This is a genomic window from Aquimarina mycalae, assembly GCF_029906345.1.
In the GTDB taxonomy this organism is placed as follows: domain Bacteria; phylum Bacteroidota; class Bacteroidia; order Flavobacteriales; family Flavobacteriaceae; genus Aquimarina.
In genome coordinates, this window is sequence record NZ_JARYGY010000003.1 from 1 (window position 1) to 57671 (window position 57671).

Consider the following 57671-nt stretch of genomic DNA (forward strand, 5'->3'; position numbering starts at 1 on the left):
GAAAAAGAAAAAAACAATAATATTTTTTATACTTTTATAATCACAAAACCGCTCTTTTTAGAACCTGTTTTACTATGCGCAATTTAAACAGGAATGGATGGGTCAAATTCATAGGAATCTCCACTCACAGCTCTATTTTTTCTTAGTCGATTTAATACAATTACTGTTTCAGATCGTCCCAAAAGTGGTTTCGTGGCTCTAGCATTAAGTTTAATTGGTTCTATTGGTATATTCCTAGCTGGTATATATTCCTGTGATGTTGGATGTTCACCTCCCGAAGAACTAGCAACGATTGAACAGAAATTACATGATAGTTGGAGTATAATTGGTCTATTTGCTCTGCTATTTTCTATTCCTTTTTGGTCGTATCATCTTAGAAGCTTCAACCAAAATCGAGGGCATACTTGGTATTCAATAGCCACTACAATTATAGGCATATTTGCAATGGCAATGATGATTATTTCATTAGAAGATAGATCAGGCACAGGCATGTATCAACGAATATTTGTTGGAAATTTATGGCTTTGGGTTGGTGTTTTTGCATGGAAATCTTGGCAAGACAAATTTCAAAAAAAGATTTAACACTAGTATATATTTTGTGTATGATTGAGCTTTATTTAACTAATCGTGGTTAAACTAAAAAACTTAAACGACCTCATAAAACTTTGGCTAAAACAATAGGTGAGTGGAGCGACCATATTTTAGGGGTTTAGTTACTGTTATGATTGGTTTTCCTTCATTTTAAAGCATTTTCTTTAGTAATCTTGGTAGTTATAATGTTTCCTAAAATATAGCGTAACGAACCGTTAATTGTTTCCAAAGTTTTATGCAGTCTTGATTTTTGGTTTAGCTCACACGTTGATATTTTATTGGAGTTCGTGAATCTCCTAAAGTCGATTTCTTTTTATATCAAGAAAAAAAGATAAGCATCATTTTAAAAAGGCTAAATTAAAGCTCTGTATACAGCATGTGTATAGAAATTATCTCGTTTTGCCAATGCTATAAAGGCTCGCTCACAATTTTAAAGATTATTAACCTTCAAAATTATGCCGTATGCTTATGCGGCAACGTCACGAGAACTGCGATAGCAATCTTGAGCTCATCTAAAACAATATAAACCTTGCGAAAAATCGCATAAAAACTTTTTTTACGTATGATTGATCAAATACGCGATTTATAAGCTACCTAAAAGTGTTTGCTTTTTTGGTACTTCGAAAGGCTCAGCATAAACTAATGAAATATAATTATCCTGGGATATTTTACATAGTATTACATTATAGCTTACGAATATTAAAGAAACTCAGGTCGTAAAACGGCTGTTACATAAATACTGACGATATAGACCTAAAGGCGCTATATCTGCATCTATGTAAAATAGAACAGAAAAAGTTCTATTCGCCGTTTTACTCATATAACCATATTTGTACTATAATTTATATTATGTAAAATAGAATATTTTACTACTTCCCTTATACTGATATTTCCGTAATTAATTTTAAATCTTATAAATTCAATCAAAACTACTGTCTAGATACAATTATTGATTCATTTTTATAGTTTTCATAAATCTCATATTTCGTACTATCCTCCAGAAATTTTCAAATACGCGATTCTCAGCGATTAGGATTTTACGTAATAAATTTCAATAATAAACTCTATAACGTTAAACTATTATAGTTTTTCAAATCGATCACAAAAAAACCTCATACTTGTCGTATGAGGTTTTGCAATTAGTACAATATGATGTTTGGGGTTATCAATACATATCGTTTATTCAGAAAAGTTGAACTTTCCATTAGTATTCTTTCTATCAGCTTCTGGCATAATTGTTTCTACAACATCCCAATGTTCCACAATTTTTCCGTTTTCAACTCTAAACAAGTCATAAAATGATGTATGTTGATCTCCTAATGTTCCTTCACTGATAGTAAGTACAAAATTTCCTTCTCCTAATACCTTATGCACTTTGGTATATACCATAGCGATTCCTTGTTTTGCCATCGCTTCTAATGCTTTGCCCAAACCTGATAAACCATTAGCGATATCTGGATTGTGTTGTATATAGTTATCTCCTTCGATGTAGTTTTGTATTTTATCCATTTCTCCTTTTAGTAAAATGGTAGTAACAAAATCCTGAACCAATTCTTTATTAGCATCTGTTTTATCGAGGTCAGTAACCGTGGTTGGTCCATCAGTTTGTGAGTTTCCACTTGGATTTACAGGTTTTACATCGATTAAATTATCCCAATGTTCTACAATCTTTCCGTCTTCATATCTAAAAACATCAAATCCTATTTTTGGGCCAAAAAAATCATATATAGTATGTGTAAATGTATATGCACCATCCGTAAATGATCGTACTACATTTGCTTTAAAACCTCCTTCTGGAGCGTGTTGCATAACTGCTCCAAATCCTTCTAACCCATCTCCTATTGCCAGATTATGTTGTATATATTTGTTTGGATTGATATATCCTATTGCGTTTTGATCTCCTGTTTCTAAACTAGTTAATAATGCAACTGCTTTTTCTTTGTTTGATATTTCCATAGGTTTAGTTGTTTCGGTATTAATTTCTACTTTTTCTTTGTGTTCTGTTTTGCATGATATTATCATTAGGATACATGCGCTTACTATTAATGTGTGTTTCATAGTGTGATTAATTATTGATACCACAAAACTATGATCCATAGGGTGTTTGAAAAAGGTGAAACAATTCTAAAAAATGGTTAATATAGAACCAGAATGTTTATTTGTGTAGTTTTTTAAATGAATTTGGGGTTAATCCTGTAAATTTCTTGAAGTACTTTACAAAGTTTGTAGGTTCATTAAACCCTAACTGAAAAGCCAATTCATTACTTTTAACAGTAGAATTTATGAGTTTTCTTTTGGCTTCTAAAATGATAAATGCGTCGATAAAATTTTTAGCAGTAGTATCAACAATTTCTTTACAAATTACATTTAAGTGTTTATAGGTGATGTTTAATTTTGAAGCATAATAATCAGCATTCCTGCTATGTGTAAAATCACTTGCGACTAAGTTCTTAAACGCCAAAAAGGTTTCTAATTTGTCTGTATGTTGTATATGAAATGTTTGATACTGTTTCAGTTGTTCTAATTTTGAAAAGATAATACCATATAAAGCATCACACACTTTCAGTGTATTAACCTCTTTAGTTTCCTGGGTATATTCTTTATAAAGAAGATGTATATAGGTTATCACATTCGAAGTGCTTGGTATCTGAATCCTAGGAGAAAACAAATGTGAATTAAATAAACGTATGATTTCATTATTAGATAGTTTATTTAACTGCGCTGTTAGGAAATCTTCTGTAAACAATATGATAAAACCGCTAAGGTTTTCAGTAAATTTAAAAGCATTAATTTGTCCCTTTGATACATGAATTAAGGTGTTTTCTTGTACTTCGTGCCACACAAAATCTATTAAATGTTTACTTTTTCCTTTGGTATAGTATACTAACAGGTTAAACTCTAACTGATGTGCTTTTTCTATATCATGATCTATAATATCCTTTCTTGTAAGCAAATTTTCGATCGTAATAATCTCCAAACCATAATGCGCGATATGATTTGATTTAAAAGCAATATTAGGTATTTCTTCTAGCATGGATACGATCGATAAGGTGTATATGAGAATATTACAATATAATTATTTAGGGTCTAACGATACGTTTAATTCCCCACATAGCTTTGTCTTCATTTTTGACACTTGTACTTAAGACAATCTTTTTTGAAGCACTACAAATGGCATGAACTCTTTCTTCAGTAAGATTGTTATGACTTGCAATGGCTCTGGTACTTCTCCACTGTTTCTGGCTATCCTTATTCGTAGTTGCTTCTGTCAACCAGGCTTCTATTTTATGAGTATCCCTTCGTTCTTTATATCTTTTTATCAAATAATTTATACCAATAAGTGCCACAGCGCCAACAACGGCAATGATGAGACCTTCATAAATTCTAGATGGATCCATTGGATATGGTTTTGTTTATGATATTAAAAATAAACAAAATTCTATAAGCACTATAACATATAAAGGTAGATAATCAAAGCTAAATATCTTTTAATGAGTACTATTTACGCCATTCGCCCTTTGCCGCTTCCAGATCTTTTATAAATATAGGATTATCAGACATTGCGGTAAGCATTCGATGTGCCAACACCCTTGCTCCTTCTTCATCACTTGGGTAATGAATTCCCATGATTTCTCTGGATTCTCCTACTTCATAGGCAATCGCCAAAAATTCCTTTCTTTTTTCTGGTATGAGTTCACTCCAAGCAAAAGCTTGTATATATGTCCATAAGGTGTGACCGCTCGCAAAAGATGGTGACGAAATTCTGGCTAATGGTTCTAATGTAGGCTCTAAATGATATGGTCTTGGTCTTAATAAATGATATTTGACAGTAAATTCCATTAACCTCATATCTTTAGTAATCCCTTTTAATAATTTGGCAGTTGCTGGATAATTTTCTGCAGTGGTTGTGTTTCCTAGTACTGTACGTCCTTCATAAAATAAATAGTCTAGGTTTTGTTGATGTCGTGGATGGTTTTTTAGAACATCAGCATGAGGCCAATACCCTATTGGAGCTAATACATGTAATGATCGATCTTCTTGAGATTTGGTTCTTTTGTTTTGCCACGACAACAAAAATTCTAACTCAGCTTTGGTTTGATCTGAGCTATTGGCAGGATATTGTATACTGTTCTTTAGTTTTGTTACCTGTGCAGGCGTTAGATATGCTGGTGTAACCATAGTATAGATAAGAGATCCACTACTGTATTTTTCTGGCGGAAATATAATATCATCCAAAGCTGCTCTTTTAGAATTGGGCTTGCTATTTAGTTTTTGTAAAGTAGCATAATGTTGTTGCGCGGCTTCTAGCGGATGTATTGTTTGAGCAGAAACTACGAGCACATTAAGTAGTAATATAAAGGATAGTATATATATACTGTTAGTGTAAACAGATCCTCTTCTAAAATATAAGTTGTTATTTTTCATGGTTTTATGTATTAAATCGTTTATAAGCGATATACGAATTTAAAATAATACACATACCTCACAAAATGTTTAACAATAAAATATGAAACTACTATGAATAGAAAAGTGAACTATATATTAAACGAAGCACCAAACTCCTTTAATAACTCCTTGTTTACATAATAATACGTGAATTTATCCTTACTTTCTGTAATAAAAAGTCCAGAATCCTTTAGAATCTTCACATGTTGAGAAATAGTAGACTGAGAATAATCAAACATATCCACTAGGTCTTTATTACAGGTAACATTATCCACTCCTTCTCCAGAATTTTTGGTGCTCAAATATCGAACAAGTGCTACTCGAAGTGGATGCGCTAGTGCGTTGGCTATGGTAGCAATTTTATGATCTTCTTCATTTATATATTTACTGGATATTTCAGCCCTAATTCTCATGCACTACTGATTTATAACAAATATACAGCTTATTAGAGAACTCTCTTTTTAGATCTATTAATTTGCCAAATGTACACATACAATTTGTTCTAATTTTTATTCAAATTCGTCAAAAAAGCCAAATAAAATGGTTAAGACATATCACCGATATGGTCTTTCCATTCAATTGAAAAAAAGATAAAATAATAGGGAATTTATGGATCAATTTGTGCTAAATTTAGGGAGATTAACCTCTTAAATTAACACAAATGAAATTAAAACTTGTATTTCTAACAGCATTCCTTGTCGTCACATGTATGACTCAGGCGCAACAAGGTAAAACTAAAGCTTTTTTCCATGGAAAAGTATCCTCTGTAGAGTATGTTTCTTCTATGACATCAAGGCCAAATGATCTTCTTCCTTCTGATAATTCAGTAAAAGAAATTAAAGATAAGAGATCCTTAGGCAATCAAATTAAATCGGGTAAAGACCCTCAAGCTAAAGATGATTATTTTGCAAAAAATAAACATCAAAAAGAACAAAGTGTACAACGAGCTCCAGCTAGTTTAGTTTTTGACAGTTACAGTTCGGGTTCCAATCCAACGGATCCTTCATTGGCCGTTGGTCCTAATCATGTGATGGTGGTTTACAATACTGGATTTATGATTTATGATAAATCGGGGAATCAATTATTAGGACAAACCTCTCCTAACCCAGCGATTTTCCCTTCTGGTGGTTGTTGTGACCTTACTGTATCTTATGATAACGCAGCCGATCGATGGGTGCTTTCATTCTTAGGATCTGGTGCTCAGGTTGCAGTTTCTGATGGACCTAATCCATTAACTGCTGGATGGTTTGTGTATAATATTTCCGGAATTCAGGATTATCAAAAACTATCGGTATGGAGTGATGGATATTATATTACGGAAAATACGGGTGGTACTAATAAATTATGGGCCTTAGAAAGAGATGCTATGTTAGCAGGAGATCCTAATGCTCAGATTATTGGTTTTAACCTTCCAGGAATTGTAACCAGTGGATTTTTTAGTCCGCAAGCATTAAATGTTACGAATGGTAATTTACCTGCTCCTGGAGGTGCTACTATAGTATATTTACAAGATAACGCTTGGAGCGGAGTATCTGTGGATCATATTAAGGTTTGGACTGCCGATGTAAACTGGAGTAATCCAGGAAGTTCTACAGTATCTAGTCCACAGCAAATCAATACAACACCATTTATTAGTGTGTTTGACGGAGGAAGCTTTTCTAATTTGGCACAGCCTAATGGAGGTTCTTCTATTGATGCGTTACAAGCTACGATCATGAATCAAGCTCAATTTAGAAAATTTGCTACCCATAACTCTGCGATATTTAATTTTGTTGTAGATACTGATGCCAGTTCTGGAGAGCTTGCGGGAGTACGTTGGTATGAATTTAGACAAAGCGGAGATAATCAGCCTTGGTCATTATACCAAGAAGGAACATATACCGCACCAGACGGTAGACATGCATGGAATGCAAGTCTTGCTATGGATGGTCAAGGTAATATAGGAATGGGATATACATCTATGTCTGGTCCCACTACTCCATCAACAGTTCGAGTAAGTTCATATTTTACAGGTAGATTAAGTTCTGATCCATTAGGAACAATGACCAGTGCAGAAGGTTTGATCGCCAATGGTAATGGAAATTTTACAACCAGTACTAGATATGGAGATTATAGTAAGATCGATGTGGATCCATCAGACGATGCTTCTTTTTGGTTTATTAATGAATATATTAATAGTGGTAGAAAAGGTGTTGTTGGTAAATTCCAAATAGAAGCAGGTACTCCTGATACTGAAGCTCCTACAGATCCTACAAATTTAGTTGCCAATGCTATTACAGCTTCAGGAGCGACATTGAATTGGACTGCTTCTACAGATAATGTAGCTGTGGCACGTTATAATATCTCAATTGGAGGCACATCAGTAGGTTCTGCTACAACCACTAGCTTTGATGTTACGGGACTTTCTCCTTTAACATCATATACTGCATCAGTAACTGCCGAAGATGCTGCCGGAAATGTTTCAGGCGCTGCTACGGTATCATTCACAACACTGGATGCAGGAAGCAACACCTATTGTGATTCTGCAAGTACCAATGTAAATGACGAGTTTATTAGTAATGTGCAGTTAAATACCATCAATAATAATTCTGGTGCACAGTTTTATTCTGATTTCACATCAAGTGCTACTGATCTAAATGAAGGTCAAACCTATACTATAAGTGTAACTCCAACTTGGACTGGAACAGTGTATGCAGAAGGATATGCCGTTTGGATTGACTATAATAACAATGGTGATTTTGAAGATGCTGGTGAATTAGTTTGGTCTAAATCACCTTCTACCAATACCAATAATAGTGGTTCATTTACTGTTCCTACGGGAACTTCAGAAACTGCGGTTCGAATGAGAGTGTCTATGAAATATAATGACATCCCAACTTCTTGCGAAACCTTTACGTATGGAGAAGTTGAAGATTATACAGTAAATCTTGGAACTGGCGGTGGCGGACCATCCGGAGAAATTGCAGCTTACTTTTTTGAAACAGGTTTACAAGGTTGGATAGATGGAGGAAGCGATTGTGCACGTATCAATAATAGTGCTCGTGCTTTTGAAGGTAATTATTCCATTAGACTTCGTGACAATAGTTCTTCTTCTAATGCGGTATCACCAACACTTGATTTAACAGGAAATACACAGGTATCTATAGAATTCCACACCTTTGCGAATGCTATGGAAAATGGAGAAGATTACTTTGTTGAATTTTTTAATGGATCCACTTATCAGGTAATTGGTCAATATGTAACAGGTACTGATTTTAACAATGGTTCTTTCTTTACAGATACCATCGTATTGGACGCTGGAACCTATAATTTTAATGCAAATAATCGATTCCGTATTCGTTGTGATGCTAGTGTAAATAATGATCAGGTGTATTTTGATCAAATTATTATTACTGGTGATAATGCAAGAGCAACTACTACTCCAGATAGTCCGGAAACTATAGATGATTCGGCTGCCGTAGTATCCTTTACCAGAACAGCTGATAAAAACATTGTATTATATCCAAGTCCTGCAAATTCTATATTAAATATAGAAATTCAGGATGGAGAATATGATGAAATTATTATGATTTCTACTAGTGGAGCCATCGTTAAAACGATCAATCCAAAAGTAGATTCTCTTTCTGTAGATGTGTCTCAATTTGCATCAGGAATATATTTTGCAAGATTCACTACTCCTGAAGGATTAGCTATTACCAAAAGGTTTATGATCGAGAAGTGATTCATTATCAAATAGCTAACAAATAAAAAAAGGCTGTCTAATTAAAATGGACAGCCTTTTACTTTTTAATGAAACATATATGGTTTCAAACTTGTATTGTTATTGTATACAGTACATCTTTTGTGATATGTTAAATATAATTATCTTTACTTGCATATGATATGACTATCTAAGATCATGAATACATATTTTAACTAAATAAAGCCTTCACTCTTAAACATCTAACTTTATGCGATATTTAATTAATACTCCAATGGTAATTGCCGATATTATGGATGACGAAATAATTATTCTTAATATGGAAAGCGGTAAATATTATAGTGCTATGAATACTGGAGCAATTGCATGGCAAACGTTATCTAATGGATATACCATAGAAGAAGCATCAGAAATAATATCAAAACATTTTGCTATCTCAAACGATTTGGTTCTTAAAGATTTGAATACAATTTCAACTCAATTCTTAGCTGATGGATTGATTATGACTAGTGAAGTTAAGAAACCAGTGATTAACGTCGATGTTAGTGCATATAAAACTTACACTACTCCAGAAATTACTACATATACAGATATGGAGAAGCTATTACTTATGGATCCAGTTCATGAAGTTGAAAATATGGGATGGCCTAATAAAAAAGAACAAAAGGATACTACAAAATAATGTTAGCTGAGTATTTTAATTTATTACAAGATACTTTCTCTAAGGCTGCTACTGAAACTATCCAACATAGTATTTCTGTTGCTGGTAAAAACGTAAACCTCAGGTTTGCGAATTCGCGCTTAGCAAGTAAACTGTTACCTGCATTAGCTCATCTTGATGAAGCAATCGGTAATCAAACGGATTTAACTGTTAGTATTTGGGATTATAAATCCAGTGGCATTCCTTTACCAAAATCACCTTCTTTTAAAGGTGATTTCACTAAACTAGATAAGGGTATTGGATATAATATGCGCTATAGTGATATCCATAAACCTAGATTCATATATGTACCAACGGGTCTTGGGTTTATGTGTTTATTTGATCCTATATCTAAACATGCTTTTTATTGGTATCCAGATGTTGAAGCACTGCCCTATTATGAAAGAGGCGCACCCATGCATACCTTATTTGATTGGTGGTTGGCCTCACAAGGAATGTTGTTGACACATGCAGCTGCCATTGGCAATCATGATGGCGGAGTTCTGATCGTAGGAAAAGGTGGGCAAGGCAAATCTACTACCGCTATATCAAGTTTATGGAGTGATGGTCTTTATTATATATCAGACGATTATTTGATATTAGAGAATGTATCAAGCCCTAAAGTATATAGTTTATATAATACCGGAAAATTAGATTATGAACATGTACAGACCAAACTACCACACTTATTACCTTTATTAGATAATCCATTAAGTGCTAAAGAAGAAAAAGGGCTATTTTTTTTTAATAGAACACATAGATCAAAGATAAAATCTTCCTTACAGCTTACTAGTGCTATATTACCACAAGTGACTACTCAAAAACATACTACGATTTCATCCATAAAACCTATGAAATTATTAATAGGATTGGCAGCTAGTACGATGTACCAATCATCAGGGAGCAATGCTGAAGGATTGAAAATATTAACAAAAACCATATCAGATTTACCTTGCTATGCTCTGAATATAGGACAAAACTTAGATGAAATATCTAAAAGTATAAAGGAAATAATAGACCAGCATCATGTCGTATACTAAATTAATATCCGTAATTATTCCTGCTTATAATGCAGAAGATTTTATAAGCGATACTGTACATAGTATTTTACAACAACAATATGACAATATTGAAATTATCGTAGTGGATGATGGATCTAGTGATTTAACAGCTACTATATGTAAATCACTTCCTGTTACCTTAATTCGTCAACAAAACAAAGGAGTTTCTGCCGCAAGAAATACTGGATTAGAAGCAGCTAATGGTGACTTAATAGCGTTTTTGGATGCAGATGATCTATGGTGTGATGATAAATTAAAAAATCAAATAGCATTATTAGCACAATCACCATCCAGTTCTTTTGTTTTAGGACTTAGCACCGCAATCAATATAGACGGTATACCGATAACTGAACCACAATTTGTGCTATCGTTAGGTACAATATTGGTAATACGAGAAGTATTTACAAAAGTGGGTGGTTTTGATACCGCACTTGATTTTGGAGAAGATATCGATTGGTTTTTACGGATCATGGAAGCTGGCTATTTATGTGTTATTGACCCTAATCCCGTATTAAAGTTTCGACGTCATGAAAATAATATAACCAATGATCGTGCAAAAACAAATCAATTTTTTTTACGAGCTATTAGGCATTCATTACAAAGACGACGAGATAATAAAGAAATTACTCAAAACCCTTTAGATAATTTATTATCTCAATTAAAAGAACTAGATATTGCTAGTAATTTCTTTGCTAACTAAAACCTTATCAATGGAATATAATAATAACATTTCCCTTCCTCTTGTCAGTGTAATTATACCAGCATTTAATGCCAGTAATTATATAGAGGAAACTTTGGTTAGTGTATGTAATCAAGAGTATCCTAATATAGAAATAATTGTAGTTGATGATGGATCAGAAGATGATACATCTAATATTGTAAAACAGTTTGATGCAACTTATATATATCAGGAAAACAAAGGACTTTCTTCAGCAATGAATACAGGGTTTACTGCCGCTAAAGGAGCATTTATAGCCTCTGTAGATGCCGATGATTTATGGTTACCTAAAAAAATATCCTTACAAATGGAATTGTTTCAGGCTGATCCAAGTTTAGATATGGTCTTTTGCCATATTGAGCAATTTCTTTGCCCAAAAATTAAAGAGTCTGAACAACGTTTTTTTATTCCAGAACAATCCAAAGTACTTCCTGGCTATACTTCTATCGCTATGTTAATTAAGAAAACTTCATTTTTTCAAGTAGGCCTATTTAATGAAGCTTATAAATTTGGAGATTTTATTGAATGGTATTCCAGAGCTAAAGATTTAAATCTAAAACAATCAGTACATACAGATATATTAGCACTAAGAAGAATTCATAAAAGCAATATGAGTTCTGATCAACCTGCCGCACAACGTAATTATATGGAAATCATTAAAGAACGTCTGGCCAGACAAAGAAAAGCCAATACCAAATGAGCCAGTTGTTCTCTTTCTTTCCTTATATCCGCAATTTTTATAAAAAAGGTAGCATTATCATTCTATTGTCTATAATGATTTCTGTTATTCAGGCACTGCTACTGATACCTATTGCATACTTTATTAAAGAAACCTTTGATAACGCTATTCCCAATCAAAATACTAAACAAATTGTGTGGTATGGTTTGAGTATAATATCCTTATTCGTTGTTAGTAGTTCTATTGCTATATATATTCGTTGGAAAGTTTTGGAATTAGTAAAGAAACATATTAAAAAACTTCGCATTCAACTAATTGATACATATTTATCACTACCAAGAAAACTGTATACACAACTTTCTCCAGAAAAGCTTCACGTACTATTAGGTATAGAAACAGAACGACAGGATCGTATGCTTAACGCCTTGTTCGGTACATTAATACCATCAACAATTGTATCCTTAATACTTATTGCGTCTTTATTATATATCAGCCCTACTCTTTTTGTATATGCGTTTAGTGGTTTAGTACTCATTTTTTTAATGCACAAAGTATTAGCTAATAAATCAAAGCTAATTTCGAACGTTTTTCATAAAACCTTTGATGAGTTTTATAGAGGGATTATGTTTATAAGTCATAAGACAGATTTAATTCATAATCAAGCAACTGAATCCTATGAATCCACAAAACAAAAAAGAAAAATAGAAAACGTTTTTATAAGTAGTGTGAATATGGTAAAAACTAACACCTTATTTAGATTTGCACAAGAAAATGTAATGATCATATTAGGAGTGTTCTTAATTTTTATAGGTGCTAATATGGTTACATCTAATGTACTAAGTGTTGGCGAACTACTTTCGTTTTACCTTGTTATTGGATTGTTACGATCACATATGGGAGTTTTTTCATCATCCTTACCTGATATTGTAGAAGGTAAAGAGAGCCTTAAAACACTTCATGAGTTTCTATCATCTCCTAAAGCTATATATACGGGAAAACAAAAAGTCGAAATTAAGGGAAATATACATATGAGCAATATTTATTTCTCTTATGATAATAAACAAGTTTTACAAGGAGTACAACTCCAGTTAGTTGCAGGAAAATGTATTGCCTTATATGGTAAAAATGGTTCTGGTAAAAGTACCATTATATCACTTTTGCAAGGATATTATCGACCTGATCAAGGTACTATTATTGTGGATGGAGTGTCTTATGATAATATGGACATCCAATATTTTCGTAAACAGATTGGAGTGGTTCAACAACAACCTATATTGTTTTCAGGAAGTATTTATGAAAATATTATTTATGGGCATGCTAATACAGATCTTCAAAAAGTAAAAGAAGTGGCTAAATATGCAGGAATATCATCTTTTATAGAATCTTTACCCAATGCGTACGAAACGCAAATTGGTGATAACGGTATTTTATTATCAGGAGGACAACAACAACGTATCGTATTAGCACGCGCTATTATCAATGAACCTGCTGTTTTGATTCTTGATGAACCAACAAATCACCTGGATGATACCAGTATTTCATTACTTCTGGAGCAGTTGAAAAATTTATCATTTGCTCCCGCTATTTTATTAATTAGCCATCATAAACTAATACATAATATTGCAGATGAAGTATATCAATTAGAATCTGGAAAGACGGATAGAATTAAGTAGATATCAAAAAAGACTATTACCTTATTAATTATAAATAATGACCATAGATACGTTAATATCCAAAGTGAAATCCTGGCCTAACAAAGATCAGACATTACTACTTAAAGCTGCATTAAGTAAGGATAAAAGCGCAATTGAAGCTTGGGAACAATGGTGTTCCAAAGTTGATTTTGAAAATACTGATAATGGTTCTTATCGCTTATATCCTTTAGTATATCGTAATCTTACAGATATGGGAGTTAAGTCGGATACTACCTTAGAAAGATGTAAGGGAGTCTATAGATATTATTGGGCCTATTCGCATCAGTTATTCCAAAAATCTGAAGTTATTATTAAAGAATTGATGGATGCCGATATCCCCGTTTTAATACTTAAAGGAACTCCGTTAGCATTGAATTATTACAATAATCTAGCAACGAGACCTCTTAATGATATAGATATTATGGTATCTCATACCCATAAAACGAAAACCATAGAAATTTTAGAACGGAATGGATTTCATGCAGTTTTTCCAATTTTGAAAGAAACCTTTTCTTGGGAACATGCCAAAGGTTTTAAAAATAAAGATGGATTTGAAATAGACCTTCATCTAAGTTTAATAGCAGAGAATCTAAATAAAGAGTATCAAAAGACGTATTGGGATCAAGCAGAATTATTTGAATTTCAAGGCTTAAAAGTATTGACTACTTGCGCTACAGATCATCTTTTTCATACGATCATCCATGGAGTTCGACATAATGACCTATCTCCTATTCGATGGATTGTTGATGCCAAAATGATTTTAGATAAAGGTACTATAGATTGGGAACGATTCATTACGTTGGCAAAAGAAAATAAACTTTCTGTAGCACTAGTAACCTCTTTAGTATATTTAAAAAGACATTTCATTACCACCATCCCTAAAGAAGTAATAGACAAGCTTCAGCAAATACCGCATAGTCGTATTGAAGAAATAGAATTTATTTCGAAAAATAAAGCACTACAAGGAATTATACACAGAATACAAACGCAGTGGTTCTATTATTCCAGAGCAAGTACAAGTAATTCATATTATTTTCCGTTTAGCTTTTTGACATACCTAAAAACAAAATGGTGGCTCCCATCTATTGCGCATATTCCGTTATATATTGGTAAGGCTTTATGGAGAATAACAACTTCTAAAGATTAGGATTAATTTATCTAGCGGTTCCTTTTAACTGTGCTGTTTTTAGGTTTTGTTTATAATTTTCTAATTGCGGATGTGAAACTCGTTCTGCAATTGCGACAGCTTTAGAATAACATTCAATGGATTTCTTATACTTTTTTAATACTAAATATGCTTCTCCTAAACTATCCCAGGCATTAGAGGAATGTGGATATTTTGAAATACTTGTTTTGAAAAAATCTAATGAAAACTCTGGATAGTCAGAATATAAAAAATCATATCCTAAACTATTTAGTAGATTTTCTTCAGGATTATGTTTGGTAAGAAAAGCATTTTTTAGACTATCAGCTATATTAATTTTTCCAGCTTCCAAATGAATATTAATTACACCTTTCATGGTTGATCTAGAAGGATGTACTGTATAACCACTATGTTTTGATAATGTATTAAAGTAATTTTGTAAAGCGACGATTCCTCCAGATTTTATAAATTTAGAATATGAATCCCTATTTGGATATCCTTTTAATCGATATTCATCTTTTAGATTATTAGCTCGTAAATATACTTGGTGGATAATTTCTTCAGCTTTTAGATTGCTTCTGTTGGCAAGATATATAATCGTAGTTTCATCATCATATAATGCAATAAATGAACTATTACCTGCTAAAGCTCCTCCATGTCCATACAATGCAACTTTAGTATTTTTTTCAATAATATCATCCCAGTTTCTTACCCATCCATAGCAATATCCTTTTTTATTAGGAGTCCACATTATGTTGCTGAATTCTGGAGATAATAATTGATTTGATTTTACTGCTTCACTCCAAATAAACAAATCTTTAACTGTAGAATGAATACCTCCAGTAGCATATGCTGTAGATTGATCTCTAAAAGGAGCTTCTGTCGTTTTCCCTCCATGTTCTGATGACCACCACTCCCATCCATAAACCTCTTTATAACTATATCCTTTTGCCAAATGCTTCTCTACATATTCATTATCGGCAAATCCAGTATTCTTTAGACCTAATGGTTTAACTATGGATTCATCTAATAATTGCGCATATGTTTTTCCTGAAACTTCTTCAAGTATTACCCCTAAAAGGTCATATCCCAAACTACTATAAGAATATGATGTTCCAGGTTTATTAATAAGTTTGGTTTGACCTATTAATTGTGCAAGTTCTTTAGGAGTATACTTAGTATTGCCAAACTCCTGTAAACTAATTCCAATTGCTTGTAGTCCATTATAATGTGGCAATCCTGAAGTATGTGAAAGTAATTGATGAATTGTGATTTTATTTGTCAATCTTTTTGGCAAATAAGGAAGATATTGCGTTATGGTATCCTGTAATTGGATTTGCCCCTTCTCTACCAATTGCATTACCAGCATTACTGTAAATTGTTTCGTAATTGATCCTATTCCAAATTTAGTATCAATTGTATTAGGGATACTAGCTTCTCTATTAGATTCTCCATAAGCTTTATGAAAAATAATTTCACTTTTTTTTGCAACCAATATAGTACCACTAAACGGACTTCTTATTTTAATATTTAATGTTGGGTTCTCATAACTTCTCATCAGTTCATCCAAGGTTTTCGGCTCTGAAATGAAGGTGGTTATAGTTCCCCAAGATAGTAGTACAACTAATAGTATAAAGCTAATTCTAATGATATTCTTTTTCATAAATATATAATTCCAATGGTTATATAGAATGATAAAAGTAATATGAAGAAAGATTTGCGGTTATGTCAAACGTACATCATTCTTACCTCATTCATAGGTCATTGATGTTAACAACATTGAATACCAGTTAATCAACCAGTGTTTGTTTATAACTAAAAATGGCCTTATTTATTAAAAACTCATTCATTATGAACGAATTCTAAATTATTCTTTACGGATTCTAAAGATTAATAGATAGGGTTGAATTAAAGAATATTTTTACTGCCTTATAAATTGGTTAACCAATTTTATATTTAAAATGTACACTTACAATATACTTCAAGTTTTATGAAATAAAATTGTAAAAATAAAAACACTAACCATATATCTTAACCATGAAAACTTCAAATTATACCCTACTTCTATTATTAGGAATACTTCTATTTCTTACTAATACTTCTAATGCGCAAATTCTATTATCTCATGATTTTGATAATGGTAATCTTGGTCCATTTAATGTATGTACAACTCAAAATCCTAACTATTCCAAAGTAGTTAATGGACGATTAAAAACGTGGTGGACATCAGAAGGATATAATGGCACGAGAATGGATAAAGGTGCTGAAGCTTGCGGAGATCAATGGACAACGTATAAAGAAGGATGGTATGGTATGAATTTAGAACTAGGTGCTGATTATCCAAAAAATAAAAAAGCAGGTATTGCGCAAATATTTGGATTCATTCCTGGGTTTTGGTCTTGGGAATCCATGCTACAGATTGAAGATGGAGATTTAACAATTATTCATAGATCCAATGGCGGAAGCAGCAGTAATGTTGAAGAAGTAGTATATCCAAATTTCCCTTATGAACAGGAGGTTCCTATTGTTATTCATTTCATTTTATCCAATCAAAACAAAGGTAAATTTGAGATTTGGGTTGACGGAGTGAGCAAGTACAAGAAAACTAATATAAATTTTGGATTTGGAAATTTTGATGGTAACGATACAAAAATAGGAAACGCGAATGAAGATTTCGGTTCTGAAAGTGCAGGCTCATTAACAGTTTTAAAGATGGGACAGTATAACTTTCAGGATTCTGAGTATGATACTAACGAAACAAGAACCGTATATTATGATGATGTTTCTTGGTATAATGGGCCTAATGGATATAATATTGTTAATCCTGGTGAAAATACTGTAGATATTTGTGACAGTCATAATGCATTTACAAGAATAGAAGCCGAAGATTTTTGTGAACAATCAGGTATACAAACAGGAACTACCAATTCTTTTGTTGGTTGGGTGAATAACGGTGATTGGGTACAATACGAAAATGTTGATTTTGGCTCTGGAGCTAATGCAATAGAAATTTCTGCATCGAGCGGTACTTCTGGAGGAACTATAGAAATAAGACAAGGAAGCGTTTCAGGAACTTTATTGGGTACAGTAGAAGTTACCAATACAGGATCTTTTACCTCTTGGAAAACTCTGACAGCTGGCATATCACCAGTAAATGGAGAGCAGGATATTTATTTTGTATTTACTGGCGGAAATGGATATTTATTAGATGTGGATTGGTTTAAGTTTTTAGAAGATACAATAGTAAATCCTTGTAATTCACCTTTGGCAGATGTTACACCACCTTCTGATCTAATAGACGGAATAAATTATGATTACTATGAAGGTTCTTGGAATTCTTTACCTAATTTCAGTTCACTTACACCCGTTTCAAGTGGTATAGCATCATCTATTGATCTAAATAATGCTGCAAGTGCAGACAATTTTGGGCTAAGTTTTAATGGATATATTTATATTCAAAATGAGGGTAGTTATACGTTTTATACAACTTCTGATGATGGCTCTTCACTTTGGATCGATGGAACTAAAGTAGTAGATAATGACGGGTTACATGCCGCACGAGAAGAATCTGGAACAGTTTGCTTAGAAGCTGGATATCATAAAATAGAAGTTCAGTTTTTTGAAAAAACAGGAGGAAATGTCTTGTCTGCATCTTACGAAGGTCCAGGAATAACCAAACAAAATATTTCAAACCTGTACGGAACCTCTACAACTTCGGAGTGTTCAATTCCTTGGACAGATAACGACTTTACTATTTCTGATGAAGTGGTAAACTATAGTTCTGGAATTATTGATATTTCTTGTGCTTCTTCAAGCCTTGAAGTATCTATGGACATTGAAGGTATTGGATCTATGGAGAATGCAGATTATTTAAATATATACTATACTATAAATGGAGGTTCACAACAGCTTATTTCTGAAAATGTAAATGCTTTTTCAGAAAAGACTGTTTCCGTTAATGATATTACTGGCAATACTATTGAGATTATTATCAATGGTGCTACTAGTGTAGCTTCAGAAACTTATTTTATTTCGAATATTAGTATATCTGAAGGAACTAGCAACACACTAGATCAAACAATTTCTTTTGGCTCTTTACCAACCAAGGAGGTTGGAGATTCAGACTTTTCTCCAGGAGCAACAGCTAGTTCTGGTTTATCAGTTTCTTATACAAGTTCAAATACAAACGTAGCAACCATTGTTAATGGTAATATCCATATTGTTAGTGACGGTACTTCTACCATAACCGCTTCACAAGGTGGAAATAACACCTATAATGCTGCTCCAAATGTAACACAGATATTAACGGTATATCCAATGGATAATACTAATACAATTACAATTCAGGAAAACACAACTGGATTCTGTTCTAATGATGGTTCGATCGACAATAATCATGTGGGACATACAGGAACAGGGTTTGCTAATACTGATAATGCATTTGGTAATGGAATAAATTGGAAAATTGATGGTACTGCTGGATCATATACAATTAGTTGGAGGTATGCCAGTTCAAGTAACAGATCGGCAAAATTAGTAGTTGATGGATCCACTATAGCAAATAATATAAGTTTTAACAATACAGGAAATTGGACTAGTTGGGATACAGAATCAGTAACAGTAAATCTTTCTGCAGGAGTAAAAGATATACGTCTTGAGGCTACAAACAGCTCAGGACTTGGTAATATTGATTATATGAAAGTAACTGGACCTAATGTTGCTGCATATGCTTGTACAACTATAGGAGGAGATTGTTCAGATTTTTTTGGTGGACTTTCAATCTCGCAAGCCAATCCTGGTTGTAGCAACGATAATGGCCGAATTACTATTAATTTTGAAGATTCGGATGCATATACTCAAATTCAATTAAGTATCGATGGAGGAAACTCATACCCTATTACTGTTAATGACAACGCTGGTTCTTATAGTTTTACGGGCTTAGGTAATGCAGAATATCAAGTAGCTGCTAGATATGCAGGTGGAGATTGTGAATACAACGTAGCACATCTTATTTTAATAAAGGATTGTGGAGATATTCCTTTGAATCCAGGAGGAGTTTCTTGGCATGATAGTTATGAGGCTAATGGATTTTGCTGGTGTAGTACTAATTTTGATCACAATTTAGGTAGTAAGAAAGTAATTGTAAATGGAACTCAATATAGTGTTGTTGATATTTGTGATGAATTAGAAAAACATCCATTATTTAGATCTAGAAATAATGGAGACAATATATATAATGATGTTCAATGTGGAAATGGACCTATAAATGACTCTAGTGATGAACCATTGTGTCCAGGAAGAGTTGATATGGGTGTAGAAGGATGTCTATTAAGAGGTGTTGCTGGGATATGGAATGGCTCGCTGGTAGAGATCGTTTTAAAGGAAATAATAAATTACCTGAAGATAATATATCAAAAGGAGCTCCTTCTGTATATCCTAATCCTTTAAACAACGCTGATTTACTAAACATAACAGTTTCTGGTTTAGGTTCAGCTCGAGTAGAGGTTTATAATTTAGCTGGTATACGAATACATTCAGAAAATATAAAAGGTGAATCCGCTGCTTTGAATTTACAACACTTGAATACTGGTGTTTATATCCTAAAAATACTGGATAATAAACAATCATATTTTAGGAAAATAAGTATTCGAAAGTAACTGTTTAAGTCATATAAAAAATAGTTCAAAGCAAATATGCTTATCATAGAGATGGAGGAAATTAGAAGTGATTTTTAACTTTAATTTCCTCCATCTTTAATTTTATCACTTCTTTTGCTCTTTTTTTAATAGTTACTACATAGCGATTTTTAGAATAAATTAGGAACAAAAGAAAGAATGTTCTTATTATCGCGATTTAATTGAGAAGAAGTCCTAGCTATCGTAAAAATATTAAAGAAAATAGATAATGTATAAATTATCATAACTACATAAAGGCCATCTCCAGCATTACCAATAATAAGATTAGATAACGAAAGTGAAAGAATGATCATCACTATAGTCAATATACTCCACAATAATTGAAAACTAATAATTTTTCCAGCTATAGCATTTCCAGAATTCACATTCTTGTCCATTCTCCATACTATAGAAGGAACTATTAGATTTATTAATGGAATAAAAGCAAATACTATTGCAGATAAGTTAATACGCTTTAAAGATGATTTTTTGGTTATTGTATGTTGTGTTTCAGAGTCTATAGGAATTAGTTCAGAAAGGTTTAATTCAAGTGTATCTGCCAATGTTTTCAAAGTAAAAGGTCTTGGATTTACTATACCTTTCTCAATTCGTTGTATCGTACTTAACGAAACATTTGATTTTTCGGCCAATGCTTCTTGTGATAAACCTTTACTTTTACGAATAGCACTTATTTTTTCACCCAATACAATACCGGACTTATCAACCTGCATAATTAGTCTTTTTACAACATTAAGAATTCACCAAAATAAGGTTTTGTTTTACAAATGTAATATATAATATAGTTTATGAATCATAATACAACCGATGAAACTCTAATCAAATACTATAAAATCTGTGATTATGTGGTCTTCCAGAAAACTTATTTTCTTAAACTATTGATAAAGATATATTCAATCTCAAATCAATAATCGTAAATTATGCCAATAAAAAATCACACATGAAAACATCTTATAAATTATTAGCGATAGCATTACTAATATCAACTATAGTATTTGCTCAAAAAAAGAATCCCATTATAGAGGGAATGATCAAAGAAGCTAATGAAAACTCTAAACTAGAATCTTTAGCTCATGAGCTTACAGATGTTATAGGTCCTCGTTTGGTGGGGACTCCTCAAATGAAAAAGGCGAATGATTGGGCAGTTGCCAAATATAAAGATTGGGGAATTAGTGCAAGAAATGAAAAATGGGGCGAATGGCGTGGATGGGAACGTGGTATTACTCATATAGATATGATATCTCCTCGTGTTCAAAGTTTACGAGGAACACAACTTGCTTGGAATCCTAGCACTTCAGAAGAAGGTGTTACTGCTGAGCTAATCGTACTTCCAACAAATGTAAAGGATTCATTGGGTTTTGATGCATGGTTGACTAAGGTGAAAGGAAAGATTGTACTTATCTCAATGTTACAACCTACAGGACGTCCTGATTATAACTGGGAGGAATTTGCTACAGAAACATCATTTGCAAAAATGAAAGATGCTCGTGATGCTCAAGTTAAAGCTTGGCGAGAAAACATGAGAATTACAGGTTATAACCGAAGGACTTTACCCATAGCATTAGAAAAAGCTGGTGCGGCTGGTATTGTCACTTCTAATTGGTCAAGAGGATTTGGAGTAAATAAGATTTTTAGTGCTCGCACAAAGAAGATTCCCACTGTTGATCTTGAATTAGAAGATTATGGGATGTTATATAGATTGGTGAAATCTGATCAAAAACCAAAAATCAATATTGTAGCAGAATCCAAAGAATTAGGAATTGTACCAACCTTTAATACAATTGCTGAAATTAAAGGGACAGAAAAACCTAATGAATATGTTATACTTTCTGCTCATTTTGATTCTTGGGATGGCGGAACTGGTGCTACTGATAATGGTACAGGTACTATAATTATGATGGAAGCTATGCGTCTATTAAAAAAGTTCTATCCTAACCCTAAACGTACCATCCTTGTTGGACATTGGGGTAGCGAAGAACAAGGTTTAAATGGATCCAGAGCTTTTGTAGAGGACCATCCAGATATTGTGGCAGGTGTACAGGCATCTTTTAATCAAGATAATGGTACTGGTCGTGTTGTACGACTATCTGGAGGTGGGTTTCTTCATTCGTATGATTATCTAAGCAGATGGTTGGCTGCAGTTCCTAAGGAAATTACACAACATATAGAAACTACTTTTCCTGGAACTCCTGCTAGAGGTGGTTCTGATTATGCTTCTTTTCAAGCTGCAGGAGCACCAGCATTTAGTTTAAGCTCACTTAACTGGTCCTATTGGAATTATACATGGCATACGAATCGAGATACTTATGATAAGATAATTTTTGATGATGTTCGTAATAATGCTATTCTTACCGCCATACTAACCTATATGGCTAGCGAAGATCCTGAAAAAACATCTCGAATTAAAAGCGTGTTACCAGTTAATTCTAGAACTGGAGAACAAAGAAAATGGCCTACACCAAGATCACCGAATCGTAAAGGAGGAATAAATTAATTTTTATAGTTTATACTTATTAATAAAAAACAGGCTGTATAATCGTAAACAGCCTGTTTTTTTATTTCGTATGTGCATATTAATTAGTACATCTCAGGTTTACCAAGTGTAATAATATTATTTTCCTTTTTCTTATCGATTAACAGATGTTTAGGGTCAATACATACCTTCGTAGGTTCTTGATCTAATATGATTTCTAATGATGTAAATTGACTTGATATTTTATGTTTTTTAAAATATATTAAATCCTCCTTTCCTTCAATGTTTTCTGCATATACTCCTACCTCAATCCAATCATTTATGGCTACTGGTTTTTCTGATTTTAGACCATCAATACGATATTTCATTATATCTAAACCCAGTTCTATTTTATACTTATTAGCTTTTGTTTTTGTATAAGACGCTTCATTAATTTTGCCTTCATATAAGGTAACAGTTTCGAATAAATCTGTAATCAGATATTGTAAACTATCAGGTGTTACTTCTCTAAAGTATGGTAGTAAATCTTTAGTGGTCGCGTATCTATCGGTTTTTGTTTTTTTAAGGCCTTTAAAACTATCCCAATCATTAATAAACCTTTTTAATGCAATATTTACACTATCTTCTGAAACATACTGTTGCAAAGCGTACATATTGATTACTCCTTTATCATAATAAACATAATCTTGACCAGATTCTACTAAGTATAACGGCATTTCCTTAATTTTTTCATTAGCTCGTCCTTTTAAATAATTATCAAGGCTAGTTCTTAAAAACTGCTGCACTTTTTCCTGAGGATACTCTTCTTTTAATACCATTAATGCAGCATATTGTGCTAAGGTTTCAGAAAGCATTGCCTTTCCTTGTACATTAGCTGGGTTTACTTGATGTCCCCACCATTGATGGGCCATTTCATGTGCCGTTACATAAAAAGCCATATCCACATCCTTTGTATCATCAATATCCATGATAAATCCAATACTTTCTGAGAATGGAACCGTATTGGGGAATGATTGAGCACGACTTTTGTAGCTGGGAGATTCAACAATCCGCATTTGTTTATATTGATATGGGCTAAAATGTTTCCCAAAATAGTCAAAGGATTTTTTCATGCCATTCATCATTCTATCTAGATTATATTCGTGTCCTTTATGATAATAGATTTCAAGATCTATCGCACTACTAGTTCCTTGTTCTTTTGATATCCATTGATCTTTCATTACTTGATATTCTGCGGATATTATCGAATAGAAATTAGACATCTGTGTGTCCATTTTATAATGAAAATAGGAACGGTTACCTTCCTCCCATTCTTTTTGTAAATATCCAGGTGCTAAGGCAATTTGATTCTTAGCTGTCCCTAAGATAATTTCAAAATTAATCTCTTCACCATCTCCAGAAGACAATCCTTCAAGAATAGCCTTAGGATCGTTTATGTTGGCTCTTCTCAATCTTGGTTCTAAACCATAAGATTCTCTTTGAGAATTATCTTCTAACTCAATATATTCATTGTATCCGATTGTTGGTAGGTAAAAATTATTAAAAAAGGTTCCATTATATATGATATTGGTATTTGAATTTTCTATAAACCCTTTAGTTGTATGAGTTTGTCTGAATTCCATTTTAAGAGCATCACCTGGTTTTAAGGGTTGATGAAGCTCATATATATAATATCCATAGAGTTGATGTTGATTATTTACATTCGCACCTTTTTCAATATTCAAATATTCTATTTCCACCCGATCATTGGGTGTTTTTTGGATATGGATTTCTTTAATAGCCGTATCATTAGTGTTCTTTAACATAAAATATCCTTCTGCAGTATAATTTCTTTCATATGGATATAATTCTATCTTTAAATTAACATCTACTATTTTGGGCTGTAAGATTTGATCGTACTTTTTTAATGTTTTTTCATAAGTTACTCTATGTGCTATTTGAGTTGAGATAGTTGAATAATCATTTAGAATATTTGTATTGTAGAATATGTAACATCCAGATAATACAAAAACTGAAACGATAGCTATACCGAATCGTATTAATGGTTTTGTGAATCTTAATTTACTTGATTTCCAACGTCTTTTTATATTAGACTCCGTTCCTCTTACAGAGAAAATGATTGCTACGATAAATAGTATTGTGCAAAACGCAATCCAATAAATTTTAAACCAAATATATGGTTCCCAAAAATGACCATATCCATTCATATCCGAATAGGTTCCTAAACTGGCTCCGCCTAAATTGTATAGCCCGTGATCATATCCAAGTACTTGTAATCCAATGGTCGTACAGAACGTAAAAATTAAAGCTGCAATATGTGATAAAAACTTATGATTCATTACTGTTTGAAAGAAAAAACAGATCATCGAAAAAAGAAAAAGAAATGGAAGTATTTCAACGAAAAAGAAACTGAAATATAACCCCAATTCAAATTCATAATATCCTTTAGAAATTTGAAAAAAGATTCCCGTTATGATCATAAGAACCATCAAAACGCTATAAGAAAGTATAAGAGCTATTAATTTACTCGTCAAATACACACTATCTGAAACTGGCAAAGCATCATAAATCAAACTTAGTTTTGCACCTCTTTCTTTCCATACTAACTCTCCAGAGTAAAATATGATGATCAATAAGAAAAATAAAATTGTGTTTTCTAATAATTCTCCAACAATGATATAGGTGGTTGGATAACTATCCACACCAAATGATGTATCTAAACTTATTGAACTGATTAGTAGGATTCCTAATGCACAAGCGGTAATTACCAAAAATGGTACTGATGTTAGAATAGATTTAAAATAAAACAATGAATGATGATATAAAAGACGCATTTTATTAAAATGTAAGGGTGTTCTATCGCCGCCATTAAGTATGGCATCTATTTCTTCAGTAGTCTTCTTCTTACTATCAATTTTAACTTTGTTATTCTTTTTTATAACACCATTTTTAATGACATTAAAATTAAATCTATAATATCCTATGATTAAAGTTATTAATCCAACAAACACCCATAATACTCTATTGTAGAATAATATACCTTCTAGAGGAACTATCATGCTGTTTCGTTCGATAACAGTCCAGTATTGAGTAACCAAACTAATTGTTTGAAATGAAAAAGGTTCTAAAAGTCCTGATAGAAATAGATTTTCTGACGCATTAGCTAATTGCATCGAGAACATATATACCATTAAGAGTAATATTCCTTGGACATAGACAACCATTAATTTTCTGCTTAAAGCACCACTTACAAAAAATATTGCTCCTCCAAAAAACAAGCTGGGAAGTATCAAAGTAATAAATGGATGAAAATAATGCCAGAAATTAAAAGCCAATAGAGCGTCCTTATTTCTCCAAGGCAAAAACTCACTCAATATCATACCTAATGGCAAGGCACAATAAATAAACAATAGTATCACAAAGGAACCTAAAAAGCGACCTAGCAAATAATCTCTTTTTTTAATAGGGTTTACAAACATTAACGATTCCATATTATGATCAAAATCTCTTAACGCCGCAACTCCCATAATCATTGAGGTTATCATCATAAAAAAAGCAGAACTTATAGTCATCGTTCTAGCGATAACGTATGGAGCATTTCTTTTGATTGGTTCTATATTTCCTTCAAAAATAAGATCTACTGCTAGCATAGAATACAACAGCAGAATGATAAAATATAGATAGGTATCATAACGTTTTACCCTATATTTAATTTCAAATTTTAATATATCGAATAGCATAATCATTGGTATTAAATGAGTATTGAAAAATTTTAAAATGTGTATGTTTAAGAATGGAAGTTTTTATCCTAGTTTTTTCCAAAAAGATTAGAAAAGTATACATGTTCCAGATCCGCTGGTATGGCTTTAAACCCATTTCCTGGGTTATTTTTGCTCAAGACCTGTATCACAGGTTTTCCTAACATAAACTTCTCAGCGATAACTGTATATTCTTTTTTATATATAGCTAGTTCAGGTTTTTCAATAGTTTTACGATATATATTACCTTCTAATTGTGCAATGGATTGTATAGGATTACCCTTCAGTAATACCTGACCTTGATTGATAATCGCCATATTGGTACATAGTTCTTTTACATCGTCTACTATATGCGTCGAAAGTATCACAACGGTATTTTCTCCTATTTCACTTAATAGATTGTAAAAACGATTTCGTTCTGCAGGATCAAGTCCCGCAGTAGGTTCATCTACAATAATAAGTTTTGGGTTAGAAAGTAAGGCTTGTGCAATACCAAATCGTTGTTTCATTCCTCCTGAATAACCTCCAAGATTTTTCTTTCTATGATCATATAAATTCGTTTTATGTAATAGTGCTTCAACAAGTGCTTTACGTTGTTTCTTATTTGACAACCCTTTAAGTATAGCTAAATGATCTAGTAAAAACGCTGCAGACACTTTTGGATATAAGCCAAACTCTTGTGGCAAGTACCCTAATACTTTTCGAATTTCATTTTTTTCTTTTAATACATCTATATTACCTAGCATTATTGAACCGTTATCTGCATCTTGTAAGGTTGCTATAGTACGCATTAGTGTTGATTTCCCTGCTCCGTTTGGTCCTAATAATCCGAACATGCCTGTAGGAATATCCAAAGAAATGTTTTGAAGTGCTTTGGTACCATTAGTATAGGTTTTGGATAAATTATCGATTACAAGATTCATAAGGTTTTTATTTTATTAATGATGAAATTATTGATGTACAGCTGTTGCCAATTGTTACTAACAAACTGTTCATTTTTTGATTGAATGATTGATTAGTCAAACGTATTAATTAGCTCTTCTATAATTAAATAATAGTGATCAATTGGTTTCAAATGAGTACACAAATAATAGCAGTAAATAGCAACTGAGTATATCCCGGATTTGACATAGTTCATACCTGATTAGATAGTGTATGTCAACTTCTTTGGTGGATCTAGTATATTTAAGTAATATTGGGTATGATGTTACAAAATGATAGATATAATCGAGTGTTTATAACACTTTGTCTCTTTGTGTTCTCTTTAATAAGTGGTTTGTTTTTAATAACACTGGATATTAGGTTTACAGGTGTATTATTCACGCTTACCTCGATTGGAGTTATAGGCTATTTACTGTTATATTGGTTTTTGTCCAAAAAAAACTATATCAAAGACCTAAACACTTTAATACGTAAGGAAACCTTGGTAGTCGCTATACTTTTAGGGGTATTTTACCTGATAGGTATGCTAGAGTCTGACCCTACTCATGGAACACTTAGTATATTATTTGGAATTTCATTTGTCTCAGTATTATGTTTCCTTTATATCAGATATCGAATTGATCAAAAAGAAGACACAGCTTTTAGAAACTGGAATACAATAAGATTAGGTTTTTGGTCATTGATGATCAACATTGCTATTGTTCTTTTTAGTGTTGTGTTTTATACATTTGAAATAAAAGCAACTAAGCAAGGGACTTTAGTGTTATTAGAAGAAGAGGATTTACTTATGGATCTTCTAATACCATTAATCTTTTTAATGCTTATTGTATTTATATTAAACTGGCTAATCAGACAGATTAAATCGATAATTAGGCTTAAAAATGAGAAAACTAAAACAGAATTACTACATCTAAAAAGCCAGGTTAATCCTCATTTCTTTTTTAATACACTTAATAATCTTTATGGATTAGTAGAAGAAGATTCTAAAAAAGCACAAGCATTGATATTAAAATTATCAGATATGATGCGATATAGTATTTATGAAGGAGAGCATGATTTTGTTACTATCAACAAAGAAGTAGCGTATCTTCAAAATTATATTGAGCTTCATAAAATGCGCTATCACAAAAAAACAGATGTGCAATTTAGCTGTAGTGTAGAAAATAAAGAATCCAAAGTAATGCCACTATTATTTATCATATTACTTGAAAATGCATTTAAACATGGTTTAGAAAATCTTAGAGAAAATGCCTATGTTCGTGTTAATTTGATTGCTAGTAATGAGGAAATAAATTTTATTGTAGAAAATAATTTTGATACAGAAGAACTAACTAAGAAGCCTGGTATAGGGTTAAAGAACTTAAGAAGAAGACTTGAGTTAGTATATCCAAAGAAACATTCTTTATCCTTTTCTGTGACACAAGATGTTTATAAAGTGCAACTAAGGTTAAAACAAGTATGATCAAATACATTATTATAGACGATGAACATATAGCACACGGTATTATCAAACGTTATTGTGACTTATTACCGAACATGAAATTAATGAAGGATTGTTATGATGCTTTAGAGGCATTTGAGTATCTGAATCTCAATGAAGTAGATTTAATTTTTTTAGACCTTAATATGCCAAAACTTAAAGGGTTTGAATTTCTGAAGACACTTCCCAACCCTCCCAAGATTATTGTTACCACCGCATATAGTGAATATGCACTAGAAGGTTATGAACTTAATATTGTAGATTATTTACTAAAGCCTTTTAGTTTCGAGCGTTTTCTAAAAGCTGTAAATAAGGCGGTAACTTCACAAACAAAAGCCGCCATTACTTCTGAAACGAACTCGAAAGTAGAAGAAAAGAGTATTTTTCTTAGAAGTAATAAAAAATATACACAAGTGCTACTTAGGGATATTAAGTATATGGAGTCTGCAGGAAACTACGCAAAAGTGGTGACAATTCATGAAACCATTACTGTAAGAGAAAAAATAACGGATTTATTGGATACATTAGCAAGTGAAGATTTTTTGCAGGTACATAAGTCATTCGCAGTAGCCAAAAAACATATAAAAAGTATTGAAGGAAATAGAATATTAATTGGAGATCATATCATACCAATTGGAACCATGTATAAAATGAATATTATACAATTATTGAAATAATTATATGCACTTGGTAATTGATTTCTATTAAAAATCATAAAGTTTATTTAAATCTATGGCTTGTCTATCGTAAGATAAAAGGTTGTGGACAATATTTTTATATATTTATATCCTCACACATTTCTTACAAACTCATGATTTTAAGAATTTCCCTTTGTTTTTCCTTACTATTTATTGGTACTTCCTGTGAATCTGATACTACAAAAAAAGATTTAAAAGATGCGTTAACCATCTATGCATCCTTTGATGAAGGTATTCAAGCTGATTTTGCTTTAGGTGATCCAAAAATGTATAGCATTCCCTCGCGTAAGGCATTAGATTCGATCCAAATTGGTTTGCATAAAAAAGATGTTAGTATCGCTAAAGAAAAAGGGCTTCATGGGGATGCATTACATTATGGCACTGATAGTAAAGGTTATATTTACTACGTAAGTAAAGATAATATTGCATATAATTCTAGTAACTGGAATGGTGCAATATCATTTTGGTTAAGTCTGGATCCTGCCACAGATTTAGAACCTGGATATTGTGACCCAATTCAAATTACTGATGTGAGTTATAATGATGCTTCGATATGGGTAGATTTCACAAAAGAAAATCCTCGCGATTTTAGATTAGGTGTTATCGGAGATAAAACATCTTGGAAAAAAAATCAAGAGATTAAGGATAATGACGATGCTGATTTTATAACTCAACTCTTACCAGTTGATAAACCACCATTTGCGAGAGGAACTTGGACTCACATACTTATAAATTTTTCTGGATTAAATACAGATCAAGGTGAAACTTCATTTTATATCAATGGAGTATTAAAAGGAGAACGAAAAGGGATCGCTGATCCGTTTACCTGGGATTTAGAAAAATCTAATATATATCTTGGATTGGGATATATTGGGTTAATGGATGAACTTTCTATCTTTAATAGAAGCCTTACCGAAAAAGAGATTACTACTTTATATACACTGGAAAACGGAGTTCATACCATTCTAAAATAAAAACTCATTTACTTCACTTACCATAAAATTAAAACTATGATGCGTTTTAAAATCGTTATTATCAGTATTACTGCATTACTACTTTTTTCTTGTAAAACAGAAACAACAGTAAAAATCAGTGATGAAGAACAAAGATGGCAAACCCATGCGCTCAATACAACTATTATTAGAGATGGTTTTGGAGTGCCACACATATACGGAAAAACAGATGCTGATGCCGTTTTTGGATTACTATATGCCCAATGTGAAGATGATTTTAATCGTGTAGAACAAAATTATATATGGGCAACAGGTCGTTTGGCTGAAGTTGAAGGTGAAAAAGCAATTTATAGTGATGTAAGAGCAAAACTATTTATGACTGAAGAAGAAGCTATTGCTAATTATGAAAGTAGTCCAGAATGGCTTAAAGAATTATGTATAGCATTTGCAGATGGTATCAATTATTATCTAAAAACACATCCAGAAGTAACTCCAAAATTACTTACTCATTTTGAACCATGGATGCCTATGTATTTTAGTGAAGGTTCTATTGGTGGTGATATAGAACGTGTTTCGACTCGAAGAATTAGCGCTATGTATGAAAAAGGGATGGAAATACCAGTTCAAGAAGAACTTATAAAGCAAAAAGAAAAAGAAATGTTAGAACCTCAAGGTTCTAATGGAATAGCAATTTCTGGGTCTCTTACGCAATCCGGTAATGCTATGTTATTGATCAATCCACATACTTCATTTTATTTTAGAGGAGAAGTTCATGTGGTAAGTGAAGAAGGATTAAATGCATATGGTGCTGTGACTTGGGGTCAGTTTTTTGTATATCAAGGATTTAATGAAAAAACTGGTTGGATGCACACTTCTACATATACAGATGTTATCGATGATTTTGTAGAAACAATTGTTACAAAAGATGGAAAACTTATGTATCAATATGGAAATGAGTTACGTCCTGTAGATCAATATGATATTACATTAAAATATAAGGATGGAGAAAGTCTAAAAGAAAAAACCTTTCCTGCATATCGTACACATCACGGCCCTATCACACATCTTAAAGATGGAAAATGGGTTGCCTCTGCTTTAATGTGGGAACCAGTAAAGGTGTTACAACAATCCTATATTCGTACGAAGCAGAATGGATATAAGGGATTTCGTGCTATGATGGATATGAGAACAAATTCTTCTAACAATACTGTATATGCAGATGCAGAAGGGAATATAGCGTATTTTCATGGGAATTTTATTCCGATACGAGATTCATCTTTTGATTATACAAATCCCGTAGATGGCAGTAACCCCAAAACAGACTGGAAAGGGTTACATACAGTGGATGAGGCTATCACTCTGTTAAACCCTGATAACGGATGGTTACAGAATTGTAATTCTACTCCTTATACAGCAGCGTTGGAGTTTAGTCCAAAAAAAGAAGATTATCCAACCTATATGTCTATTGATCGTGAGAATTTTAGAGGAGTTCATGCTATTGAGCTTTTGAAGGATAAAAAAGATTTCACTTTGGATAGCCTAATCGCATTAGAATATGATCCGTATCTTCCTGCATTTGCTGAATTAATACCAGGACTTATAGATGCTTATGATAAGATAGATAAAACCAGAGAATTACATACTAGTATTGAAATCTTACGTAATTGGGATTATAAAACTTCTAAAGAATCTAAAGCTATGACCTTAGCACATTTCTATGGAACCCATTATGCAAAAAAAGGAATACGACCAGAAGGAAAGCGGTTAAGTGATATGCAACTCCTCACCTATTTTGGTAATCAATCTCCTTTAGAAGAACGATTAAGAATTTTTAAAGAAACCTTGATTCAATTAGAAAAGGATTTTGGAGGTGTTGTGCCTTGGGGAGATGTTAATCGTTTCCAACGTATTGATGGAGCAATTAAACAACCTTTTGATGATAGCAAACCTAGTACAGCTGTTGGTTTTGCATCTGGACGTTGGGGAGCTTTAGCGGCGTATGGAGTTAGATATAACAACAATACAAAGAAAATATACGGTACCAGAGGAAATAGTTTTGTAGCTGTGGTAGAATTTGGTGATAAAGTAAAAGCTAAAACTAGTCTTGCTGGAGGACAAAGTGGTGATCCCGATTCTCCTCATTTTAGAGATCAAATACAGCCATATGTTGATGCAAATTTTAAGGATGTACATTACTATAAAGAAGATGTATTAAAACATGCTAAAAAAACCTACCATCCAGGAGATAAATAAGTTCATTTTTTAGTTTAGGAAATGCTATTTAATTGCTTAAAAATTAGTTATTTGTATTAATTAAAAAACTCTATTCAGTACAATTGTTTTTTATTATAAAAGATGTACATTTTTTATAAAATCAATCACTTTTTGTTCTGGCATTTCACATGGTTTCAATAGTTCTGAAGTAGACGTGAGATAATAATTGAGACTTATAAAATCTTTTCCTTGTAACTCCTTGGCATAAATTTTAAAAGATTTCCCGTGATTAAAAATCTCCTTAGTAATACTGTATTTAGTATTGTTGTAAATCCCTTCTGAATAACCCTCGGGAATTTTTTGTATCCAGGTTAGTAGCATTATTACGAATATAATTGTTTCAAATTAATCATATAATCAATATAGAAATATCGAAACCATCATTACACCCAGAAAAGCAATTGGAACAATAAACATCATATATATAAATGAAACTAAATTTGCCTTTACAAAGGCCGACAACCAACTACTCCTATAAAAATTTCTAAACGCAATAACCAAATAAATAATAAATGATAAATAAATAATTACTTCCAACCAATTCGGAATATCAATCAACGCATTTGCCAAAATTAGTATGCAAAATGTAGTAAAAAGAAATGTGAAGAAATAAAAACTAAATACCATATGATGGGCAAAAGTACACCTTCTCCAATAAAAGATTTTAAGAATAAAGGCAAACAGCGGTAACATTAAAAACATGGTAATAGGTATCGTATCATATAAAGTGTTTAAAATTCCTCCACCCTTTTGCTCGTAAAATTTTAATATTTGACCAAAGAATTTTTTAGTAATAGCGCTATGATCTTCAGTTAATCCCATTATCTTCAATTTCTCTTCTTTTGAAGCACCAATCTTGATTAAGGAATCTAATTCTTTTCGTTTAAAGCTAAATGATACATTAGGAGTCTTTTGTTCTGCCGCTATTACAGAATCAATAACATTAAGATCTTCTTCTGATATCTTTGCCAACACTGGATTTTGCTTGATCACTTCTTTCGCTTTCTCTAGGTTGATAGAGTCCTTTTTAAACTGTAATGAGTCTAACACAACTTCTTTATCAAAACCTTTTTTAAATGTTTGTGTTAGATTATCATTTGCTTTCCTTACACTAAATGAAAAAGCAAAAAAGAATACGACCGAAATAAAAAGATAAAATTGAGCAGGATGCAAATAAGAAAGTCTTTTGCCATCTACAAATCGACGTGCTAGAATACCAGGTTTTGTCATCAAAGGGATAAAACTTCGAAAAAAACGTGCATCTATAGAAAAGTAATTACTAATAGTAATACTAAATAATACACCAAAAGTCAGTTTATCAGCAGATTCCTGACCGCAATAAGGACAATAATCAAAGGACTGATCAAAGGATTTTTCGCAATTTTTGCATTGATTAGTTGCAGACATTCAAAATGATTTGGTTAAATGTACAAAAAGAATTTTCAATTCTAGTTGCGACTTTAGTAATGCAGTTATTAAGCGATATAGATTACCACTATAAACTGCATAATATTTCGTATTTAATCTTGAAGAAATAGTGAATAAAAACCGTGTTCTATTACCTGCGATCTCTATTTTTGCATACGCTTAACAAAAACCTACGTATTTTCTTGTATTTTTGGCGCAAATCATACAAATAATATTCACACATCTTTTATGAAAAAAGTATTTTCCGTTTTAGCAATAACGGCACTTATTGCAGCTTGTGGTACTACAAAGAATACAACAAGTCAAACACCAAAGACTCCTAAAGTAGCAAGTAATCCGCAAACGTATGCCAATACCATTACTTCTGAAGATTTAAAAACTTCCTTGTACAAATACGCCTCAGATGAATTTCAAGGTAGAGAAACAGGAGAACCAGGACAAAAGTTGGCTGTTAATTTCTTGAAAGATCATTACATTAAATATGGAATTCAAGCAGCAAAAAAAGATGGTAACTATTTTCAGGAAGTACCTCTTGATGTTATGAATACTCCAGAAGTTACTATTACTGTTAATGATAAATCTTTTAAGTATTTAGATGACATGATCTCTTTATCTGCAGGAGCTACTGGTACATTCTCTATGAATGAAGTTGTGTACGCGGGTTATGGTATTGAGGATGAAAAATATTCAAGCTATTCAGGTATTGACGTAAAAGACAAAGTGATTCTTATAAAATCTGGAGAGCCAAAAAATGATGATGGAACTTTTACAGTTACTGGTAGCTCTGATGCTTCTAAATGGTCTAATATGAGACAGCAGTTTGCTGCTAAACGCGATGCAGCTAAAGAAAAAGGTGCAAAAGCTGTGATGTTCTACTTTCCAGAAGTATATCAAATGGCAGCAGCTCAGTTTGGTAATGCATCTGGCAGAATGTCATTAGCAGGTAATACTAAAGAAGCATATTTTTTCCTTATCAATACAGATTTAGCTAAAAGTTTAGTGAATGATATTGATACTAATAATAAATCTGCAGTAGTAAATACAAACCTAACTGTAGACTATAAAAATAATTCTAAGAAAATATCTTCAGAAAACGTAGCTGCATTTATTAAGGGGTCTGAGAAACCAGATGAGATTATTGTAATTTCTGCACACCTTGATCATGAAGGTGTTAAAGACGGTAAGGTATATAATGGAGCTGATGATGATGGGTCTGGTACCGTTGCTGTTGTAGAAATTGCAGAAGCTTTTTCTAAAGCTGTTAAAGATGGTAATGGCCCTAAACGTTCTATATTATTTCTAAACGTTACTGGTGAAGAAAAAGGACTTCTTGGATCACGTTATTACACTGATGTAGACCCTATCTTCCCATTAGAAAATACTGTTGCGGATTTAAATATTGATATGATTGGAAGAATAGATCCAAAACGTAAAGAAGGAAACAGAAATTACATATACTTAATTGGTAGTGATAAATTAAGTACTGAGTTGCATAACATTTCAGAAGAAGTAAATTCTAAGTATACAAATGTAGAATTAGACTATACCTATAATGACGAAAATGATCCAAATCGTTTTTACTACAGATCTGATCATTATAATTTTGCAAAAAATAACATTCCAGTGATTTTCTATTTTAATGGAACACATGATGATTACCACCAGCCAAGTGATACTCCTGATAAAATTGAGTATGACTTATTAGAAAACAGAGCTAGATTGGTCTTTTATACAGCTTGGGAACTTGCGAATCGTGAAAACCGTATTGTTGTGGATAAAGCCGAAAAAAAATAGTATACAATTATTACAATACAAACAAAATCCTTATGATGTATTCATAAGGATTTTGTTTTATAAGGGTTTCCCCCTTAATATTATCAGTTCTTTAACCCTTGAATTATAGGTACATCGTGTATAGATTTGTGCTACACAAAAAATAAAATTATTATGGCACAATCATCTTTTCAAGTTCAGACCTATTCTTACTACAATTGGTCTTCAAGAGCTGTGGGCAAAACCAACTTAATATTAAGAGGAACAGGAGGACAAACGTGTTCTGTTTGGTTTAGAGAAGACCCTAACGCTGTACTACCAGAAGCTACTCAATCAGGTACATATTACAGTTTTTATTACCATTATAATCAGTTACAACATTTAATTGATATGCTTAGAAATGAAAGCCCAATTTATGTCTATTTTAATAATGATAATGGATTTAATAACTCGAGGATATCTACAGCTAATGAGCCTGTAGGTGAAGGAGAGTTAAGTTAGTTACACTATGTTATATTTAAAAACACCGTACTATTTATAGTATGGTGTTTTTTTTCTTATCAAATCGTCAATAATTATATTTTCTTCATTATAAAAAATGATTATTAACACTATTTTATATGGCAAGACTTAGGAGATACTGTACTAAGAATCCATTAGTATAGTATTGGGATTTATTTAACGGTGAACATACCTCTTTTTTGTTATTTTTAGAAGGTGGATCAATTTATAAATCATACGTCATGAAAACATTAATAACATTCCTCATTTCATTAATCTTATCATTTTCTGTTAGTAAAATTCAAGCAGACTCTTCTTTAAAAATAAATTTTGAAACTGGAAATCCAGAAATTACATCAATTAATAATATGACTTTTGGACCAGAAGGTATTTTATTTATTGGTGATAGTAAATCTGCTCAAATTGTAGCAATTGATGTAAGTAAGCACTCAAAAAATGATAATTCAAAAGTTAGAATTGATCTTCTGGATAAACTAATAGCGGATATGCTGGGTGCTACTATCGATCAAGTACAAATTACCGATATGGCAGTCAATCCGGAAAATAATAACATCTACCTCTCGGTACATCATAGTTCTGGAACTCCTATATTGTTTATGGTCGAAAACAAAAAACTGAAGCAGATATTTCTTGATAATGTCTCATATAGTAAAATAAGTTTATTAGATCCTGTTACAGAAGAAGCACAAGATCGTAGAGGAAGAAAGCTACGTAAATGGGCAATTGCGGATATCAAATATACCGACGGGAAAGTTTTGTTGTCTGGATTAAGTAATAAAGAGTTTGCATCTACTTTTAGGTCAGTTCATTTTCCGTTTAATAAGAAACAAGATTACAGTTCTTTAGAAATCTATCACGCTGCACATGGCGCATATGAAACCCACGCTCCTATCAAAACATTTGTTACTACTGAAATCAACGGAAACTCACATCTGGTTGCTGGTTATACTTGTACTCCGCTAGTGATTTTTCCAATGGATAATATTAAACCTGGAGAACATAATAAAGGTAGAACTGTAGCTGAATTAGGAAGTGGTAATTCTCCTGTAGATATGGTAGAAATTAAGAACGAATCAGGCCGTTATCTATTAATAGCAAACAACAACAGGCCATTAATGAAAATGGATTTTAAAGATCTCGAAACCTATCAGGGTTCACTTACTACGCCAGTAACTAAAAAAGGAGCTGCCGAAGGAGTTTATTATGTAAATCTTCCGTTTGTGAATGTACAGCAGTTAGATACATTTGGAGATAATGGTTTTCTTATGGTACAAAGAGAATCTAATGGAAATCTAGCATTAAAAACTGGAAGTAGTTGGTGGGTAAAATAAGATATGTAATCAAGATATACTAGCATCTTTACCTTCATAAAGTGAAAAATCTTTTTACAATTATAATTGTTTGTCTAGGTCTAACTCCTAAGGTGTATCCTCAAAACTCTAAGGATATTACTTTTGATTTAAATCTGGTAACTATAGCTAAGAAGCTATCGACTTCAAATAGTGTTCTAGTATATAAAGGTCAGATTTCTGAACATCAACTATCAGATGCTACTCCCATTTTAGGAAAGGTTGTAGAAAAACAAGAGTATATTCAATTCGTTCCGATGGTACCATTTGTATTGGATCAAAAGTACACACTGGTGTATGATAATATAATCGATTACTACACCATACCAATTCCTCCTAATTATCTTTATCCTCAAATTAAAGAAATATATCCTTCAGCTTCTACTCTACCTTCGAATCTTTTAAAGTGGTACGTACGATTTTCAAAACCTATTAGTGATATTCACGTATATGATCATATTAAATTCCTGAATGCTTCTGGAGATACAATATCCAGAGCTGCACTTCCATTGGAAAATGCACTTGTTTCTGATGATAGCACCTTACTAACAATTTGGATAGAACCAGGAAGACAGAAACGTGGATTGAAGCCTAATAAGAAATTGGGGGCTGTATTTGTTGTAGGTGAAACATACACCCTATTGGTCTCAAAAAGAATAAAAGATACTAAAGGAGTGTCGATGCAAGAAAATTATTCACACTCTTTTCTTATTACATCTTCAGATCGATTGAGTCCAAATGTCAAGGATTGGAAAATTAAAGCACCTGTTATGAATTCAGTTGTAGATCTGGAGATTCAATGTAATGAAGCTATGGATTATGGTAGCACTATTGACCGTATTAAAATATTCAATAGTGATCATATTGAAATTCAAGGTATTTGGGCATGTAGAGACAAGGAAACATTATTAGCTTTTACTCCAATAGATCCTTGGAAAAAAGATCATTATCAGATATTATTTGATCCTAGTATTGAGGATTTAGCTGGTAATAATCTGGAACGATTGTTTGATAGTAATATCAATAATTCATTACCCAAAAACATTTCTAGTGATTATATATTAAACTTTAATATAGAATAAAAGGCAGTTAAAACTGCCTTTTATTTATTTAGTAGGTCTATAAAATATCTCAATAGTAGTTTTGAGGCGCAAATGATTTTTTAATTTCCAGCCAGCAGTACAAAAGAATTCCTAGAAACAGGAGAAACATTATAACTTCTAACGTTTTTTAGTTTTTTCATATAATTTTCAGCTTCTATAAACGCACTTTCCATAGGACTAGTTGATGCATTTTTATTAATAGTGATTGTTTTAGAAATCACTTCACCATTCATATACTCTATCGTGATTTTCCATTTTTTTACAGAATGAAAATTCTTCGATACTGAAGCATTTTCTTCTTTGGTTTTTTTCTCTTCTTTTTTAGTCTTTTCCTTTTCATTAACAGGTGTAGTAGTAGCATATCCTAAAGAGACACAAAATAACGCAGTAACAAGTAAGAGTTTCATAATTGGTGGTTTTGATTTGTTTTGACGAATATATAAATATATTTTTATTATACAAATATATTTTTAATAAAACTTTATTTGAATATTCAAAAATTACATGTATGTTTGAATTATGGTAAATAAGAATTTAAAAAGGCTTCTTAAAAAAAGTAAAGGAGCTAAAACGGTGTATGGTATATCTAAAACATTAGGTGTTAGCCCACAAGCAGGAGATTATGTAGTTAAGCGTAAAAATCTTGCTAAAGATTTTGAAAGATTACAGAGAATTGCAGATTATATGGAAGTAGATATAAAAGACATCCTAGACATTAAATAATACCAATCCACTACCCTTTTATTATAGTATGATTAGGGTTGGTTTGTATATTGATAATTATTAGATAAAGAGTATAATCAAACTTTTATACTTATATTCACCATCAACTAACGTGTCAATATACTTTTAATGAGGTTGATTTTTATCGCTTTTATTTCCGTTCTTTTCCTATCTTCTATAAAACCAGAAACCTATGTTGGTAAATGGCGTATTGAAGGTGGATCAATAATTGAAATTTATACTGAAGGAGATATTTTTTTTGGAAAAATAGATAAACGTGCAGAACAACCAATATCTAACTTAAATGGTTTAGACAATAAAAACCCTGATCATAAGCTTAGAAATAGATCATTGTTAGGTATGGATATCCTTGAGAACTTAAGTTTTAATGATGGTGAATTATCAGGAGGTACTATCTATAATGCAGATAGCGGTAAAACGTATACAGTAAAAGTTTGGATTGATCCAGATAATGTTAATGTATGTTTTATACGAGCCTATAAGGGTATTTTATTTAAAACTTTTGAAGCAACAAGAATAAAATAGTAATTTCTACACTGTTAACTCTAAGTCATTCAACATCTTTAATTTATTACAATATTTATATGAGACTCAGAGTAATTAGTATATTTACGACTCATAATTAGCACTGTATTTTGCACCCAAAAAATATTCACAACTCGCCATATGATTTTGATGCTTTAATTAAAAGCAACAAAAAATTAGAAAGTCATATATGTATTAATCCTTATGGAAATAAAAGCATTGATTTTTCTGTAAATGAGGCTGTTCTTCAATTAAACAGAGCTATTTTAATACATCATTATAACTTATTGGATTGGGATATCCCTAAGGATTATCTGTGTCCTCCTATTCCTGGTAGAGCTGATTACATACACTACATTGCTGATCTATTATTTGAAAATGATATCAAAGATGAAATAACTGGACTTGATATTGGTGTAGGTGCTAATTGTATCTATCCCTTACTAGGAGCCCAACTATATCAATGGAAAATGGTTGGTGCTGATATCAATCCTATGGCAATTTCTACTGCAAAAAATAATGTGAATTTAACTCCTTGTTTAAAAGATAATATTGAAATACGTCACCAAACAAATAATGCTAATATTTTTGATGGTATTATTCAAAAAGGTGAATATTATCATTTTTCCATGTGTAACCCTCCTTTTCATTCTTCTGAGGAAGAGGCCACTAAAGGAACACTACGTAAGTTAAATAACGTATCATCAACCAATTCTAAAGCTACATCGTTAACACTAAATTTTGGTGGACAAGCAAACGAACTATGGTGTAATGGTGGTGAAGCATTGTTTATAAAGAGAATGATTAAACAAAGTATCAATTATAAGAACCAGGTAAATTGGTTTACATCCTTAGTTTCTAAAAAGGATAATCTTCCTAAAATTTATAAACAATTGCATAAAGCAAAAGCTATTCATAAAACTATAGAAATGTCTCAAGGTCACAAAAAAAGTAGATTTGTAGCTTGGAAATTTGAATAACACACTAAGATCAAAGGCTTATAGCCTGTAACTAAGTATTTATTCTGCAGGTCTACCATGAATTTCTTCAAACATAGTATCAAAGTTTTCTCTTAAATATGCATTAAGCTTCTTTCTGTAATCATCTTTTAACCAGGACAGGAAATTATGGGTACTTCTACTGATACACTTGGCATAACTCTGTATTCTATTATCGATATCTTCTCCTAACATTTTGGCTAATGCTAAAGCATCATAGACATCTTCACTGTTTTCAATACAGATTTTAGCATGTTGAATAATAGAGCGTTCTAATACTACTTTAGAAGACTCCCCTTTTCTAACAGATTCTTTATAGGTTTCTTTAATATCAAAGTATACTTCTTCAGAATTAGCAAATTCAGCTCTTAATTCTTCGGGCATTTCATGTTTAAACTTACTCTCAATGTCTTCATCATTAAGAAGTTTATCCATATAATAATCTGGAGAATTAAATATTTTTTGCCAATCTAAATCTGCTCCCCAAGGTCCAAAACGATGGTAATTGTTTCCTAAATCTATAACATTAAACGAAGATTTGTTCTTTAAAATACGAGAACCACGACCAATCATTTGATAGTACAGTGTTAATGATTTTGTCGCACGATTTAAGATAATTGTATCTACAGTTGGTTCATCAAAACCAGTAGTTAAGATACTTACAGAAGTTAAAATAGCATTTGGAGTTTCTTTAAACCATTGTAAAATCTGTTTACGTTGTTTCTTTGTTGCGGTATTATCCAAATGTGCAATAGGATATCCTGCAGATCTAAATGTATCATACACATGTAAAGATGTATTAATACCATTATTAAAAATCAATGTTTTTTTACCCTTAGAATGTTTCTCATATGCCTGCAATAATTGACCAAGCATCATACTATTAGTGTACAAATCTTCTGAAGATTTCACTGTATAATCTCCATTAGATCCTACCTCTAGTGAGGTCAATCCCATATTATATGCAAAAACCTCTGCACGTGCTAAAAATTCATTTTCGATTAAGGATTCGATAGATTCACCAACGATTAACTCATTGTAGTTATCTTTCATTGGCAACTTAATGTTCGAACTTAATGGTGTTGCAGTTACTCCCAAAATAAAAGACCTTTCGAAAAATTTAAAAAGTTTAGTAAAAGAATTATAATGTGCTTCATCAATAATTACCAAACCAATATCAGAAATATCTAATTTATCTTCATTTAATCTATTATTTAAGGTTTCGACCATTGCAACAAAACAACTATACTTTTCCTGATCATCAAGATTAGCTTTACTGTCTACAACTTTATTATCAACACCAAATCCTGTAAGCATATTAGAAGTTTGCTTACATAGTTCTATTCGGTGAGTCATCACCAATACTTTTTTATTATGATGTTTAAGGTATTGTCGTACTATTTCAGAAAAAATCACTGTTTTACCACCACCAGTTGGTAACTGATATAAAAGATGATAATCTTCAGGAGCATCTTCAAAGCTTTTAAAAATTTTATTAATAGCTCCTTTCTGGTAGCTATATAAATCTTTTCCTTTCCTTCTTTCTTCTGTTTCTGTAGTTGATTCCGACATATTTTCTGATTTCTAGGGCTGCAAAACTAGTTCCTTTTATGGATTTTTGCAGAATATTTATCATAAAATATGTGATTATTTTTTTGTTATCCCTTTTTTTACCTTAAAATGAAAGATATAATATGCTGGAAAATGTAGGTTTTAATTATTGATTTCTTCTAATTTAGTAATCTGACCATCATAGCTCATATTATTTCTATTAGAGCCAGTAATAGATACAAAAGCACTGCTATTAGCATATACTTTTACAATAACATCAAACCATTCTGATTTGTTTCTAGATCTAAATTTTACAGTTATCTTTCTTTTTTTATCATTAAAATCCACTTTATAATTTTCTATACTACTATCAAACTCAATTCCAGCAGAAGTTCTTCCATAATTTGTGAGCGAGTGTAATACCCCAAAATAAGGAAAAAACCCTGCCGCATTGTTATTATCAACTCTTAGATAATTTGGATTTCCTATTAAACTAAATCTAGTACCACCTGAAGGGTTTGCCCATATAGCTTCAAAAGAATAGGTCCCTGATTCAATTAAAGTTTTAGCTGCACTATAGTCAATATTAGCTTTTTCTTCTTTTTGCTGTTTTCTTTCAGCTCTGGTTTGAGATTGCATTGTACCTATTCCTCCCAAACATATCATTATAATTAATACAATTTTATTCATCTCTTCGTATATTAAATTTATCATTTTTCTTTCTAATGCTAACATGATATAATCGCAATTAACTAGATAAAATTTCTATACTTAAAGATAATAAATATAATACTGACTTACAGTATTTTAACTTAAATTGAATTATAAGGATTACTTGCTTATAACCGTTACATCAAATTCTATATCATCGGATATGGCGTTATCTCCTAAGTTTTCGAAAAAAAAGGTTCCTGATGCATAGATTATTTTCCATCGGGTTCTATTTATAGTAAACTTGGTTTTAAAATTAAGTTTATCTTCAGTATATGTTACTTGAGCTTTAAATTCTATAGGTTGTGTTATCTCTTTAATTGTCAAATTTGCTCCAATGGAAACATTACTAGCATCATTATATTGTACATTTGATATTTCTAGTTTTGCTATTGGATACTTTTCTGTTTCAAAAAAATCTTTGTCTTTTAAATGTTCTACTAACGATTCACTATAACCACCATCTACATTTGCAATAGTGTTCATATCGATAATAAATTCCCCTCCAATTATTCTGTTTTTATCCATATAAAATCCTCCTTTTTGAAACTGTACAGTGCCGTGATGTCCACTTATTTTTAGTTTATTAAATCCTTTCCAATTGACAATACTATTTTCGGTATCCAATTCTAATTTTTTCTGAGCACCTATAGGAGTAGGTTTTTTCTTTAAAATATCTATTAATTCTATTTCATAAACTAAGGTAGAATCAGGATGTGGAAAATCTATAGTCCCCATTCTCTTGCTTAGCTTAGGTGGTACTATCAATTTTCTTATTTCTCCTTTTTTCATGCCTTGTATACCTTCATCTACTCCTTTGATAACTTGGTTACCGCCAATCAAAATTTTTAATGGATTGTTGCTATTTCTAGAAGAATACACCAGAGCATTGTTGGTATACCTTGTAGTTTCATGTATAAGTACTTCCTGCCCTTTATGAGCAACGGGATCCATACCTTGCTTAAGTATTTTGTACTTGAGACCGGATTCTGTAGTGATAAAATCGTTTTTTTCATTTGAACATCCTAACAAGGAAAAACATACTGTTAAAGCGATAAATAATGTAACTTTCATCTATTTTGTTATTTTTTTTTGATTTAATAAATGTAAATACCTGTTGTAAGACTGCGTTAAATCAATTGTAAAAAAGTGTATCTCAATTGTAAAATTTCCGTTATTTGTAAATAAGTAAACTTTTAGATGATAAACAGAATTAAAATAGTACTAAGCGTTCTTATCATAATGATAAGTTTTCTGGTAATTCATGGTTTTTCTCCAAAGAAAGATTCTTATTATAAAGAAAAAATAAAAGTTGCTTTAAGAGCCGTTGGAAACAAATTGTTATTAGAAAATAATGATACTACTTCTCGTATCATGCCAATAAGGGAGATTTCTGACAATCAATTTAAATTATCTTTTCAGAAAAAATTAGGCATAAGTCCTGAAGTATTGGTAACCGCTATTAATGCTGAGCTTAAAAAAATAAAAATATCTGAAGACTATCTTACAGAAGTTATAGATTGTGAATTCTGGGAAGTAGCATACAGTTATCAGGTATTAGATGATATAGAAAAAAACACAATTTCTTGTTTGGACAGAAAACTTCCGGTTAGCTGTTATATGGTTCAAATTGTTTTTTTAAATAATAATAGTACTTCTATGTATAGTTCTTTTAATATGCTATATATGTTACCTATTGTTGTATTACTTATTATATTCATTTCAGGAACTCGATTATTAGGAAAAAAGAAAGTAGAAGTTGTTTTAGATTCACAATCAAAGGATATTGTTTTAGGAAACTTCCTTTTTGATAAAAATCAACAGAAATTAAAAATAGATACAACTGAGATTATATTGACAGCTAAAGAATGTGAACTTCTGTCAATTTTTAGTCAGTATCCGAATCAAATTATCAAAAGAGAGCAATTGATAAAGGAGGTTTGGGAAGATCATGGTGTTTTTGTTGGTAGAAGTCTCGACATGTTTATTTCTAAACTTAGAAAAAAACTTAATAATGATGCTAATGTAAACATTGTTAATATTCACGGTGTTGGTTATAAACTAGAAGTTGTTGAAAACTAAAACTTTATCATAAATTAATTTTAATCGAATAGCCACCTAATCAAGAACATCTTCAATTAAATACCTAGAAACCATTTTTTCATTCATCGACTTACCACCACTAAGTTTCCAGGTAGCATAACCATTCACACAAACTCCTATAATAACAAGAAAGATCATTCCTTGTGTATCGGATTTTTCTGGACTGATGTTTATATGAATGATTATGTCCCATTGTTCTATTGTTTAATGTTCTTTATTTCCGAAAGGTTTGATAATAATACCAGCGCTAAAGATAAAACCATCGGTAGGCGCATAAATTTCCGGAAATGTAGGATCGTTATGTGGAGGCAATACCAATGGTGAAAATCTACTTTGTCTTCGATCTGTAAAATTCTCAAAGTTTACAAATAATGTTCCCCATCCAAAATTTCTCATTGCCAATAATCCCATAGTAATAAAATCAGTAGTTTCTGTTCCATTGGAAAGTAATTGTTTTCCTGTATAATAAGTTTCATAACCGATCCTCCATTTTTCGTTTTCATACATAATTACACTACCTGCATTATGTTTGGCAGTTAAAGGTTTCTGTGGATTACCGCTTAGATAATTTAAACGGGTATCGATAAATGCATAATTTAGAAACCATCTGAAATCTTTGTAAGTAAATTTAATATTTGTCTCTGCTCCCTTACTTAGAATATTACCTTCCGCATTTTCAAATTCGAAAAAAGAAGTGTTTGTAGTATTCAATAATAATCCATTTTTAATTGCGGTTGTATAAAACAACTGATTTATAGAAAAACCGATTTCATCAGTCAATCTAATCTGATAATTAAAATCCAAGTTAACTCCATACGAACGTTCTGCTTTTAAAGCATCTTTATCTATTGGCAGTACGTTGTTAAAATTAATAAACTCTGCTTCTTCTGTAAAAATGTCTGGTAGTTTATATCCTAATCCTCCTCCTATTCTACTTGAGAAATTCTTGTTTGTTTTATATAATAAAGAAAGTTTAGGTAACGGAAAAAATCCCCAATCATTCGCATAATCAGTTCTAAATCCAGTTTCTAAAATCCAATTTTCAGACAGATCATAAATATTGTTTATAAATATTCCAGTAGTTACATCATTCTGATCTCGTTCTAAAGTATTCGAATCTTCATCAAAATCAGCTGTATATAAATTTGCCCCAATTATCCAATCTGATCTTGATCCTTGTGTCTGAAATGTTATCTCTGAAAAGGAATTAAGTTGATTTCCTTTAAAATTTAAATTAGGTACGGTTAGATCACGATCAAAGTAAGAAAAACTATTTTTAATATTTAATGAACTTGAAGCATTTATCTCATTAGTATATACAGCTTGCGTACTAATTCGTTTAGAAATATTTTCTTCAGTATATTGATGGATTCCATTTTCTCCATCTTCAATTTTTCTGATGTCTCCTCCTATCCTATCATCATAAGTACCATTAATCCCAAACCATACTGTAGTTTTTTCTGATGGATAATAGAATACTTTTGGATTAATCGATATCGATGTTGTTAATGGTAGATTACTAAAACCATCGTCTTCTGGATCATATGCTTTTTGGTAATGACCAGAACCATATAAGGTGAAACCAAATTTATTTTTCCGTTTACTATAGAACACGTTCCCTGTAGTTCCCAAAGCATGTGTTTGAGTAAGCATTATATCTAGCGCTGGTTCTTCTTCGGGTGTTTTGGAGATCATATTGACTAAGCCTGCAATAGCTCCACCACCATAAAGCGTAGAAGAACTTCCTTTAATAATTTCAAACTGTTTTAGATCTAAAGGTGGGATCTGTAGAATACTTAAACCACTAGAAAATCCACTGTATAAAGGAAAACCATCCCGTAATAATTGTGTATATCGTCCATCAAGCCCTTGAATTCTAATATTAGAATTTCCACTACTTAAGGATGTTTGTTGCATCTGTATACCAGTACTTTCTCTTAACACCATAGAAATATTGGTAGCATTCATTGCCGTTTTTTCTCCTAATTCTTCGGCTCCTATAAATTCTATTCTTGTGGGAATTCGTTTTATGGTTCGTGTGCTACGAGTGGATTGTAATACAACCGCTTCTAACGCTTCTCCATCTTCTTTTAGGTATAGCACCAACATTTCTGATTGCGGGATTTCAATTTGTTGTGTGATTGACTCAAATCCCATAAACGAAACTTTCAATTGATATGTGCCTTCTGGGATGTTATCGATTGTAGCGATACCATCTAGATCTGTAATAGCACCTTTTTCTATATCTACCAGATATATTGTTGCGCCCACAAGAGGCTCACTATCAGTTTTATTAAGAATTTTTAGTTGCAAAGAGTTAGTTTGCGCATTGACATTCAAGCACAGTGATATAAAGAGCAAAACGCTCCATATTATTTTTTTCATTCTAAATATTATTTATTGTAATTAACTAAAATTAATACAAGGCTTTTATTGTAAAAGCCAACTATAACTTAGCTAATCCATTGAGGAGGCTGCCATATAGCAGGAAAATAATAAAAAGCATATTCTGATTGATACACCACATCCGCTTTAGAAATAATTATGGTTTTAGAATCAATACTAATTTGTTGAAATGATTCATAGGTAATTGTTACACCACAACAAGCACAAATACAAATAGATGGACAAGAATCATCTTTATCTTTAGAGTGATCATGAGTATCATCCAAGGACACTTCATTTTGATGTTCTTCATTAAAAGCATCAGAACAAGGCGTTAGTGTCGAGCAGAGTATAAAAATGGATAATATGAATGCAAATAATTTCATTTCGTTTACAAAGATAACCCAAATGTAGTGCAATCGAGTTGCAAAGTTTTATAAATTACAATTCGCGCAGATTCCTTTTAAAACAAGGTTCGCTTCTTTCATTATAAATTTGTTAGGTAAATCAATTGAGGGAATATTACGCGAAGTGAGGCAAAAAGTCTCTTTACAATGAATACAGTGAAAGTGATAATGTTGATCTTTTGGAGAACACGTACAACCTTCTAAACAAAGTGCATATTTTGTTATACCTGTTCCATCATCGATACTATGCACAAGTCCATTTTCATTAAAAGTTTTTAATGTTCTAAATAATGTACTCTTATCTGCTGTTTCTAATGATTTTTCTAACTCAGGTAACGTTAGTGCATTAGATTGCTTCATAAAACATTGCAATACCAAAAGTCGCATAGCGGTAGGTTTTACATTATTCTTTTCTAACTTTTGTTGTAGATTGTACATATTCAAAAATAATAAATTCTAGCATTGCTTATTTCTTCTTTCCAACCAAAACCCATATTCGTTTATCTTCTTCATTTTTCCATCTACCAAAGTCCTTAATTTCTGTTTTTATAGAAAATCCTGCTTCTATCAATTCATCTTTTACATAATGCATTGCCAAAGTATGTGCATCAACTTGTTTTGCTCTAGATTCGTTCTTCATATGTGATTTAAACTTTTCTATTAAAACAATAGAACCATTCATCTTAAGTGATTTTTTGACGTGGTACAATATTTTCTTATAATCTTCCATTTCATGATATGTATCCAAGATTACCACTATATCTAATGAATTATCAGGTAGTTTTGGGTTATCATAATCACCCAGAATAGTTTTTATGTTTTTGAGTTTTCTTTTTTTTATATGATCATTCAGTTTATCTAATCTATCTTCTCTAACATCAACCGCATATACTTTTCCTAATTTACCTACCGTATTTGACATATGGATAGATAAATAACCTTCGTGACAACCTATATCTGCAACGATATTTCCTGGATTAATCTCTGCAATCTTAAAAATCTCGGATACCTTCATCCAAGTATCTCTGTCTTCCCAATCATTTTCTGTATACTGTCCATAACTAGTTCCAATACCTATAAAAATTAAAATGATTAGAAACTTATTATATAATACCATATCATTGATTTTATTAATAGATTTCTGATAATGTAATAGTTAGCAATTGAAAAATACTGTTTAATTATAGTACTTATACTTCTTTTATGAAAAGTTTGTGTTTTTCTTTAAAATGCATAAAAAATACTGAATATCAATTAATTTTATGATCTGTAAAACAATGTTAATTATTTAATTAATTGTAACATAGTAGATCTTTATTCTTCTAATCAATAAATTCATAACTCTTTATATGAAGAAAGAACTGTTTTCTATTCTAAAAGTATATGTTTCTACTTGGTTCATTACGCTTTTGGTTTTTATCATAATTGGATATAGATCGGATCTTTCTATTTTAGAATCCATAAAATTTTTTGGAGAAGCTTTGACAAGGCTTAATTTTGTTGTTGCACTCCATATTTTCTTTTTAACTATTTACATTATATACTTGATCTTCAGGTATTTTATTAGGATATACAAAAAGAAAGGTGTTAAGACAATGATCAAGCAATTTTCTTTCAGGTTGTTAATTCCTGTCTTGGTTTTATATGGCACTATCCAACTTATTGTGATTAACAATAGCTCAGAAAACCTTCAATATACCTGGGATAATACTGTAGAGAATATAAGCGGTTGTTCTAATGATTTATATCGAATAGATGGCAAACATCGAGGTATGAGTGTATTTGGGTGGAACAATAGCAATAATGAAAAGGGCATTGATGATTTGGTTAGAACAAATGTTGAATGGGTAGCTGTAATTCCTTTCTTTTATCAGGAAAACGAAAAAACTTTGGAAATGGGAACACCAAAAACCGTTGGACAGTGGTCAAAAAGAGATTCCTTGTTTATAAAGACAATCAGACAGCTTAAAGATAAAAACATTCATGTGATGCTGAAACCACATCTTTGGTTAGGTTCTGGTTGGCGTTCTAATATTACACAAACGAGCTCTTCTGATTGGGATACTTGGTTTGAATCTTATAGAAGCAATATGCTGCATTATGCAAAATTGGCTGCAATGACCAACGTTGAATTACTCTGCATCGGTACAGAATTAAAAAGTTCGCTAAAATCCCAACCAGCACAATGGCGAACACTTCTAAAAGAGATTAAAACTGTATACAAAGGAAAACTAACCTATGCGGCAAACTGGGACGGTGAATATGAGCTTATTGATTTTTGGGATGAATTGGATTATATTGGTATCCAGGCGTATTTTCCTTTGACATTGAACTCTAATCCCAATTTGGATACTATAAAAAATGGTTGGGATACTCATATGAATATGTTATCTGAATTGTCTAAAAAGCACCAAAAACCCGTTTTATTTACAGAAATAGGCTATAAAAGTGAATCATCTGCAACGATTAAGCCTTGGGAATGGGGTTCGTTCTTTAGTATATTGACTAAACAAAAATCAGATAGAACTCAACAACTGGCATATCAAGCATTATATCAACAGCTATGGCATAAAGATTGGTTTGCTGGAACGTATATTTGGCAATGGAATACCAGATCCGAAAAAGAAAATGCACCGACCAATCTTGATTTTTCTCCCAGATACAAACCAGCAGAAAATGTAATAACAAAATGGTATGGGAACTATAGCCTAAAATAGACGTTATTCATAGTAGGATTTATTAAGATTCAAACTCATTTATAAAACTAGTTTCTCACTATTTCTTTAATACCTCTTCTCTTATTGTGTTTTATTGAATATAGGTTAGTTAATTAAAAAATGCAACCAAATAGTTGCGTAATTAAAATTGCTTTATTAAATTGCAACCAATAAGTTGCATATCTAATATTTAAATACTCATATTATGAAAGATTCAATCTCTAAAGAACACATTTTTAAGCACTCAATAGATTCTATCTGGAATGCCATTTCCAAAGAAGAAGAAATATCTAATTGGTTTATAAAAGCTGATTTCAAAGCAGAAGAAGGTTATAATTATACCTTTACTGCAAGTGAAGAACAAAACTGTACTCAGATAACTGGTATTGTAAAAAAAGCCAATCCTTATACTTTAATATATACTTGGATTGTGGCTAATACCGATGTAGAAACTACAGTAAAATGGCAATTAGAAAAAATTGAAGGAGGTACTAAACTTTATTTAGAACATTCAGGTATCTCTAAATACTCAGGAGATACTGCCCTAAACATGTTTAACAATTTTAATGGCGGATGGGATAATTGTATAACAAAACTTTCAGAATATTTAACACAAGAAATTCATGCAAGATAAAATTTCTAAAACATTAAAAGCCATTGCCGATCCGACCAGACGTGAAATATTCCATGCCTTAGTCATTGCTGCTACTGCTCTACCCATTACTCAGATATCGGGTCAATTTGAAATGAGTCGTCAAGGAGTTACAAAACATCTAAAAACTCTGGAGGATGCTGGTTTAATTCATATTCAATCTAGTGGAAGAGAACGTTTTTGTATAGCTGATACTACACCTCTACATGAGATTAATCAATGGTTGAAATTCTATGAACAATTCTGGAATAATGCTCTTGGAAATTTAGGGTCTTATCTTGATGAAAAATCTTGAATATCTAATATATTCTTTTTAGAAAAACCCCTTCTACATTTAGAATATTATTCTAAACATACTTTGTCATAAAGTCTAAGTGCTAAAAATTGCTGAATCTTGGATTAATGACACCAAAGTGCGACATTAATATATCATCAATCTTCAACTCCTTCTCATAAAATCTTGGGAAGGAGTTTTTATATAATCCATAATACTTTGTACATTGCTTTAACAAACTACCTATTTGAACGAAAAAGAATTTATAAAATCATTACAGGAAGGCCAACAAAAAGCATTTAGTGAGCTATTAAAAGATTATGAGCAAAAAGTTTTTGGTACTTGCATTTCGTTTGTCCCAAATAAAGAGGATGCCGAAGATCTTACACAAGAAGTTTTTGTTGAGATTTATAATTCAATCGGGAAGTTTAATGGGAAATCAAAATTATCTACTTGGATATATAGAATTTCGGTAAATAAGAGTTTAGAGTTTATTCGAAAAAAAAATACTAAAAAACGATTCGCAATTTTGCAAAGCCTTTTCACAAATGAAAGTCCTATAGATAACACTTTAAGATATACAGAATTTAATCATCCAGGTATTCTAATGGAAAATAAAGAAAAAGCAGAAATACTTTTTAACGCTATTAATAAATTACCTAAAGATCAAAGAATCGTATTCACACTGAGTAAAATAGATGGGCAATCATACAAGGAAATATGTGAAATAACCAATAGAAGTTTATCTTCGGTTGAATCACTGTTATTCAGATCTAAAAAGAATTTACAAAAACTATTGTACGACTTTTATAAAAATCAAAAATGACAGCAAGTTTTTAAAATCAATTGCATCTAAATATATAAGAAACTTAATATTTAAACGTGAAATCAAAAAATACAATACAGGACCAAGTAACTAAAACCATAGAAATTACGAATACGATTTCTAATGTACAACCATCACCCTTTCTAAAAGAGAAGGTAATGAATCGCTTGTTTAAAGAAAAAGAAGAAGCTCCTCTTTTGGGCTGGTTTACACCCAAATATCAATTCGCAGCGTTGATTTGTATCGTTATGCTGAATGTATACGCTTTGGTTGCATACAATACATCTATTTATGAGCAACGTGTTTCTAGTTTTGCTCAAAATTATGAACTCTCAACAAATGATTCTCTCTTTAATTAATTAAATAATAATCCATATCTCGTGAAAAAAAATATAGCATTATATATATTATTGGTATTTCTAATTATTGTAAACGGTGTTTTTCTTTTTATGATTTTAAAGAAACCAGAAAAGAGAAAACAATCTCCAGGAGACTTTATGGCGCAAGAGCTTAGGTTTGATGAAAAACAGATGAAAAGCTTCCAGAAGCTAAACTACAATCACGAAAAAGAAATGAGAACTATTCATCACGATATTAGACAATTAAAAGATGGGCTATTTAATCTTTTAGATATCCAAAATGTAAATACTAAGACTATAGATTCTATAACAGATCTTATCGGTGAAAAAATTAAAGAAAAAGATGTAATTACATTTTATCATTTTAAAGACATCTTAGCTATTTGTAACGAAAAACAAAAAACAAAATTTGATAAAATAGTAAAACGAGCCTTACATAAAGGTCCAAAAGGTCCTAGAAGAAAACATCCACCTAGACCACAATAAAAATAATTTCTTAAAAATTATTTTACTTTTTTTAATTAAGGCGCAAGTTTTTATTTAAAAAAGTATCTAAACATATAACCAAAAAATGCTACTTATGAAAAAAATCAAAAAAATTTCCTTATTACTTAGCTTAAGTGCTATAGTTTTTATTGCCTGTTCTGGTGATGATAATGGTGACTCCTCTGGTACATCAGATCCCGTATCAACGGATTACGACATCACTTCTATTTTGACAAAGTTTAATGGTACTGGGCTATCATATGAAGTTAATGGTAATACTGTTACATTCACTTCTGAAGGTGTGCCAAATCATACAAGTCCTTATTGGCCAACTAATAATCCATTGCATGAAGCTTATAACGGAACTAATACAAATTTTCAACTGAATCCAAATACTATTTCTTCTCAAAATATTGTTTTTACGATTACTTTAAATCCAGCTGAAGCATCAAATCATGCGGCAACAGGATTAGGACCTATAGGAATTTCAAGAAATGGAGTAGCATTTTATAATCAATATGCTGGCCCAGATCAGCCTTTAACAAATGAGATTGATTCTTTTGATCAATGGTTAGGTCATCCACAAATGTCTGGTCAATATCACTATCATATAGAACCCACGTATTTAACTACTCAGTTTGGTGACGATGCTTTTTTAGGACTGTTATCAGATGGTTTTCCTGTATATGGTCCAATGGAAAACGGATCAGAAATATCTAACAGTGATCTTGATGAATATCACGGCCATACTGGTGTAACAGCAGATTTCCCTAACGGAATTTATCATTACCATATTACAGCCGAAGATCCATACCTTAACGGAAATGGGTATTTTGGGACACCAGGAAATATCTCAAATTAATTGAAACTAAAAATATTTCATATTGCCTTTGTTTTATATTTTATTCTTAGCGCTTGCCATGACAATAACAAAGGGTTAAGAATAGAGAATACGGATCCAGAATTAATGTTACAAAATGGAGTTTTATATTATAAAGAAACTCCTTTTTCTGGATTCGTGGTCTCGTACTTCGTAAATAAAAAAATACAATCAGAAATTGAATATGTAAAAGGCAGAAAACATGGATATGAAAAACAATGGTATCAAAATGATTCCTTATCCTTAACAAGGTTGTACACTAAAGGCTTTAAAACAGGCATACATAAAGCTTGGTGGGAAAATGGAAACAAAAAGTTTGAATATCATTTTGATAACAAGGGCCAATATCACGGTAATGTGAAAGAATGGTATACTACAGGGCAAGTTTATAGAGATTTTAATTATAAAAATGGGAAAGAATCTGGCTCTCAACGTCTATGGAAAAAGAACGGAAATATTAAAGCTAATTATGAAGTAATCAATGGAGAACGTTTTGGTTTAATAGGTTTAAAAAAATGTTATCGCATACAAGACAAAAGTAATAGTATTAACTAAAAACAGTTAAACCTTATAATCTATAGATTTAAAGCTATTTGATCATTATTTTAATTAACCTCAGAATAAGAATATACAAAGATCAATGACAAAATATTATATCATTTTATTAACATTATGTTTGTTTTCTTGTACAAACAATAAGAAATCAAAAGTTGACCCAGACGGTAATACGGAAACAGTTTCTAGACTCCCCTATTTTAATTCTACAGATTTTACTCCAGATTGGAAAAAAGGAACACACAAAATCCCCAATTTTAAATTTCTAAATCAAAATGGAGATACCATTACCAATCAAACTTTTTATGGTAAAATATATGTGTCTGATTTCTTTTTTACCACATGTCCTGGGATTTGCCCTAAATTGACAAAAAACATGTATTTCTTACAGGAACATTATAAAAACAATGATTCAATAATGTTCTTATCCCATACAGTAATGCCTTGGATGGATACTGTAGATAGATTAAAAGAATATGCGGTACAAAATAATATTGATGATACCTCATGGAATTTAGTTACTGGAGATAAGGATGCTTTATATACCATTGCAAGAAAAGGATATTTTGCAGATGAAGATTTTATCAAAACACAAGATGAAAACAACTTCATTCATACTGAAAATTTTATTTTAATTGACAGTAAAGGGTACATTAGAGGAGTCTATAATGGTACCATAGAAATAGATATGAAACGATTAATTAGACATATAAAAATTCTGCAAAAAGAAGTCTAATGCGTTCTATTTTATATCTATAGAATCATATATTTGTACTTTATTCCATAATGGAGAAGATTCTTTAATGAACAAAAGATGTGCTTCTTCCTTCTGATATAAGTCTTGCTCTTCTTTTGAAGAAAAAGTTACTATTATAGCATAAGTATATGAATTGTCAACTACTGCCCTATCTGTTCCTGCAGGAGTTCCCACAAAATTCGTTTTAGCGTATTTTGATGTTTTTAGAAACTTGTCTAGTGATTTTTCGAAAAGCTCTCTGTCTTCCTGACTATTAGGATTCTTAAGCCATATATATACTGTATGTACAAAGTTTTTATCAAATTGATTAGTGTTCTTTTGACAAGAAACTGAAACACAAATTATTACTGTTGCTACTAATAGACTCAGTTTTCTTTTAAAGGTATTTTTAAAATTCATTTCTAATATCCTAATTGGTTAATTCCTAAAATTACAAAAACCATATATTTTTCACATAAAATCAATAAGTATATTAAAAATGGTATAGTTAACCCGAGTTTCCAAAAAAGAAGGAGCATATAAGTTCATTACTTTTGATTGTCTAACTTCAAAAAAGAACTCAAAATGCTCCAGGACAAAGTTATATCAATTTATTGTGTAATAGATGATTTGTTAAAAGAAATGAACCATAAAGAACATAGCAACCGTAGATTTTCAGATAGTCAAGTGCTCACTACTGCTATCGTTTCTGCTCTTTATTTTCAGGGGAATCAGACCTTAGCTTTATTCTATATGAAGAGTCATTTTTTCAAAAACACTATTAATAAAAGTGGCTTTACAAAACGCCTGCACAAGCTCAAAGAGTTATTGTTATTTCTGTTTTTAAGCATTGGAAGACTTTTTAAATACCTGCGTTGTGAGATGGAATATGTCATTGATTCATTTCCTATTAAAGTTTGCCACAACATTCGTATTAGTAGATGTAAGCTATTAAAGGGAGAACAATACAGAGGCTATAATGCTTCTAAACGAGAATATTTCTATGGAGTAAAAATACAATTGATCACTACAACGGATGGAATTCCTGTAGAAATGTATCTGGTAGAAGGCAGAGAACACGATTCTCAAATTCTTCAACGAATGCATCACGATTTACCACCGGAGAGTATTCTATATGGGGATAGTGGGTATACAGATTATGAAATAGAAGACTTATTCAATGAAACAGAATTGGTAGACCTGCAAATTTGCAGAAAATCCAATTCCAAAAGAAAAGACAAACCTTACACAGCTTTCATTAAAGAGTCTATGAGGAAAATAATTGAAACATCAATAAGTCAGATAACCAGCTTGATGCCAAGGCATATCAACGCAGTAACAACTAATGGATTTATATTGAAACTCATCTTGTTTGTGATGGCTTTTCAAATCAAACACTTAATTTAAAATAGGAAACTCGGATTAGTTAGTTAATCATAGTAATTTGGGTATTAAACAGTTTCTATTTACCTTAGTTAATATCTAACCTTATTAACAATCAACAAATTATGAATACAACTAACAAAGCACCTATATGGTTTTGGGTGATAGGAATAATAGCTTTAATTTGGAATATTGTGGGA

Annotated in this window: 54 protein-coding genes and 1 pseudogene (1 of these 55 running past the window's edge); 34 read left to right on the top strand and 21 right to left on the bottom strand. The window is 31.6% G+C overall.

Annotated features, from left to right (window positions below; genetic code table 11):
- Window positions 1–144: 144 nt before the first annotated feature.
- Window positions 145–582, top strand: a pseudogene (locus QBK95_RS07780) (DUF998 domain-containing protein); the annotation flags it as partial.
- A 1188-nt stretch (window positions 583–1770) separates the two neighbouring features.
- On the opposite strand, the gene QBK95_RS07785 reads toward QBK95_RS07780, so the two are convergent.
- The 5 genes from QBK95_RS07785 to QBK95_RS07805 form a co-directional block, all read right to left on the bottom strand.
- A complete protein-coding gene (locus QBK95_RS07785) occupies window positions 1771–2649 on the bottom strand; it encodes a nuclear transport factor 2 family protein (RefSeq protein WP_280932310.1) in 879 nt (292 codons plus the stop codon).
- 97 nt (window positions 2650–2746) lie between these two features.
- Window positions 2747–3625: a helix-turn-helix domain-containing protein gene (locus tag QBK95_RS07790; RefSeq protein WP_280932311.1), complete on the bottom strand. Its 879-nt coding sequence runs from the start codon at window positions 3623–3625 to the stop codon at window positions 2747–2749.
- Between the two features lie 46 nt (window positions 3626–3671).
- Entirely contained in the window at window positions 3672–3989 is a 318-nt protein-coding gene (locus QBK95_RS07795; protein ID WP_280932313.1) for a hypothetical protein, read from the bottom strand.
- Window positions 3990–4089: 100 nt separating this feature from the next.
- Complete coding sequence (locus QBK95_RS07800; RefSeq protein ID WP_280932316.1) at window positions 4090–5016, bottom strand: phosphatase PAP2 family protein; 927 nt, start codon at window positions 5014–5016, stop codon at window positions 4090–4092.
- Between the two features lie 110 nt (window positions 5017–5126).
- Complete coding sequence (locus QBK95_RS07805; RefSeq protein WP_280932318.1) at window positions 5127–5450, bottom strand: ArsR/SmtB family transcription factor; 324 nt, start codon at window positions 5448–5450, stop codon at window positions 5127–5129.
- A gap of 248 nt (window positions 5451–5698) precedes the next feature.
- Here QBK95_RS07805 and QBK95_RS07810 point away from each other — a divergent pair, with 248 nt between their 5' ends.
- The 7 genes from QBK95_RS07810 (at window position 5699) to QBK95_RS07840 (ending at window position 14736) form a co-directional block, all read left to right on the top strand.
- A complete protein-coding gene (locus tag QBK95_RS07810) occupies window positions 5699–8758 on the top strand; it encodes a GEVED domain-containing protein (protein WP_280932320.1) in 3060 nt (1019 codons plus the stop codon).
- A gap of 229 nt (window positions 8759–8987) precedes the next feature.
- The gene (locus QBK95_RS07815) at window positions 8988–9419 is read left to right on the top strand and encodes a PqqD family protein (protein WP_280932322.1); all 432 of its coding nucleotides are present in this window, start codon (window positions 8988–8990) and stop codon (window positions 9417–9419) included.
- Window positions 9419–10477: a phosphoenolpyruvate carboxykinase (ATP) gene (locus QBK95_RS07820; RefSeq protein WP_280932323.1), complete on the top strand. Its 1059-nt coding sequence runs from the start codon at window positions 9419–9421 to the stop codon at window positions 10475–10477. Before QBK95_RS07815 ends, QBK95_RS07820 begins: the two co-directional genes overlap by 1 nt.
- Window positions 10464–11198, top strand: a complete 735-nt coding sequence (locus QBK95_RS07825; protein ID WP_280932326.1) for a glycosyltransferase family 2 protein — start codon at window positions 10464–10466, stop codon at window positions 11196–11198. Before QBK95_RS07820 ends, QBK95_RS07825 begins: the two co-directional genes overlap by 14 nt.
- Window positions 11199–11208: 10 nt before the next feature.
- On the top strand, window positions 11209–11916 hold the full coding sequence (locus QBK95_RS07830) for a glycosyltransferase family 2 protein (RefSeq protein ID WP_280932328.1): 708 nt from the start codon (window positions 11209–11211) through the stop codon (window positions 11914–11916).
- A complete protein-coding gene (locus tag QBK95_RS07835) occupies window positions 11913–13568 on the top strand; it encodes an ABC transporter ATP-binding protein (RefSeq protein ID WP_280932331.1) in 1656 nt (551 codons plus the stop codon). The genes QBK95_RS07830 and QBK95_RS07835 overlap by 4 nt, the downstream gene beginning before the upstream one ends.
- 37 nt (window positions 13569–13605) lie before the next feature.
- On the top strand, window positions 13606–14736 hold the full coding sequence (locus QBK95_RS07840) for a nucleotidyltransferase domain-containing protein (protein WP_280932333.1): 1131 nt from the start codon (window positions 13606–13608) through the stop codon (window positions 14734–14736).
- A gap of 7 nt (window positions 14737–14743) precedes the next feature.
- Here QBK95_RS07840 and QBK95_RS07845 read toward each other — a convergent pair whose 3' ends face one another.
- Window positions 14744–16396 carry a serine hydrolase gene (locus QBK95_RS07845; RefSeq protein WP_280932335.1) on the bottom strand — a complete coding sequence of 551 codons (1653 nt, stop codon included), beginning with the start codon at window positions 16394–16396 and terminating at the stop codon, window positions 14744–14746.
- Between the two features lie 374 nt (window positions 16397–16770).
- Here QBK95_RS07845 and QBK95_RS07850 point away from each other — a divergent pair, with 374 nt between their 5' ends.
- Both QBK95_RS07850 and QBK95_RS22945 read left to right on the top strand, forming a co-directional pair.
- Window positions 16771–20181: a carbohydrate-binding protein gene (locus QBK95_RS07850; RefSeq protein ID WP_280932337.1), complete on the top strand. Its 3411-nt coding sequence runs from the start codon at window positions 16771–16773 to the stop codon at window positions 20179–20181.
- Window positions 20082–20390, top strand: coding sequence for a T9SS type A sorting domain-containing protein (locus QBK95_RS22945; RefSeq protein ID WP_445012623.1), 309 nt, complete (start codon window positions 20082–20084; stop codon window positions 20388–20390). The genes QBK95_RS07850 and QBK95_RS22945 overlap by 100 nt, the downstream gene beginning before the upstream one ends.
- Window positions 20391–20539: 149 nt before the next feature.
- Here QBK95_RS22945 and QBK95_RS07855 read toward each other — a convergent pair whose 3' ends face one another.
- A complete protein-coding gene (locus QBK95_RS07855; protein ID WP_280932339.1) occupies window positions 20540–21139 on the bottom strand; it encodes a helix-turn-helix domain-containing protein in 600 nt (199 codons plus the stop codon).
- A gap of 227 nt (window positions 21140–21366) precedes the next feature.
- Between QBK95_RS07855 and QBK95_RS07860 the strand changes: the two genes are divergently transcribed.
- On the top strand, window positions 21367–22920 hold the full coding sequence (locus tag QBK95_RS07860) for a M20/M25/M40 family metallo-hydrolase (RefSeq protein WP_280932340.1): 1554 nt from the start codon (window positions 21367–21369) through the stop codon (window positions 22918–22920).
- A gap of 83 nt (window positions 22921–23003) precedes the next feature.
- Here QBK95_RS07860 and QBK95_RS07865 read toward each other — a convergent pair whose 3' ends face one another.
- Both QBK95_RS07865 and QBK95_RS07870 read right to left on the bottom strand, forming a co-directional pair.
- Complete coding sequence (locus QBK95_RS07865; RefSeq protein WP_280932342.1) at window positions 23004–26639, bottom strand: ABC transporter permease/M1 family aminopeptidase; 3636 nt, start codon at window positions 26637–26639, stop codon at window positions 23004–23006.
- A 68-nt stretch (window positions 26640–26707) separates the two neighbouring features.
- Window positions 26708–27580, bottom strand: a complete 873-nt coding sequence (locus QBK95_RS07870) for an ABC transporter ATP-binding protein (RefSeq protein WP_280932344.1) — start codon at window positions 27578–27580, stop codon at window positions 26708–26710.
- Between the two features lie 278 nt (window positions 27581–27858).
- Between QBK95_RS07870 and QBK95_RS07875 the strand changes: the two genes are divergently transcribed.
- The 4 genes from QBK95_RS07875 (at window position 27859) to QBK95_RS07890 (ending at window position 32983) form a co-directional block, all read left to right on the top strand.
- On the top strand, window positions 27859–29061 hold the full coding sequence (locus QBK95_RS07875) for a sensor histidine kinase (RefSeq protein WP_280932346.1): 1203 nt from the start codon (window positions 27859–27861) through the stop codon (window positions 29059–29061).
- On the top strand, window positions 29058–29756 hold the full coding sequence (locus tag QBK95_RS07880) for a LytR/AlgR family response regulator transcription factor (protein WP_280932347.1): 699 nt from the start codon (window positions 29058–29060) through the stop codon (window positions 29754–29756). Before QBK95_RS07875 ends, QBK95_RS07880 begins: the two co-directional genes overlap by 4 nt.
- Window positions 29757–29890: 134 nt before the next feature.
- The gene (locus QBK95_RS07885) at window positions 29891–30751 is read left to right on the top strand and encodes a LamG-like jellyroll fold domain-containing protein (RefSeq protein WP_280932349.1); all 861 of its coding nucleotides are present in this window, start codon (window positions 29891–29893) and stop codon (window positions 30749–30751) included.
- Window positions 30752–30790: 39 nt separating this feature from the next.
- Complete coding sequence (locus tag QBK95_RS07890; protein WP_445012624.1) at window positions 30791–32983, top strand: acylase; 2193 nt, start codon at window positions 30791–30793, stop codon at window positions 32981–32983.
- A 93-nt stretch (window positions 32984–33076) separates the two neighbouring features.
- On the opposite strand, the gene QBK95_RS07895 is transcribed toward QBK95_RS07890, so the two are convergent.
- Entirely contained in the window at window positions 33077–33325 is a 249-nt protein-coding gene (locus QBK95_RS07895) for a peptide methionine sulfoxide reductase (RefSeq protein ID WP_280932353.1), read from the bottom strand.
- 36 nt (window positions 33326–33361) lie between these two features.
- Window positions 33362–34411 (bottom strand): DUF3667 domain-containing protein, encoded by a 1050-nt coding sequence (locus QBK95_RS07900; protein ID WP_280932355.1) that lies wholly within the window; start codon window positions 34409–34411, stop codon window positions 33362–33364.
- A gap of 249 nt (window positions 34412–34660) precedes the next feature.
- Between QBK95_RS07900 and QBK95_RS07905 the strand changes: the two genes are divergently transcribed.
- The 4 genes from QBK95_RS07905 to QBK95_RS07920 all read left to right on the top strand — a co-directional run bounded on the left by QBK95_RS07905 (window position 34661) and on the right by QBK95_RS07920 (window position 39158).
- On the top strand, window positions 34661–36226 hold the full coding sequence (locus QBK95_RS07905) for a M28 family peptidase (RefSeq protein ID WP_280932357.1): 1566 nt from the start codon (window positions 34661–34663) through the stop codon (window positions 36224–36226).
- Window positions 36227–36379: 153 nt separating this feature from the next.
- Entirely contained in the window at window positions 36380–36706 is a 327-nt protein-coding gene (locus tag QBK95_RS07910; protein WP_280932360.1) for a hypothetical protein, read from the top strand.
- Between the two features lie 242 nt (window positions 36707–36948).
- Window positions 36949–38058, top strand: a complete 1110-nt coding sequence (locus tag QBK95_RS07915; RefSeq protein WP_280932362.1) for a hypothetical protein — start codon at window positions 36949–36951, stop codon at window positions 38056–38058.
- A 41-nt stretch (window positions 38059–38099) separates the two neighbouring features.
- Complete coding sequence (locus QBK95_RS07920) at window positions 38100–39158, top strand: Ig-like domain-containing domain (RefSeq protein WP_280932364.1); 1059 nt, start codon at window positions 38100–38102, stop codon at window positions 39156–39158.
- A gap of 80 nt (window positions 39159–39238) precedes the next feature.
- Here QBK95_RS07920 and QBK95_RS07925 read toward each other — a convergent pair whose 3' ends face one another.
- Window positions 39239–39586 carry a hypothetical protein gene (locus tag QBK95_RS07925; protein WP_280932365.1) on the bottom strand — a complete coding sequence of 116 codons (348 nt, stop codon included), beginning with the start codon at window positions 39584–39586 and terminating at the stop codon, window positions 39239–39241.
- 112 nt (window positions 39587–39698) lie between these two features.
- Here QBK95_RS07925 and QBK95_RS07930 point away from each other — a divergent pair, with 112 nt between their 5' ends.
- The 3 genes from QBK95_RS07930 (at window position 39699) to rlmF (ending at window position 41428) form a co-directional block, all read left to right on the top strand.
- Window positions 39699–39902 (top strand): hypothetical protein, encoded by a 204-nt coding sequence (locus QBK95_RS07930; RefSeq protein ID WP_280932367.1) that lies wholly within the window; start codon window positions 39699–39701, stop codon window positions 39900–39902.
- 129 nt (window positions 39903–40031) lie between these two features.
- Entirely contained in the window at window positions 40032–40448 is a 417-nt protein-coding gene (locus QBK95_RS07935; protein ID WP_280932368.1) for a DUF2147 domain-containing protein, read from the top strand.
- Window positions 40449–40558: 110 nt separating this feature from the next.
- Window positions 40559–41428 carry a 23S rRNA (adenine(1618)-N(6))-methyltransferase RlmF gene (gene rlmF / locus QBK95_RS07940; RefSeq protein WP_280932369.1) on the top strand — a complete coding sequence of 290 codons (870 nt, stop codon included), beginning with the start codon at window positions 40559–40561 and terminating at the stop codon, window positions 41426–41428.
- A gap of 39 nt (window positions 41429–41467) precedes the next feature.
- Here rlmF and QBK95_RS07945 read toward each other — a convergent pair whose 3' ends face one another.
- The 3 genes from QBK95_RS07945 to QBK95_RS07955 all read right to left on the bottom strand — a co-directional run bounded on the left by QBK95_RS07945 (window position 41468) and on the right by QBK95_RS07955 (window position 44782).
- Complete coding sequence (locus QBK95_RS07945; protein ID WP_280932371.1) at window positions 41468–43018, bottom strand: DEAD/DEAH box helicase; 1551 nt, start codon at window positions 43016–43018, stop codon at window positions 41468–41470.
- A gap of 141 nt (window positions 43019–43159) precedes the next feature.
- Window positions 43160–43687 (bottom strand): DUF4251 domain-containing protein, encoded by a 528-nt coding sequence (locus QBK95_RS07950; RefSeq protein WP_280932375.1) that lies wholly within the window; start codon window positions 43685–43687, stop codon window positions 43160–43162.
- Between the two features lie 141 nt (window positions 43688–43828).
- Entirely contained in the window at window positions 43829–44782 is a 954-nt protein-coding gene (locus tag QBK95_RS07955) for a YceI family protein (protein ID WP_280932377.1), read from the bottom strand.
- A 126-nt stretch (window positions 44783–44908) separates the two neighbouring features.
- Between QBK95_RS07955 and QBK95_RS07960 the strand changes: the two genes are divergently transcribed.
- On the top strand, window positions 44909–45790 hold the full coding sequence (locus QBK95_RS07960) for a winged helix-turn-helix domain-containing protein (RefSeq protein WP_280932379.1): 882 nt from the start codon (window positions 44909–44911) through the stop codon (window positions 45788–45790).
- 36 nt (window positions 45791–45826) lie between these two features.
- Here the strand turns inward: QBK95_RS07960 and QBK95_RS07965 are convergent, their stop codons facing one another.
- From QBK95_RS07965 to QBK95_RS07985, 5 genes are all read right to left on the bottom strand, one after another.
- Window positions 45827–45949 (bottom strand): hypothetical protein, encoded by a 123-nt coding sequence (locus QBK95_RS07965; protein ID WP_280932381.1) that lies wholly within the window; start codon window positions 45947–45949, stop codon window positions 45827–45829.
- 66 nt (window positions 45950–46015) lie between these two features.
- Window positions 46016–48196 carry a TonB-dependent receptor gene (locus QBK95_RS07970; RefSeq protein ID WP_280932383.1) on the bottom strand — a complete coding sequence of 727 codons (2181 nt, stop codon included), beginning with the start codon at window positions 48194–48196 and terminating at the stop codon, window positions 46016–46018.
- Between the two features lie 68 nt (window positions 48197–48264).
- Entirely contained in the window at window positions 48265–48582 is a 318-nt protein-coding gene (locus tag QBK95_RS07975; protein ID WP_280932385.1) for a DUF6660 family protein, read from the bottom strand.
- 48 nt (window positions 48583–48630) lie between these two features.
- Window positions 48631–49041, bottom strand: coding sequence for a Fur family transcriptional regulator (locus tag QBK95_RS07980; protein ID WP_280932386.1), 411 nt, complete (start codon window positions 49039–49041; stop codon window positions 48631–48633).
- A gap of 28 nt (window positions 49042–49069) precedes the next feature.
- Window positions 49070–49720 (bottom strand): class I SAM-dependent methyltransferase, encoded by a 651-nt coding sequence (locus QBK95_RS07985; RefSeq protein ID WP_280932388.1) that lies wholly within the window; start codon window positions 49718–49720, stop codon window positions 49070–49072.
- Window positions 49721–49952: 232 nt separating this feature from the next.
- Between QBK95_RS07985 and QBK95_RS07990 the strand changes: the two genes are divergently transcribed.
- The 9 genes from QBK95_RS07990 (at window position 49953) to QBK95_RS08030 (ending at window position 56088) form a co-directional block, all read left to right on the top strand.
- Complete coding sequence (locus QBK95_RS07990; protein WP_280932390.1) at window positions 49953–51320, top strand: glycoside hydrolase family 113; 1368 nt, start codon at window positions 49953–49955, stop codon at window positions 51318–51320.
- A gap of 205 nt (window positions 51321–51525) precedes the next feature.
- Window positions 51526–51954 (top strand): SRPBCC family protein, encoded by a 429-nt coding sequence (locus tag QBK95_RS07995; RefSeq protein WP_280932392.1) that lies wholly within the window; start codon window positions 51526–51528, stop codon window positions 51952–51954.
- Window positions 51944–52267, top strand: coding sequence for an ArsR/SmtB family transcription factor (locus QBK95_RS08000; RefSeq protein ID WP_280932394.1), 324 nt, complete (start codon window positions 51944–51946; stop codon window positions 52265–52267). Before QBK95_RS07995 ends, QBK95_RS08000 begins: the two co-directional genes overlap by 11 nt.
- A 226-nt stretch (window positions 52268–52493) precedes the next feature.
- The gene (locus tag QBK95_RS08005) at window positions 52494–53072 is read left to right on the top strand and encodes an RNA polymerase sigma factor (RefSeq protein ID WP_280932396.1); all 579 of its coding nucleotides are present in this window, start codon (window positions 52494–52496) and stop codon (window positions 53070–53072) included.
- A gap of 56 nt (window positions 53073–53128) precedes the next feature.
- Complete coding sequence (locus QBK95_RS08010) at window positions 53129–53431, top strand: hypothetical protein (RefSeq protein ID WP_280932398.1); 303 nt, start codon at window positions 53129–53131, stop codon at window positions 53429–53431.
- 21 nt (window positions 53432–53452) lie between these two features.
- Window positions 53453–53917, top strand: a complete 465-nt coding sequence (locus QBK95_RS08015; protein WP_280932401.1) for a Spy/CpxP family protein refolding chaperone — start codon at window positions 53453–53455, stop codon at window positions 53915–53917.
- A gap of 94 nt (window positions 53918–54011) precedes the next feature.
- Complete coding sequence (locus QBK95_RS08020) at window positions 54012–54779, top strand: YHYH protein (protein WP_280932402.1); 768 nt, start codon at window positions 54012–54014, stop codon at window positions 54777–54779.
- Window positions 54780–55352, top strand: coding sequence for a toxin-antitoxin system YwqK family antitoxin (locus QBK95_RS08025; RefSeq protein ID WP_280932404.1), 573 nt, complete (start codon window positions 54780–54782; stop codon window positions 55350–55352). It abuts the gene before it with no gap.
- Window positions 55353–55437: 85 nt separating this feature from the next.
- Entirely contained in the window at window positions 55438–56088 is a 651-nt protein-coding gene (locus QBK95_RS08030; protein WP_280932406.1) for an SCO family protein, read from the top strand.
- Window positions 56089–56094: 6 nt separating this feature from the next.
- On the opposite strand, the gene QBK95_RS08035 is transcribed toward QBK95_RS08030, so the two are convergent.
- Window positions 56095–56508 carry a Dabb family protein gene (locus tag QBK95_RS08035; protein WP_280932408.1) on the bottom strand — a complete coding sequence of 138 codons (414 nt, stop codon included), beginning with the start codon at window positions 56506–56508 and terminating at the stop codon, window positions 56095–56097.
- Window positions 56509–56673: 165 nt separating this feature from the next.
- Between QBK95_RS08035 and QBK95_RS08040 the strand changes: the two genes are divergently transcribed.
- Both QBK95_RS08040 and QBK95_RS08045 read left to right on the top strand, forming a co-directional pair.
- Complete coding sequence (locus tag QBK95_RS08040) at window positions 56674–57495, top strand: IS982 family transposase (RefSeq protein WP_280932410.1); 822 nt, start codon at window positions 56674–56676, stop codon at window positions 57493–57495.
- Window positions 57496–57596: 101 nt separating this feature from the next.
- Window positions 57597–57671, top strand: the start of a protein-coding gene (locus QBK95_RS08045) for a hypothetical protein (RefSeq protein ID WP_280932412.1). It continues 354 nt past the right edge of the window; 75 of the gene's 429 nt are visible here — the first part of the coding sequence; the start codon lies at window positions 57597–57599; its stop codon lies beyond the right edge, outside the window.

Coding starts and splice junctions, on each gene's coding strand:
- QBK95_RS07905 (WP_280932357.1), top strand. CDS start 34,661: ATGAAAAAAGTATTTTCCGTTTTAGCAATAACGGCACTTATTGCAGCT.
- QBK95_RS07790 (WP_280932311.1), bottom strand. CDS start 3,625: ATGCTAGAAGAAATACCTAATATTGCTTTTAAATCAAATCATATCGCG.
- QBK95_RS07880 (WP_280932347.1), top strand. CDS start 29,058: ATGATCAAATACATTATTATAGACGATGAACATATAGCACACGGTATT.
- QBK95_RS07840 (WP_280932333.1), top strand. CDS start 13,606: ATGACCATAGATACGTTAATATCCAAAGTGAAATCCTGGCCTAACAAA.
- QBK95_RS22945 (WP_445012623.1), top strand. CDS start 20,082: ATGGAATGGCTCGCTGGTAGAGATCGTTTTAAAGGAAATAATAAATTA.
- QBK95_RS07825 (WP_280932326.1), top strand. CDS start 10,464: ATGTCGTATACTAAATTAATATCCGTAATTATTCCTGCTTATAATGCA.
- QBK95_RS07955 (WP_280932377.1), bottom strand. CDS start 44,782: ATGAAAGTTACATTATTTATCGCTTTAACAGTATGTTTTTCCTTGTTA.
- QBK95_RS07835 (WP_280932331.1), top strand. CDS start 11,913: ATGAGCCAGTTGTTCTCTTTCTTTCCTTATATCCGCAATTTTTATAAA.
- QBK95_RS07925 (WP_280932365.1), bottom strand. CDS start 39,586: ATGAAACTCTTACTTGTTACTGCGTTATTTTGTGTCTCTTTAGGATAT.
- QBK95_RS07980 (WP_280932386.1), bottom strand. CDS start 49,041: ATGTACAATCTACAACAAAAGTTAGAAAAGAATAATGTAAAACCTACC.
- QBK95_RS07875 (WP_280932346.1), top strand. CDS start 27,859: ATGATGTTACAAAATGATAGATATAATCGAGTGTTTATAACACTTTGT.
- QBK95_RS07900 (WP_280932355.1), bottom strand. CDS start 34,411: ATGTCTGCAACTAATCAATGCAAAAATTGCGAAAAATCCTTTGATCAG.
- QBK95_RS07870 (WP_280932344.1), bottom strand. CDS start 27,580: ATGAATCTTGTAATCGATAATTTATCCAAAACCTATACTAATGGTACC.
- QBK95_RS07930 (WP_280932367.1), top strand. CDS start 39,699: ATGGTAAATAAGAATTTAAAAAGGCTTCTTAAAAAAAGTAAAGGAGCT.
- QBK95_RS08035 (WP_280932408.1), bottom strand. CDS start 56,508: ATGAATTTTAAAAATACCTTTAAAAGAAAACTGAGTCTATTAGTAGCA.
- QBK95_RS07885 (WP_280932349.1), top strand. CDS start 29,891: ATGATTTTAAGAATTTCCCTTTGTTTTTCCTTACTATTTATTGGTACT.
- QBK95_RS07845 (WP_280932335.1), bottom strand. CDS start 16,396: ATGAAAAAGAATATCATTAGAATTAGCTTTATACTATTAGTTGTACTA.
- QBK95_RS07890 (WP_445012624.1), top strand. CDS start 30,791: ATGCGTTTTAAAATCGTTATTATCAGTATTACTGCATTACTACTTTTT.
- QBK95_RS07820 (WP_280932323.1), top strand. CDS start 9,419: ATGTTAGCTGAGTATTTTAATTTATTACAAGATACTTTCTCTAAGGCT.
- QBK95_RS07935 (WP_280932368.1), top strand. CDS start 40,032: ATGAGGTTGATTTTTATCGCTTTTATTTCCGTTCTTTTCCTATCTTCT.
- QBK95_RS07985 (WP_280932388.1), bottom strand. CDS start 49,720: ATGGTATTATATAATAAGTTTCTAATCATTTTAATTTTTATAGGTATT.
- QBK95_RS07990 (WP_280932390.1), top strand. CDS start 49,953: ATGAAGAAAGAACTGTTTTCTATTCTAAAAGTATATGTTTCTACTTGG.
- QBK95_RS07965 (WP_280932381.1), bottom strand. CDS start 45,949: ATGATCTTTCTTGTTATTATAGGAGTTTGTGTGAATGGTTATGCTACC.
- QBK95_RS07970 (WP_280932383.1), bottom strand. CDS start 48,196: ATGAAAAAAATAATATGGAGCGTTTTGCTCTTTATATCACTGTGCTTG.
- QBK95_RS07795 (WP_280932313.1), bottom strand. CDS start 3,989: ATGGATCCATCTAGAATTTATGAAGGTCTCATCATTGCCGTTGTTGGC.
- QBK95_RS08000 (WP_280932394.1), top strand. CDS start 51,944: ATGCAAGATAAAATTTCTAAAACATTAAAAGCCATTGCCGATCCGACC.
- QBK95_RS07810 (WP_280932320.1), top strand. CDS start 5,699: ATGAAATTAAAACTTGTATTTCTAACAGCATTCCTTGTCGTCACATGT.
- QBK95_RS08020 (WP_280932402.1), top strand. CDS start 54,012: ATGAAAAAAATCAAAAAAATTTCCTTATTACTTAGCTTAAGTGCTATA.
- QBK95_RS07945 (WP_280932371.1), bottom strand. CDS start 43,018: ATGTCGGAATCAACTACAGAAACAGAAGAAAGAAGGAAAGGAAAAGAT.
- QBK95_RS07895 (WP_280932353.1), bottom strand. CDS start 33,325: ATGCTACTAACCTGGATACAAAAAATTCCCGAGGGTTATTCAGAAGGG.
- QBK95_RS08030 (WP_280932406.1), top strand. CDS start 55,438: ATGACAAAATATTATATCATTTTATTAACATTATGTTTGTTTTCTTGT.
- QBK95_RS07995 (WP_280932392.1), top strand. CDS start 51,526: ATGAAAGATTCAATCTCTAAAGAACACATTTTTAAGCACTCAATAGAT.
- QBK95_RS07950 (WP_280932375.1), bottom strand. CDS start 43,687: ATGAATAAAATTGTATTAATTATAATGATATGTTTGGGAGGAATAGGT.
- QBK95_RS07855 (WP_280932339.1), bottom strand. CDS start 21,139: ATGCAGGTTGATAAGTCCGGTATTGTATTGGGTGAAAAAATAAGTGCT.
- QBK95_RS07860 (WP_280932340.1), top strand. CDS start 21,367: ATGAAAACATCTTATAAATTATTAGCGATAGCATTACTAATATCAACT.
- QBK95_RS08040 (WP_280932410.1), top strand. CDS start 56,674: ATGCTCCAGGACAAAGTTATATCAATTTATTGTGTAATAGATGATTTG.
- QBK95_RS07910 (WP_280932360.1), top strand. CDS start 36,380: ATGGCACAATCATCTTTTCAAGTTCAGACCTATTCTTACTACAATTGG.
- QBK95_RS07785 (WP_280932310.1), bottom strand. CDS start 2,649: ATGAAACACACATTAATAGTAAGCGCATGTATCCTAATGATAATATCA.
- QBK95_RS07975 (WP_280932385.1), bottom strand. CDS start 48,582: ATGAAATTATTTGCATTCATATTATCCATTTTTATACTCTGCTCGACA.
- QBK95_RS07865 (WP_280932342.1), bottom strand. CDS start 26,639: ATGCTATTCGATATATTAAAATTTGAAATTAAATATAGGGTAAAACGT.
- QBK95_RS07805 (WP_280932318.1), bottom strand. CDS start 5,450: ATGAGAATTAGGGCTGAAATATCCAGTAAATATATAAATGAAGAAGAT.
- QBK95_RS07830 (WP_280932328.1), top strand. CDS start 11,209: ATGGAATATAATAATAACATTTCCCTTCCTCTTGTCAGTGTAATTATA.
- QBK95_RS07815 (WP_280932322.1), top strand. CDS start 8,988: ATGCGATATTTAATTAATACTCCAATGGTAATTGCCGATATTATGGAT.
- QBK95_RS07960 (WP_280932379.1), top strand. CDS start 44,909: ATGATAAACAGAATTAAAATAGTACTAAGCGTTCTTATCATAATGATA.
- QBK95_RS07915 (WP_280932362.1), top strand. CDS start 36,949: ATGAAAACATTAATAACATTCCTCATTTCATTAATCTTATCATTTTCT.
- QBK95_RS07850 (WP_280932337.1), top strand. CDS start 16,771: ATGAAAACTTCAAATTATACCCTACTTCTATTATTAGGAATACTTCTA.
- QBK95_RS07800 (WP_280932316.1), bottom strand. CDS start 5,016: ATGAAAAATAACAACTTATATTTTAGAAGAGGATCTGTTTACACTAAC.